Origin of the sequence: Kitasatospora sp. NPDC056651, from assembly GCF_042792155.1 — a bacterium.
Classification (GTDB): domain Bacteria; phylum Actinomycetota; class Actinomycetes; order Streptomycetales; family Streptomycetaceae; genus Kitasatospora.
This window is the reverse complement of record NZ_JBHTWX010000042.1, coordinates 1-52898: the sequence shown is the minus strand read 5'-3', so window position 1 is coordinate 52898 and position 52898 is coordinate 1. Positions and strand designations below refer to the sequence as shown.

Below are 52898 nucleotides of genomic sequence, written 5' to 3'. Positions count from 1 at the left end.
CGGCACTGTGCGTGTGCCTGCGGCTCGCTGTGCCTGCGGCACTGTGCGTGTGCCTGCGGCTCGCTGTGCCTGCGGCACTGTGCGTGTGCCTGCGGCTCGCTGTGCCTGCGGCACTGTGCGTGTGCCTGCGGCACTGTGCGTGTGCCTGCGGCTCGCTGTGCCTGCGGCACTGTGCGTGTGCCTGCGGCATCGGTGTCATACCAGTGCCAGCCCGCTGCTCAGCGGTTCCAGCTCCCTTTGGGCGTTCGCACGCCTGGGGTGCCACCGGCCGCCCTGCGGGCTGCTCTTCACGGCCCGGCACCCGCCCCTGCCTGTGTCCGGACAGGGGCGGGTACATCCCGGACGGGGGAGTGGGCAGGCCGCCTTCTCGGGGCAGCGCGGGGCGACCTCATCAGCCGGGGTGCGTAGGAAGTCGGTGGGGTCGACTTCTGGCGTCGGTCGGGTCGCTGCCGTCCCGGATCGGGGGGCGATCGGGCCGGTTTCCCGAGGTGGGTGGGGTGCCGTCGTGTCTGAGGATCACGGGAAGTCGGTGGGGTCGACTTCTGGCGTGGGCCGGCCGGGCCGAGTCCTGGGGGGGGTGTGGCGTCCCCCGCCCCTGCCCCCGCGCCGCCCCGGTGCTGCCGGGGCCGGTGGGGGCTCCGGGGTAGGTTCGGGGGCGTGACGACGAATGCTGTGCCGACGGACGTTCCGGGCGCGAAGTTGATCCTGCTGACCACCACCCACCGGGTGGCTCCCGGACTGCTGGCGTGGCCGGCGTGGGAGGCGTTGCGGTCGGCGGGGCGGGTGCTGGTGGGGGACGAGGGGCATCCGCAGGTGGCGGCGGTGCGGCAGGCCGGGGTGGTGGTGGAGGCGGTGTCGGCCGGGTCGGCGCCGGCGTTGGCGCGGCTGCTGACCGGGCAGTCCGCCGGGGGCGGGCCGACGGTGTGGCTGGGCAGCCCGGACGGGGACCCGGGGCTGACCGACGCGCTGGCGCGGCTCGCGGTGGAGCACGCCGGTGAGGTGCCGGAGATCGAGGTGCTGCCCGGCTCGTACGACCTGCCGGGCGCGCGGCTGCTGGACCTGGTGACGGTGATGGACCGGCTGCGTTCCCCGGGCGGCTGCCCCTGGGACGCCGAGCAGACGCACGAGAGCCTGGTGAAGTACCTGGTCGAGGAGGCGTACGAGCTGGTCGAGGCGATCGAGGAGGGGGACCGGGCGACGCTGCGCGAGGAGCTGGGCGACGTCCTGCTCCAGGTGTTCTTCCACTCCCGGATCGCCGAGGAGCACCCGACCGAGCCGTTCACCGTCGACGACGTGGCGGGGGACATCGTCGAGAAGCTGATGTACCGGCACCCGCACGTGTTCGGGAACGTGGAGGTCGAGGGCGCCACCGAGGTGGAGGCCAACTGGGAGCAGTTGAAGGCGGCCGAGAAGGCGGACCGGGAGTCGGTGCTGGACGGCGTGCCGGCGGGGCTGCCCTCGCTGGCGTACGCGGCGAAGCTGGTGTCCCGGGTGCGCCGGGCGGACTTCACCGGGGTGCCGGACGAGGCGTACGAGCTGCCCGCCGAGCTGACGGCGGACTCGACGGGCCGGCTGCTGCTCGCGGTGGTGCAGCGGGCGGGCGCCGCCGGGGTGGACGTGGACGCCGCGCTGCGGTCGGCGGCGCGCGGTTACCGGGACGCGGTGCGCGCGGCCGAGGGCCTCGGAGCGGAGTGACGGGGCGGGCTCAGGCCGCCGTGGCGGCGCTCTCCGGGTGCCGCTGCGGCGGGACGAGCTCGCCGATGGCCTCGCCGACGAGGACGACGAGTTCGGCGAGGCGCTCCAGGTCGAGGTGGGCGGGCAGGTCGGCCAGCGAGATGACCCGCTCGCCGTCCGGGCCGGCCACCGCGAACAGGTCGATCGGTCCGAGGTGCTTCTCGGCGGTGTCCACGAGGGCGGCGACGTCGCTGGGGCGGCGGATGTCGCCGCAGACGCCGACGACCGGGCAGCCCGGCCGGTCGAGTTCGGCGGCGAGGTCCTCGGCGATGCCGACGTGCTGGTCGGCGATGAGCATTCCGGCGGCACCGGCCGCGGCGAACCGGCGGGCGAGGCCCGCGCCCGACCCGCCGTCGAGGACCGCGATGACGACGACTGATCCGCTGAGCCGCATGGCCTGCTCCTCCCTGTGGGCGACACCGCACCGGCGCCCACGCGTACTGCGGAGGATCGTAGGCAGGTCCTGACCCTCCGCAACAGGGATTACCCCTCAGGTGACCAGGCTCACGCCCGCTCTCCGTCCAAGAGCTGTCCAAGAGCCGTCCACGGAGCGTCCACGGACTGTCCATGGCCCGTCAACGGCCGGGCCACGGGCCGTCCACGGAGAGTTGGCGCGCCGGACGCGAACCGGCGGCGAGGAGCGGCGGCCCGCCGGAGCGGGGGTGCGTCCGCCGTACCGGATACGGTCGGTCCATGCCAGCTCAGCCCGACCCCGCCCGGCCCGCCACCACGCCGTCCACCACGCCGTCCACCACGCCGTCCACCCCGCCGTCCGACGCGCCGTCCGACGCGCCGTCCGGCGTCGCGTCCGACACGGCGCCGGACGCCCCCGCTCCGCAGCTGTTCACCTGGGAGTTCGCCGCCGACCCGTACCCCGCTTACGCCTGGCTGCGCGAGCACGCCCCGGTGCACCGCACCACGCTGCCGAGCGGTGTCGAGGCCTGGCTGGTGACGCGGTACGCGGACGCCCGGCAGGCGCTGGCGGACAGCCGGTTGTCGAAGAACCCGGCGCACCACAGCGAGCAGGCGCACCGCACCGGCCGGGTGGGCATCCCGGGGGAGCGGCAGGCGGACCTGATGACCCACCTGCTGAACATCGACCCGCCGGACCACACCCGGCTGCGCCGACTGGTGTCGAAGGCGTTCACCCCGCGCCGGGTGGCCGAGTTCGAGCCGCGGGTGCAGCAGCTCACCGACCGGCTGATCGACGGCTTCGCCCAGCGCGGCTCGGCGGACCTGATCCACGAGTTCGCCTTCCCGCTCCCCATCTACGCGATCTGCGACATGCTGGGGGTGCCCGCCGAGGACCAGGACGACTTCCGCGACTGGGCCGGGATGATGCTGCGACACACGAAGCCGGGGCAGGGCGGCGGCCAACGCGGCGGTGTGGGGCGGGCGGTGAGGCGGATGCGGGCGTACCTGCTGGAGCTGATCCACCGCAAGCGCGCGGACCTCGGCGACGACCTGATCTCGGGTCTGATCCGGGCCGGCGACCACGGCGAGCACCTGAGCGAGAACGAGGCCGCGGCGATGGCCTTCATCCTCCTGTTCGCGGGCTTCGAGACCACCGTCAACCTGATCGGCAACGGCACCTACGCCCTGCTGCGCAATCCGGAGCAGCGCCGGCTGCTGCAGGAGTCGGTGGCGCGCGGGGAGAGCGGGCTGCTGGAGACCGGGATCGAGGAACTCCTGCGCTACGACGGGCCGGTGGAGCTGGCGACCTGGCGGTTCGCGACCCGTCCGCTGACCATCGGCGGAGTGGACATCCCGGTCGGTGACCCGGTGCTGGTGGTGCTGGCCGCGGCGGACCGCGACCCGGCCCGGTTCGCGGACGAGAACACCCTCGACCTGGCCCGGACGGACAACCCGCACCTGGGTTTCGGGCACGGGATCCACTACTGCATCGGCGCTCCGCTGGCCCGGCTGGAGGGGCGTGCCGCGCTGGCCACGCTGCTTTCCCGGCTGCCCGATCTGCGGCTCGCGGAAAGCCCGGAGAATCTGCGCTGGCGCGGCGGGCTGATCATGCGCGGGCTGCGCGAACTGCCGGTGGAATTCAGCCCGGAGAGTCGATCGCCGCACGCCCCGCCCCGCACCGTTCCGCGCGGTCCCGCCGTGACCGAGGTGAGGTGAGGTCACGCTGACGGGGCGTCGTGACTCAACTCCCGGGCGGGGTATGAACACTCATCAATCCGGACATAACACCGCAGTCGGTAGGCGAATGGGCACGCGCCGTAATGCTGGTGTGATATCTGCGATATGAGCTTGTGATTGGTCTGAAGATCTGTCTACTCTCCTGGGGTTCGCAGCTGCGGACCCCGAGCACGGAACGCCGAATCCTGCCCGCCGTGCCACGGGAAACCGACCAGAACCCTGGGCAGGGGCGGGGGAACCAGGTTTGTTGCCGTCCCCACGGCTTGGGGTGAAGCCGCCCGAGCGGAATCGTTTCCGCATACGGCGGCCGGGCCACCTCCCGGTCCGAACCCGACAGCTCACCTCGCAGGCGTGCGGAGAGGGACCTCTTCATGCTGTTCGTTGGAACTGGCCGTCACCGTCGTCGCACCCAGGCCGAGAAGGCCATCGCCGTCGCCGGTGTGGCCGGCGTCGGACTCGCGATGCCGCTCCTCACCGCCACCGGCGCCTCCGCCGCCCCGGTCTCCACCTGGGACGCCGTCGCCCAGTGCGAGAGCGGTGGCAACTGGAGCATCAACACCGGCAACGGCTTCTACGGTGGCCTCCAGTTCACCTCCAGCACCTGGAAGGCCTACGGCGGCACCGCCTACGCCTCGCAGGCCAACCAGGCCAGCAAGGGCCAGCAGATCGCGGTCGCCGAGAAGGTCCTCGCCTCGCAGGGCCCGGGCGCCTGGCCGGTCTGCTCCAAGAAGGCGGGTCTGACCAAGGGCGGCTCCCCGGCCTCCGTCGACACCTCCTCGGGCAGCAAGACCCAGACCGCCCCCAAGCCGCAGGCCCCGAAGCCCGCCGCCAAGCCGGCCGAGAAGCCGGCTCAGCAGCAGGCCCCGAAGCCGGCTCAGAAGCCCGCCGCCAAGCCGGTCCAGCAGGCCGCCCCGCAGCAGCAGGTCCAGCAGACCCCGGGCTTCTCCGGCAAGGCCGGCTGGGACGCCGACGCCAAGGTGTACTGGTACCAGAACAACGGTGCCTGGTACTGGACCAGCCACCAGAGCGTCTACCAGCAGTACGCCGGCCAGGCCGCCGCCCAGCCGCAGTACGCCCCGCAGGCGGCCGTGCAGTCGGCTCCGCGGGCCACCGGCCACGACTACACCGTCCGCGCCGGTGACACCCTGTCGACCATCGCCGCCGCCCAGGGCGTGTCCGGCGGCTGGCACGCGCTGTACGACCAGAACCACGCCACCGTCGGCGGCGACCCGAACCTGATCATGCCCGGCCAGGTGCTGCACCTCGGCTGAGCCGGTGTCGGGCCGTCGGCCCGTCGCGCCGGTCGGCTCCTCGGCCCGTCGCGCCCTTCGCGCCCGGTCCGACGTCGAGCCGCCACGCCCGGCGACGCGTGTTCCGACCCACGGACGAAGGGGACCGGTCCTACCGGTCCCCTTCGTCCGCATTCGCCCGCCCCAGGGGGACAAGCTGGGACAAGCAGGTGAACTACCGGTGGGTAGCGGGGCCACACGCTGAGACGGAACCGAGGCCGAGGTGGTCCCGGGAGCCCGGGCGGTTAGGCTCTGGTCGTAACGACTCCGTAATCGTCCTGCTGACTGCACCCCGTCAGACCGGACCCTGCTTCCGCAAGGAGATGCCTCGTGCCGTCCATCGATGTCGTCGTAGCCCGTGAAATCCTCGACTCGCGCGGCAACCCCACGGTCGAGGTCGAGGTCGGCCTCGACGACGGCAGCACGGGTCGTGCCGCTGTCCCGTCGGGTGCTTCCACCGGCGCCTTCGAGGCCCTGGAGCTGCGTGACGGCGACAAGAACCGCTACTTCGGCAAGGGCGTCGAGAAGGCCGTGCTGGCCGTCATCGAGCAGATCGGCCCGGAGCTGGTCGGCTACGACGCCACCGAGCAGCGGCTGATCGACCAGGCCATGCTGGACCTGGACGCCACCCCGGACAAGTCCTCGCTCGGCGCCAACGCCATCCTGGGCGTCTCGCTGGCCGTCGCGCACGCCGCCTCCGAGGCCAGCGACCTGCCGCTGTTCCGCTACCTGGGCGGCCCGAACGCCCACGTCCTGCCGGTCCCGATGATGAACATCCTCAACGGCGGATCGCACGCGGACTCCAACGTCGACATCCAGGAGTTCATGATCGCTCCGATCGGCGCGGAGTCCTTCTCCGAGGCCGTCCGCTGGGGCGTCGAGGTCTACCACACCCTCAAGGGCGTGCTGAAGGAGCGCGGCCTGTCCACCGGCCTCGGCGACGAGGGCGGCTTCGCGCCGAACCTGGACAGCAACCGCGAGGCCCTGGACCTGATCGTCGAGGCCATCCAGAAGGCCGGCTACGTGCCCGGCCGTGACGTCGCGCTGGCCCTGGACGTCGCCTCCTCCGAGTTCTACGAGGACGGTGCCTACCAGTTCGAGGGCAAGGCGCTCACCTCCACCGAGCTCATCGAGTACTACGCCGAGCTGGTCGCCGCCTACCCGCTGGTCTCCATCGAGGACCCGCTGGACGAGTCGGACTGGGACGGCTGGAAGGCCATGACCGTCAAGCTGGGCGACAAGGTCCAGCTGGTCGGCGACGACCTGTTCGTCACCAACCCGGCCCGTCTGGCCCGCGGCATCGAGACCGGCACCGCCAACGCGCTGCTGGTGAAGGTGAACCAGATCGGCTCGCTGACCGAGACCCTGGACGCCGTCGAGCTGGCCCAGCGCAACGGCTACCGCTGCATGATGTCGCACCGCTCCGGCGAGACCGAGGACGTCACCATCGCCGACCTGGCCGTCGCCACCAACTGCGGCCAGATCAAGACCGGTGCCCCGGCCCGCTCCGAGCGCGTCGCCAAGTACAACCAGCTGCTGCGCATCGAGGAGATCCTCGACGACGCCGCCGAGTACGCCGGCCGTGGCGCCTTCCCGCGCTTCCGCGCTGCGGAGTAACAAGCACGGTCGCGCCGCGGAGTAACGAGCACGGTCGCGCCGCGGAGTGACGAGCACGGTCGCTCCGCCGGGCGACAAGCACGTACGAGGGCCGCGCGCTCCCGGTAGCGCACGCCTGACCGGTGCCCCGCCGTTCACCCCGTAGGGTGGACGGCGGGGCACCGTCGCGACCAGGAGGGGATACGGGAGATGGCTGGCTGGAGGATCCCGGGCTTGGCGGCCCGGCCCCGGTTCACGAGCCGGGCGACCGTCCTCGTCCTGGTGCTCTGCTCGCTGGTGGCGATCCTCGCCTACCCGACGCGGCAGTTCATCTCCCAGCGCGCCGAGATCTCCGCCCAGCGGGCGAAGGCCGACCACGCGCGTCAGCAGGTCGAGCAGCTGCGCCGGGAGAAGGCCCGCTGGCAGGACCCGGAGTACGTCAAGGCGCAGGCCCGCGCCCGGCTGCACTACGCGGTGCCGGGGGAGACCCCGTACATCGCGGTGGACCCGGCCGGCCAGGCCGCCCGGCCCTCCGTGCCCGCCACCCCCGCCGCTTCCGGCGGTTCGGCGAAGGCCGCCAAGCCCTGGTACACCAGCATCTGGGACTCGGTGGACGCCGCCGACACCGTCGCGGCGGCCCCCGCCAACCCCCTTCCGCTCCCACCGTCCTCCGTTGGAGACACCTCCCCCCATGACCACTGAGAACCACCCCACCGTCTCCGACGCCGACGTCGCGGCCATCGCCGCCCAGCTCGGCCGGGTGCCGCGCGGCCTGCGCGGCGTGGCGCACCGCTGCCCCTGCGGCAATCCGGACGTCGTGGAGACGGCTCCCCGGCTCCCGGACGGCACGCCGTTCCCCACGCTCTACTACTTGACCTGCCCCAAGGCCGCCTCGCTGATCGGCACCCTGGAGGCGGAGGGCGTGATGAAGGAGCAGACCGCCCGGATCGCCGAGGACCCGGAGCTGGCCGCGGCCTACCAGAAGGCGCACGAGGACTACATCGCCCGGCGCGACGCGATCGAGGTGCTGGAGGGCTTCCCGAGCGCCGGCGGCATGCCGGACCGGGTGAAGTGCCTGCACGTGCTGGTCGGCCACTCGCTGGCGGCCGGCGAGGGCGTCAACCCGCTCGGCGACGAGGCGATCGGCATGCTGGAGGACTGGTGGGCCAAGGGTCCGTGCGTCTCCCCGGCCGAGGTCGAGGCCGCCGGTGGGCGGGTCGCCCGCAACCGCGCCAAGGAGCAGGACCACGAGGCGGTGATCGCCGCGAAGGCGCAGAAGACCGCCGAGCGCGCCGCGAAGAAGCTCGCCACCGAGGAGTCCACCGACGAGTCCGCCGAGGAGTCCGCGGCGGAGGCGGCGGGGCGGGAGTCCGAGTGAGCACGACCCGCGTGGCCGCGATCGACTGCGGCACCAACTCGATCCGCCTGCTGGTCGCCGATCTCGACCCGGAGACCGGGGAGATCACCGACCTCGACCGCCGGATGATCGTCAACCGGCTGGGCCAGGGCGTGGACCAGACCGGCCGGCTGCACCCGGACGCGCTGGCCCGCACCTTCGCGGCCTGCCGGGAGTACCAGGAGATCATCTCCGGTTTCGGCGTCGGCCCCGAGCGGGTCCGCTTCGTGGCCACCAGTGCCTCCCGGGACGCCGAGAACAGCGACGAGTACGTCAAGGGCGTGCGGGACGTGCTGGGCGTCGAGCCCGAGGTGGTGAGCGGCGAGGAGGAGGCGCACCTGTCCTTCGTGGGCGCCACCAGGGAGTTGACGGAGGATCGGTTCCCCGGCCCGTACCTGGTGTTCGACCTCGGCGGCGGCTCCACGGAGTTCGTGCTCGGCACGGACGACGTGCGGGCGGCCCGCTCGGTGAACATCGGCTGCGTGCGGCTCACCGAGCGCTACTTCGGTGACGCCGAGCTGCCTTCCGAGGAGCAGGTCGCGGCCGCCCGGGCGCACGTGCGCGCCGAGCTGGACCGGGTCGAGGAGGTCGTCCCGCTGACCGGCGCGGCCACCCTGGTGGGTCTGGCCGGGACGGTCACCACGGTGTCGGCGATCGCCCAGGGCCTGCCCGGCTACGACTCGGCGGCGATCCACCACTCGCGGGTCAGCCGGGAGCGGATCGCCGGGATCGCCCGCGAGCTGCTGGCCGCCACCCACGCCGAGCGGGCGGCCATCCCGTCGATGCACCCGGGCCGGGTGGACGTGATCGCGGCCGGGGCGCTGGAACTGCTGGAGATCATGGAGCGCACCGGCGCCGCCGAGCTGGTCGTGAGCGAGCACGACATCCTCGACGGCATCGCCTGGGGTATCGCCTCCTGACCCCGTTCAGGGCTTACCCGGACCGGCCCCGGCACCCCTTTCGAGGGGCCGGGGCCGGGGCGCACCCGGGCCGTGCGGGAAAGTTCGTGAATTTCTTCACATGGCGATGGGGTCATTCGGCGCATTGACTCGCCCGCTACGTCCGAAATGTGGGACCGAAGGCCCGTCGGGTCGATCGCCCATGGGATCGCAGGTCAGGGCGCGCATGAGGTTTGAAATTCGAAATCACGCGCGGGAACCCGGGCGCTGTGCGGATCGTTGCTGCTCAGGCCGGTGGTGCTCCGGCGCGTGTTCGCGCGGTGCCACCCCGGGGTGTCGACCCCCGCGCCGGGCCCGTTTTTGTGGCCGCGCAGTGTAGCACGGGGGGTCCACCGACTTGTGACCGGGCTCACGAAGGCTGCTCCGGACGGTACTGGATACTTTCGGATATGAGCACCACGGAGCGTCCTCGCATCCTCATTGTCGGCGGTGGTTACGTCGGCCTGTATGCCGCGATGCGCATCCTCAAGAAGATGCGTTACGGCGAAGCGACCGTCACGGTCGTCGACCCGCGGTCGTACATGACGTACCTGCCCTTCCTCCCCGAGGCGGCCGGCGGCAGTGTCGCGCCTCGCAACCTCATCGCGCCGCTGCGCAGCACCCTGAAGAAGGCGGAGGTGCTGACCGGGTCCGTCACCGGCATCGACCACGCCCGCAAGGTTGCCACCATCCAGCCCGCGGCCGGTGACAGCTACGAGCTGCCCTTCGAGTACCTGGTCGTCGCGACCGGCTCGGTCTCCCGCACCTTCCCGATCCCGGGTCTGGCGGAGAACGGCCTCGGCATGAAGACGGTCGAGGAGGCCATCGGCCTCCGCAACCACGTCATGGCCCAGCTCGACAAGGCCGAGTCCACCACGGACGAGGACATCCGCCGCAAGGCGCTGACCTTCGTGGTGATCGGTGGCGGCTTCGCCGGCATCGAGACCGTCGCCGAGATCGAGGACATGGCCCGCGACGCGGCCAAGCTGTACAAGACCGTCAGCCGCGACGACATGCGCTTCGTCGTCGTCGAGGCGGCCAACCGCATCCTCCCCGAGATGGGCCCGGACCTCGGTCTGTGGACCAAGGAGCGGCTGGAGGAGCGCAAGATCGAGGTCTACATCGAGACCTCGATGGACTCCTGCGTCGACGGCCACGTCATGCTGAAGAACGGCATGGAGATGGACGCCTCCACCATCGTGTGGACGGCCGGCGTGAAGCCGAACCCGGTGCTGGCCAACTTCGGCCTGCCGCTGGGCCCGCGCGGCCACGTCGACACCGCGCCGACCCTCCAGGTCCAGGGCTTCGACTACGTCTGGTCCGCCGGCGACAACGCCCAGGTGCCGGACCTCGCCGCGGGCGAGGGCGCCTGGTGCCCGCCGAACGCCCAGCACGCCAGCCGTCAGGCCGTCGTCCTCGGTGACAACGTGATCTCCGGCATGCGGGGCTTCCCGCAGAAGGAGTACAAGCACAAGAACCTGGGTGCGGTCGCCGGTCTCGGCCTGCACAAGGGCGTGGCGATCCTCTTCGGCAAGTACAAGCTGAAGGGCCGTCCGGCCTGGTGGTTCCACCGCCTGTACCACGGTGCGATGGTGCCGACCTTCAACCGCAAGGTCCGCGTCTTCACCGACTGGACGCTCGCGATGTTCCTCAAGCGCGAGATGGTCGGCCTCGCCCAGATGGAGAAGCCGCAGCTGCCGATCCAGGAGGTCACTCCGCCGACCAAGCCCGTCGAGGCCGCCAAGCCGGCCGCCGACAAGGAACTCGCCAGCAAGTAAGCGACTGAGACCCCGGTGTGGGAGCACCGGGGTATGAGTCGGAGGCTCTCCGCCCGGCAGCGTTGCCGGACCACGACCTCCGTGGTGCTCAGCCGGCCGTGCGACCGGGCGGAGTACAGAAGTGGGAAGGTCCCCCGCCGGAATCCCGGCGGGGGACCTTCCTCGTTCCGGCGACCGTTCCGGCGACCGTTCCGGCGACCGTTCCGGCGACCGTTCCGGCGAGCGGTCAGTCGGTCTTGATGCTCGACAGGATGTCCAGCTTGGAGGCCCGGCGGGCCGGCCAGATCGCGGCCACCAGGCCGACCACCCCGGCCAGCGCCAGGAACAGCGCCAGCTGGCCGAACGGCACGACCGTGGTCAGGCCGGCGAGGGTGGACTTCAGGGTGCCGTTGACCGCCCAGGCGATGAAGCAGCCGAGCAGCAGGCCGACGCCGGCACCGAACAGCGAGATCACCACGGACTCCAGACGGACCATCCGCTTGATGCCCCCGCGGTCCAGGCCGATCGCCCGCAGCATCCCGATCTCGCGCTTGCGCTCGAACACCGACATCGCCAGCGTGTTGACCACGCCCAGGATCGCGATCAGGACCGCCATCCCCAGCAGGCCGTACATCAGGTTCAGCGCGAAGGTGATGGTCTGGCTGAAGCCGTCGCGGACCTCCTGGCGGGACTTCACCTCGATCACCGGGTTGGCGCCGGTGGCGTCCTTGAGCGACTGCTTGAACGCGGCGGTGGCGCCGTCCTTGCCCCTGACCAGGACGTCGGAGACGTACGGCTTCGGCTCGTGCTTGGCGACCTCGCTGTTGGCCAGCACGACCGGGCCGAGCATGCCGCCCGTCCGGTACACGCCGCCGACGGTGAGCTGCCCGGTGGAGTCGTCCGGGTACGTCACGGTCATCGTCGAGCCGGTGGAGACGCCGAACTTCTTGGCGACGTCCTGGTCCACCAGCAGCTGGCCCTTGCCGAGCGCGGCGGCGGAGCCGCTGGTCAGCTTCACCTCGGCGAGCTGCTCGAAGGTGTCCGGGTTCAGGCCGGTGATCGACTCGGAGGTGCCGTTGAGCTCCCAGTAGGTGGAGACCAGCGGCGAGGAGGCGGTCACCCCGGGGGCCTTGGCGAGCTGTGCGGGCACCTGCTCGGACAGGCTCATGTGGTTGGCGGCCGAGACGACGTAGTCGGCCTTCATCGAACTGGTGACGGCCCGGTCGACCGTGTCGGTCACCGAGGAGCCGATCACGGTGATGCCGGTGACGAGGGTCAGGCCGATGGTGAGCGCGGCGGCGGTGGCCGCGGTGCGGCGCGGGTTGCGCACCGCGTTCTGCTGGGCGAGCTTGCCCGGGGTGCCGCCGAGCCCGCGCAGCAGCGGGCCGACCAGCGCGACCACCGGACGGGAGAGCAGCGGTAGCAGGACGAACACGCCGATCAGGGCCAGGAAGGCGCCCAGGCCGACCGGCAGCCGGCCGCGGTCGTCGCCGGTGGCGGCGCCGTAGCCGATCAGGGCCAGGCCGCCGGCGGTGAGCACCGAGCCGATCGTGTTGCGGACCACCAGGCCCTTCTGGGAGGCCGGCTGGTCGCCGCTGCTCATCGCGGCCACCGGGGCGATCCGGGAGGCGCGCAGGGCGGGCAGCAGGGCCGACAGCACCGTCACCACGACGCCGACCAGCAGGGTCACCAGGACCGTCAGCGGCTTGACGACCAGCGAGGCGCTCGGCATGTTCTCGTTCAGGCTGTTGACCAGCGACTGCATCCCGGCGCCGATCCCGACGCCGGCCAGCAGGCCGGCCGCGGCGGAGACGGCGCCGATCAACAGGGCCTCGACCAGGACGGACCGGGTGACCTGCTTGCGGCTGGCGCCGATCGCCCGCATCAGCGCCAGTTCCCTGGTGCGCTGGGCGACCAGCATGCTGAAGGTGTTGGCGATGATGAAGACGCCGACGAACAGCGCGATGAAGGCGAAGACCAGGAGCATGGTGCGCATGCTGCCGGTGCTCTTGCTGATGTCGGCCTGCTCGTCCGCCTGGAGCTTGGCGCCGGTCTCGACGTCGAACTGCTGGCCGGACGGCACCACGGGCCGGGTCTGGGCGAGCAGCGCGTCCTGGCTGGTGCCGGGCTTGGCGGTGAGCACGACGCTGCTGTAGCGGCCGGGCTCCAGCAGTGTCTGCTGGGCGGTGGCCCTGTCGAACAGGGTGAGCGTGCCGCCGGTGTTCACCACCGGGTCGTCGGTGGTGAAGACGCCGGTGAGCTTCGCCTCGATGACGGGGCCGTTGGCGGCGACCCGGACGGTGTCGCCGACCTTGTAGCCGGCCTTGTCGGCGGTCTTGCGGTCGAGCGCGACCTCCTTGGCGTTCTTCGGGCCCTGGCCCTCGGCCATCGGGTAACGCGGGTCCTTGCCGTCCTGGCCCGGGGCGAAGTTGGCGCCCTTGGCGGCCCAGAACTGGCCGATCAGTTCGCCCTTGCGGTCGGCGACCCCGGTGAAGCCGCTGACCACGCCGCGGGCACCGGCGCTGCCGGGCAGGGCGGCCAGCTGCTGGACGGTGGCGTCGGTGAGCGTGGCGGAGCGGCCCTCGCTCTTCTGCTTGGCCGAGGCGTTGGAGCCGGCCGCGCGGTCCACGACCTGGACGCCGACGTCCGAGTAGCTCTTGGAGTTGCTGTCCCGCATGGCCTTGCCGAAGGTGTCGGAGTAGACCATGGTGCCGGCCACGAAGGCGGTGCCGAGCATGACGGCCAGTGCCGTCATCAGCAGTCGGCCCTTGTGGGCCAGCACGTTGCGCAGTGCGGTGCGATACATGAGGTGTCCTGGGAAGGGTCGGTGGGCGGGCTGCGGGGGTGTCAGCTGGTGCGGCCCTTGGCGTCGAAGCGGCGCATGCGGTCCAGGACGGTGTCGGCGGTGGGCTGGTGGAGTTCGTCGACGATGCGGCCGTCGGCGAGGAAGACGACGCGGTCGGCGTAGGAGGCGGCGACCGGGTCGTGGGTGACCATGACGACGGTCTGGCCGAGTTCGCGCACGGAGTTGCGCAGGAAGGAGAGGATCTCGGCGCCGGAGCGGGAGTCGAGGTTGCCGGTGGGCTCGTCGGCGAAGACGATGTCGGGCTTGGAGGCGAGGGCGCGGGCGCAGGCGACGCGCTGCTGCTGGCCGCCGGAGAGCTGGGAGGGGCGGTGGCTGAGGCGGCCGGAGAGGCCGACGGTGTCGACGACGCGGTCGAGCCAGGCCTTGTCGGCCTTGCGGCCGGCTATGTCCATGGGGAGGGTGATGTTCTCCAGGGCGGTCAGCGTCGGGAGCAGGTTGAAGGCCTGGAAGATGAAGCCGATGTGGTCCCGGCGCAGCTGGGTGAGCTGCTTGTCCTTGAGTCCGACGAGTTCGGTGTCGCCGATGGTGGAGGAGCCGGAGGTGACGGTGTCGAGGCCGGCCATGCAGTGCATGAGGGTCGACTTGCCGGAGCCGGAGGGGCCCATGATCGCGGTGAACTCGCCCTGGGGGAAGGTGACGCTGACGTTGTCGAGGGCGACGACGCGGGTCTCCCCCTCCCCGTAGACCTTGTTCAGGCCGGTGGCGCGGGCGGCCGCCAGGCCGGTGTGGACGGCGGTTGCGGTCGGCGTGGTCACGGGGTGCTCCTTGGGCTCGCGGACTTGTACCTCCATGGTCCGCGACGTGATCATGGTCCTGCGTCGCTCCGCCGGACGGTTGGCCCTACCACCGCTGGGCGTACGGAGGGGACGGACCCATCCTCCTGCGGTATGACGTGAACCCTGAGGCGGTCGGATGGCCGGAACGGACATCCTTCGTGGCCAAATTTCGGACAGTTCGTCAGATGGCAAGCAAACATGACAACTTCCCGGGCAGGGAACATGCGAAAGAGTGAGTCGGGCGACTAGGCTCAGGGTGGTTTCGCAGACGCCCGGATGGTGGAACGCAGACACGGGCAGCTTAAAACTGCTTGGCCGCGAGGCCGTGCCGGTTCGAGTCCGGCTCCGGGCACCGATCTCCCGGCGGGGACGCACGACGGCGTCCCCGCCGGACGCCGTTCACCGGATCCTCCTCGCGGCGTATCCCGGAATTTTTGCCAAGCCATTACCCTTGTGCAATGGACGGTGCAGTGCCGCCACGGAGGGAATGAGCAATGAGAAGCAGCAACCCGGTCTTCTCGCGGGAGGGGTCCTTCACCCGCGACGCCGGCTACGCGGGGTTCGGTACCTCCCCGCAGGCCGGGAGCCCGTACGGTCAGAACCCCTACGGCCAGAACCCCTACGCGGGCACGCCCTACGCGCAGCAGCCGCAGGGCCAGGCCCCGCTCACCGACGAGCAGCTGTACCAGATGTACAACGGGCCGGCGGCCGGCCCGGCGGCCACCGGGCGGATGACGCTGGACGACGTGGTCGCCCGCACCGCCATGACGCTGCTGACGCTCGTCGCGGCCGGTGCGGTGGCGTGGTTCACGCTGCCGTTCGAGAACTACGGCTACGCGGTCGGCGCCAGCCTGGTGGCCCTGGTCGTCGGCCTGGTGATCTCCTTCAAGCGCAGCGTCAGCCCGCCGCTGATCCTCACCTACGCGGCCCTCCAGGGCTTCGCGATGGGCGCCGTCTCGCACGCCTTCAACACGATGCTGAACGGCATCGTGATCCAGGCCGTGCTGGGCACGGCGGCGGTCTTCGCGGCGATGCTGTTCGCCTACAAGAGCGGCAGGATCCGGGTCACCGCGCGCTACCAGCGGATCGGCATCGCGGTCGCCCTGGGCTTCGTGCTGCTGATGCTGGTCAACCTGGTCGCGTCGGCCTTCGGCGCGGACATGGGGCTGCGCTCCGGCCCGCTGGGCATCGTGGTCGGCCTGATCGGCATCGGCCTGGGCGCCTTCTTCCTGTCGCTGGACTTCCACGAGATCGAGACGGCGATCGCCCAGGGCGCGCCGCAGCGCGAGTCGTGGCGGGCCGCCTTCGGGCTGACCCTGTCGCTGGTCTGGATCTACATGGAGATGCTGCGGCTGATCGCGATCCTGCGCGGCGACGACTGACGGTCCCCGCCGTGAACCACTGCCGCCGGGCCCCGGAGCACTCGCTCCGGGGCCCGGCGGCTTTCGCATACGCTCCTGTCCATGCATGACGTGGAGCCCCTGACCGAAGCCGTCGACAAACTGGCGGATCGTTTCCGCTCACTGCCGCAGAGCAAGCTGCTGGGTGCCGTCCCCGGGCACGCCTCGCGGGCGGCGGCCGGGCTGGCGCTGGCCCGTCGGCTGGCCGTACTGGCGATGGCGCTGGAGGAAGGGCCGTGGGCGGAGTTCCCGGACGCCGGGGCCTTCGCGGTCGGCGACCAACTGGCCGTCGCCGGGCACGATCTGGCGGTCGCGATCGCGGCGCTGCCGGCGGGCGCGCTGGTGGACCTGGAGGACACTTCGTTGACGCCGTCCGGGTTGGCGGACTACGCGGTGGCGGCGGTCCGGGAGACGGCGGCGCTCTGCGGCTGAGTGCCGCGGCGCGAACGGGCGCGCACGGACGTGATCGGACGTGATCGGGCGCGCACACGCGCGGCCACGTGCGGACACGCCGAAGGCCGGCCGGGTCGGTAACCCCGTGACCCGGCCGGCCTTCGGCGCGCTGCGTGCTGGTGATCCGGTGATCCGGTGAGCTGGTGTCAGATGCTGGCGACCACCCGGTCGGCGAGCACGTAGACGGCCTCCTCGTCGGTGGAGAAGGTCAGCGAGTACGAGCCGGAGAAGCGCGAGCCGCCGAGCAGTCGGACGTGCTCACCGGCACGGACCGCGTCGATCAGCCGGTAGGCGGCCTCCCGGTCGCCCGGGGCCACGCAGAGGGTGGTGCCGTCGGCGAAGGCATACACGTCCAGGGTGCCCAGCGGGCCCGGGCGGACGTCGATCAGGGCGACGGCCTCCTCGGCGAGGGCGGCCAGCCGGTTGTCGGTCCACTCCCGGGACGGCGCCTGGCTGGGGACGAAGTCGGGGTGCGAGGGGTGGCGGCGCGGGTCGGGCGCGGCGACCGGGGCCTCCTCGACGGCAGGGGCCTCCTCGACGGCCGGGTCGGCGTCGAGCAGCCCGGCCTCCAGGCCGGTGGCGAGCAGGTCGGCCTCGCGGCGGGCCCGGGCGTCCTTGGCCTCGCCGACCGGGTGGCCGGGGCGCAGCGGCACGCCGCCCTCGCCGCCCGGTTCGGCCGGGGAGACCGGGGCGGTGCCGCCCTCGTTGATCAGGTCCTCCAGTGCGGAGCGCAGCGCTTCGCCGAACTCCGGGTCCATCGTCCCGGCGTTGTCGACGGCGTCCTGCGGGCCGGTGGGGCGGGGGAAGAAGAGCGGCCACTCGTCGGTTCCGGAGAGCGCGCCGGTGAACGGGGAGTCGAGCAGCGGTGCGTCCTCGGCCGCCCGGGCCTCCTGCTCGGCCCAGAACGCCCGGGCCTCGGTGATCTCCCGCTCGCGGTCGGCGGCGAGCGCCTCGGTGACGGCCCGGCGTATCGCGGCCTCGTCCATCGGGGCGGGCTCGGTCCGGGCCGCGGCCTGCGCGTCCAGTCGGCGGGAGAGTCCGCGGAGGTGGAGCAGCACGGCGGTCGACACGGTGATCAGGATCAGCAGCAGGATGGTGTAGACGGCGCTCACGGAACGTACTCCTAGCGAGGAGCGGAACGGGGTTACGTGTCCACACTGCCGCATCCTGGGCTGTTACCGCAGTGGCGAATGTCCAATTCCTCCGGGACTTTCGCTCTTGTCCCCAAATTGTTAGGTAACACCGTTCTACGCAGTGGAGTTGATCCGCTCCGCAGTGTCGATTTCCGGGCCGAAAACGAAAGAAAAGAGGGCCGGATCGACCTCGCGGTGTGATTCGGCCCTCAATTACGCTGCGTCACTCCAAATGGGTGGTCCAGACCCTTCGGGGGGCGCGGAAGGGTCAGCTGAGGCGCTCGATGACCATCGCCATGCCCTGGCCGCCGCCGACGCACATGGTCTCCAGGCCGAACTGCTTGTCGTGCCACTGGAGGGAGTTGATCAGAGTGGTGGTGATCCGGGCGCCGGTCATGCCGAAGGGGTGGCCGACCGCGATCGCGCCGCCGTTGACGTTCAGCTTGTCCAGGTCGACGCCGAGGTCCCGGTAGGAGGGGATCACCTGGGCCGCGAAGGCCTCGTTGATCTCGACCAGGTCGATGTCGTCGATGGTCAGGCCGGCCCGCCGGAGCGCCTGCCTGGAGGCCTCGACCGGGCCGTAGCCCATGATCTCGGGGGAGAGCGCGCTGACGCCGGTGGAGACCACCCGGGCGAGCGGGGTGATGCCGAGTTCGCGGGCCTTGGTGTCGGACATGACGACCAGCGCCGCGGCGCCGTCGTTCAGCGGACAGCAGTTACCGGCGGTAACGGTGCCGTCGGGGCGGAACACCGGCTTCAGGCCGGCGACGCCCTCCAGGGTGACGCCGGCGCGCGGGCCGTCGTCGGTGCTGACCACGGTGCCGTCCGGGAGCGTCACCGGGGTGATCTCGCGCTCCCAGAAGCCGGCCTTGATGGCGGCCTCGGCGAGGTTCTGCGAGCGGACGCCGAACTCGTCCTGCTCGGCGCGGGTGATGCCCTTGAGCGCGGCCAGGTTCTCGGCGGTCTGGCCCATCGCGATGTAGGCGTCCGGCAGCAGCCCGTCCTCGCGCGGGTCGTGCCACGCGCCGCCACCCTGCTCCGCGCGCTGCTTGGTGCGGGCCTGGGCCTCGTCGAAGAGCGGGTTCATGGTGCCCGGCAGGCCGTCCGAAGTGCCGTTCACGCTGCGCGAGACGGTCTCGACCCCGGCCGAGACGAAGACGTCGCCCTCGCCCGCCTTGATCGCGTGCAGCGCCATCCGCGTGGTCTGGAGCGAGGAGGAGCAGTAGCGGGTGATGGTGGTGCCCGGCAGGTAGTCCATGCCCATCTGGACGGCCACGATGCGGGCCAGGTTGTGGCCCTGCTCGCCGCCGGGCAGGCCGCAGCCCAGCATCAGGTCGTCGATCCGGCGCGGGTCGAGCTGCGGGACCTTGGCCAGGGCGGCCTGGATGACGTGGGCGGTCAGGTCGTCCGGGCGGACGTCCTTGAGGGAGCCCTTGAACGCCCGGCCGATCGGCGAACGGGTGGCGCTGACGATGACGGCTTCGGGCATGGCGGGCTCCTCGCTGGGTGACGGTGGACCTGACGTCCGGGAGGAAAGTTACCGCCTGGTAGATCAGGCGTCACCGGAGCCGGCGTGTGAGCTGGCCGACGTATTCCCCGGGGCCGTACCGGCCTCCTTCCCGCTCTCCGGGCCGGGCAGACCGATCCGCAGCCGGTGCCGCAACTGGGCCCAGCGGCGGCTCGCGCCCTCCGCCGCGACGGCCGCCACCTCGGTGCCCTCCCGCCCGGCCGCCGCGGCGGCGGCCACCGCGACCGGCAGCACCGCGCTGCCGGGGGCGGCCGCGGCCGCGGGCTTCTCCTGCGGCCAGAGGTCGAGTGCCGCGCAGACCGAGGGCAGCACGGCCATCGCGGCGGTCGCGTAGCCCTGGGCGGAGGGGTGGTAGCGGTCGGCGGCGAACATCTCCGGGCGCGCGGCGAACTCCGGGCCCAGCAGCGAGCCGAGCGAGACCGTCCGGCCGCCCGCCTCGACCACCGCGATGGTCTGCGCGGCGGCCAGCTGCCGGCTCAGCCGCCGGGCCACCCAGCGCAGCGGCGGGCGCACCGGCTTGATCGTCCCGAGGTCGGGGCAGGTGCCCACGACCACCTCGCAGCCGTTGGCACGCAGGGCGGCGACGGCCTCGCCGAGCTGGCGGACGGCCAGCTGGGCGGGACTGTGCCGGGTCACGTCGTTGGCGCCGATCATGATCACCGCGATGTCCGGGCGGTGCCGCAGCGCCCGCTCCAGCTGGCCGGAGAGGTCGGCGGAGCGGCCGCCGGAACGGGCCACGTTGACCAGCCGGACCGGGCGCTCGGCCACCGAGGCGAGGCCGGCGGCGAGCAGGGCGCCCGGGGTCTCGCCGGCCCGGGCCACGCCGAGGCCGGCGCCGGTGGAGTCGCCGAGGACGGCCAGTACGAGCGGGGCCCGCGGGGCGGCGGTGCGGTCGGCGAAGGCCTCGCCGTAGACGCCGTCGGCCTTGGGCGGCTGCGTCTCCAGCACGCCGATGGCCTGGACGGCGAGCTTGCTCTCGGTCAGCAGCAGGCCGACCAGGCCGACCCCGAGCAGGCCGAGCCCGCCGCCGCCGTACGCCGCGGCGGTGGCGATCCGGCGGGCCACCCGCGCCCGCGAGTCCTGTGCCCCTGGCATGGCGGTGCCCCCTTCGCGTGCTCCCTGCCGGCCCCTCCGGCGGTATCCCGCTTCTACCCGCGCGGAGGGCGGGAGTATCGGCGGAGACAGGCCATTGGTGAGGAGGGGGGAGAAGGGGTGGTGAGGCGGAGAGCGGGGTGGGGGGCGGGGCTTCGGGGCAGGGGGGAAGCAGGGGGGCCACGGGGCGGGTGTCACGCCCTACGCTTTGCAGTACCGAAGCACTCGCATGCCCATAGACCGGGAGGACCCCCGTGCGGTACCACAATTCGATCATCGACCTGGTCGGCAACACGCCTCTGGTCAAGCTGAACAAGGTCACCGAGGGCATCAGCGCGACAGTGCTGGCGAAGGTCGAGTACTTCAACCCCGGTGGCTCGGTCAAGGACCGCATCGCGATGCGCATGATCGAGGCCGCCGAGGCCTCGGGCGCCCTCAAGCCCGGCGGCACCATCGTCGAGCCGACCTCCGGCAACACCGGCGTCGGCCTGGCGATCGTGGCCCAGCAGAAGGGCTACAAGTGCATCTTCGTCTGTCCGGACAAGGTCTCGACGGACAAGATCAACACCCTGCGCGCGTACGGCGCCGAGGTGGTGGTCTGTCCGACCGCCGTCGCCCCGGAGCACCCGGACTCGTACTACAACGTCTCCGACCGGCTGGTCCGGGAGACCCCGAACGCCTGGAAGCCGGACCAGTACTCCAACCCGGACAACCCGGCCTCGCACTACCACTCCACCGGCCCGGAGCTGTGGGAGCAGACCGACGGGAAGATCACCCACTTCGTGGCCGGCGTCGGCACCGGCGGCACCATCTCCGGCACCGGCAACTACCTGAAGGACGCCTCCGGCGGCAAGGTCAAGGTGATCGGCGCCGACCCGGAGGGCTCGGTCTACTCGGGCGGCACCGGCCGGCCGTACCTGGTCGAGGGCGTCGGTGAGGACTTCTGGCCGACCGCCTACGACCGCGGCGTCGCGGACGAGATCGTCGCCGTCTCCGACAAGGACTCGTTCCAGATGACCCGCCGCCTGGCCAAGGAGGAGGGCCTGCTGGTCGGCGGCTCCTGCGGCATGGCCGTGGTGGCCGCGCTGGAGGTGGCCCGCAAGCTCGGGCCGGACGACGTCGTGGTGGTGCTGCTGCCGGACGGCGGCCGCGGCTACCTGTCGAAGATCTTCAACGACGACTGGATGGCCGACTACGGCTTCCTGCCCTCCTCCACCGACGAGGCGCACATCGGCGAGGTGCTGGCCCGCAAGGAGTCCATCGCGCAGGGCGGCGTCCCGCAGTTCGTCCACATGCACCCGAACGAGACGGTCGCCGAGGCGGTCCGGGTGCTGCGCGAGTACGGCGTCTCGCAGATGCCGGTGGTCTCCCCGGGCGCCGGACACCCGGACATCATGGCCGGCGAGGTGATCGGCTCGGTGGTGGAGAAACTGCTGCTGGAGGGCATCTTCGCGAAGGACATCGAGCTGACCGACACGCTGGACAAGGTGATGTCCAAGCCGCTGCCGGTGGTCGGCTCGGGCGAGACCGTCACCAACCTGATGACCGTGCTGGAGAAGGCCGACGCGGCCGTCGTGCTGGTCGAGGGCAAGCCGCAGGGCATCGTCACCCGCCAGGACCTGCTGGGCTTCCTGACCGGTCGCGGCCAGCACTGACCCGACGCAGCCGCCCCGGGGACGGCCGAGGAGGGGCGTCCCCGGGAAGTGGTACACCGGCGTCACCTGTCCGCAGCACGCGGTTAACAAGGCTCCGGCATCGTGGTGGTCAACGGCAGGACGCCGAGTGAGGCGACGGCAACCGTCCGGGAGCGGCTCCCCGGCGACCGCGGTCGGCTCCGGACACGCCGGGCGGACCTGACCGGCCCGTCGTGTCCTGTGCCGTGGGAGGCGTCGTCGTCTCGCTCCTGCCCGGCTCCGGCCGGCCGACAGGGTGCGGCGGCTCCCACGGCAGCACCGCGCCGCACGGCGCGCGTCCCCGCGGCTCCCGGGTGGGGGAGCCGGTGCGGGGGAGCGGCGGGGCCGGTCCTTCTCCGAGGGACCGGCCCCTTCCGTTCGCCCGCGCGCTCCTTGCGTTCATCCCGCGCGCCGTTTCCCGTTCGCCCGCGCGCTCCGGCGCGCGCGGGGTGTGCGCCGGGCGGGTGCCCGTGCGCCGCGCCGGGCGCGGCCGTCCCGTACGCTCGCACGCATGACCAGCATTGAAACGACCGACCAGGACACCCCGCGCTACGTCCGGGTCAAGATCGAGCTCATCGCGGAGATCACCGACGAGGGCGCGCTCAAGACCGCCGCCCTGGAGGCCGTCACCGCGGACGAGTACCTCGACGACGAGGAGCGCGCCCAGTCCGTCGAGGCCATCGAGGTGGACCCGTCGGGTTCGCTCGCCCACTTCATCGACCCCGTCGCGCTGCTCGGCGACGTGCCCGGCGTGGAGCTCGCCTCGGCGACCTGGGAGTCGGCGCAGACCGAGTTCGACCCCGACAACGAGGAGTGGGACGAGTACCGGGTGGACGAGACCGCCGAGTAGTGCCCACCGGATGGCGGCCCTCGCCGTCGCCGCTCGTGAACGCCCGGTCCGCCTCGCGGACCGGGCGTTTCGTCCCTGTTCGTCGGGAAGTTGGGTCATCTCATACGATCGCTTACCCTTCGGTGATGGAACCGTGAACGGGTGGATTGCGTTTCTGTATCCGTAATGCCCCGGATGATCAGCAGGGAGACGCGACGTGACGGCACGGGACGGTCAGGGACGGGTGGCCGGAAGCAGCTGGAGCCGGCGCGGGGTCCTCGCGGGGCTGATCGGGGCGCCCGTCCTGCTGCTGGCGGCCTGCAACGACAACAGCGCCTCCGGCTCCGGTAACGGCGGCTCCGGCGGCAGTGGCAGCGGCAGCGGAGGCCCCGGCACCGGCGGTGCGAGCAGCGCCGCCCCGAAGACCTCGGCCGCCGTCATCACCGTCACCCCGGCGGACGGCGCCGCCGCCGCGAGCTTCAGCGAGCCGGTCAAGGTCACCGTGACCGACGGCACCCTGAGCAGCGTCAAGGTCGTCGACACCACCGGCAAGGAACTGGCCGGCCAGCTCTCCGCCGACGGCACCGGCTGGACCTCGGCCGCCGCCCCCGCCAGCGGTACCAAGTACACCGTCGCCGCCACCGCCTTCGACAAGGAGAAGCTGGAGGCGGACTCCAACGCCGTCTTCACCACGGCGACCCCGGCCAACACCTTCGTCGGCTACTTCACCCCGGAGGACGGCTCGACGGTCGGCGTCGGCATGCCGGTCTCGATCAGCTTCAGCAAGCCGATCACCGACCGCAAGGCCGTCCAGCAGGCGATCACGGTGATAGCCGAGCCGGGCGTCGAGATCGTCGGCCACTGGTTCTCCAGCACCCGCCTCGACTTCCGGCCGCAGCAGTACTGGGCCAAGGGCACCAAGGTCACCCTCAAGCTCCGGCTCAAGGACGTCGAGGGCGCCAAGGGCGTGTACGGCACCCAGTCCAAGGACGTCAGCTTCACCATCGGCCGCGCCCAGACGAGCGTCGCGGACCTCGCCACCAAGAAGCTCACCGTCACCACCGACGGCCAGGTCAGCGCCGTCTACAAGATCTCCGGCGGCTCGCCCGAGCACACCACCTGGGGCGGCAAGATGGTGATCTCCGAGCAGTACACCCAGACCCGGATGAACTCGCAGACCGTCAACCTGGGCAGCGAGTACGACATCGCGGACGTGCCGCACGCCCAGCGCCTCAGCACCTCGGGCACCTTCATCCACGGCAACTACTGGTCCTCGCCGTCCATCTTCGGCGGCCAGAACACCAGCCACGGCTGCATCGGTCTCCAGGACACCAAGGGCGCGCAGGACGCCGGCAGCGACGGCTACAAGTTCTACAAGTCCTCGATGGTCGGCGACGTGGTCGAGGTCGTGAACTCCGGCGACAAGACGGTCGCCCCGGACAACGGCCTGAACGGCTGGAACATGAGCTGGGCCACCTGGAAGGCCGGCAGCGCCGTCTGACCCGTCTGACCCGCCGGACCCGTTCCGAAGAAAACTCCCGGGCGGACCGAACCTCGCGGTCCGCCCGAGGAGTAGGACGGGTGTGAAACGCGAGCAGAGACAGCGACAGGACGCCGAGTTCACCGCGTTCGTCGCCGGGAGCGGCCGCCGGCTGCTGAGGCTGGCCGAGCTGTTGACCGGCGACCCGGAGCGGGCCGAGGACATCGTGCAGTCGGCGCTGGAGCGTGCCTACCTGCACTGGCACCGGATCACCGGTGACGACCCCACCGCGTACGTCCGGCGGATCGTCGTCAACCAGCACCGTGACTGGTGGCGCCGGCTGCGCAACCGCGAACTGCCCACCGAGCACACCCCCGACCGGCCGCTGGCCGAGGACCTCGCCGAACGGCAGGCCGAACGCGCCCTGCTGCACCAGGCGTTGGGAACGCTCACCCGCCGGGAGCGGACGGTCGTCGTGCTGCGGTACTACGGGGACCTCACCGAGGCCGCCATCGCGGCCGAACTGGGCATCGCCCAGGGCACGGTGAAGAGCACGCTGCACCGGGCGTTGTCGAAGCTGCGCGCACATCCCCAACTCGCCGGGCGCCACGGCGCGTCGGCGGGTTCCACGACGCACATCGAGGTGACGGCATGAGCTTCGAGAACCGGCTCGGCGAACTGCTCAAGGACGAGGACCCGTACGAGGCCGGGCCCGACCCGGTACCGATCATCGCCGCCGCCCGGCGCCGCCGCGCCCGTCGCCGGGCGGCGACCGGGGCCGCGGCGCTCGCGGTGGCGCTGGTCTGCGGGGTGACGGCGGTGACGGCGGGCAACGCCCGGCACGTCGGGGGCGCGGCGGGTGCCGCCGGGGCGGCGTTCACTCCGACGGCGGGGGCGCTGACGCCCGCCGACCCGGCCCCCACAGCGACCCCGACCGCGCCACCGCGCTCGCCGGTGCAGCGGGTCGAGCCGGGGGAGAAGATCGAGCCGGCCCCCGGGATCAGGCTGTCGGTGACCGCGGGCGAGAAGTGCCGGGACACCCTCGACCCGACCACCGGCGCCTACGCGAGCCAGGGGTGCACCGACATGCGCACCCCGGGCCTGCCGGGCGGCAAACCCGACCTCTCCATGGAGTTCTACGAGGCGGCCGACCGCATCGTGGTGAACAGCTACTACCTGGGCCCGACTCCGAGCCGGATCGTGGTCTTCGAGGAAGGCCGGCCCACCGTCGCCACCCTGCTGGTCACCGAGGGGATGACGGACTGGGTCGCCTACTACGCCGTCCTGCCGCCGACCTCGTCGCGGGCGGCGCCGTACCGGGCCGCCCCCGCCGTCGGGGTCTACGACGCCGACGGCAAGCTGGTGGCCGAATACGTCGGCCACACGGTGGCCGGCGGGTCGGAGCGGCCGCCCACCGTGCTCTGAGCCTCCCGCCGCACACGAGTCCGCCGCACACGAGTCGCGCTGGTCACCGCTTCGCGTAGTCCGCGAAGCCCTGCCAGTCGACGATCACGCAGGGCTCCTGGCCCACCGTCCAGGCGTCGTGCCCGGGCGGGCAGAGCATGAAGTCCCCGGGGCCCACTTCGGTCTCCCGGCCGTCGTCCATGACGAGCTTCATCCGGCCGGAGACCACGTACCCGGCGTGGGCGGCCTGGCAGCTGTCGGTCCCGGCGATCGGTTTCACGTGCTTGGACCACTGCCAGCCCGGCTCGAACACGGCCCGGCCCACCGGGCCGCCGTCCAGGTTGACCAGCCGCAGTTCCCCCGTGCCCGCTTCGAACGGGCGGACTTCCTCGGGATCGTCGAAGTTCCGCTGGTAGAGATCGGACATGGCGAGCTCCTCTCCCACGAGGCCGGCCCGGCCACCAGCGGGCGGCCGGGCCGGCCTGCTGGCCCTTCCAGTCTGCGCCCGGATCGGGAATCGGTCACTTTGAGTGGCCGTCGCAGGGTGCGGTCAGGGTGCGGTCAGGGCGCGGTCCGGGGCGGGGGATCAGTTCCCGGTGCGGGCCACGCCGATCGGGCAGGAGGCGCCGGTGCCGCCGAGACCGCAGTACCCGTTGGGGTTCTTGGACTCCGACAGGTACTGCTGGTGGTACGGCTCGGCCGGGAAGAACGGTCCGGCCGCGGTGATCTCGGTGGTGATCGGACCGTGACCGAGCGTGGTCAGGGACGGCTGGAAGGCATCCCGGGTGGCCACCGCGGCCTCGGCCTGGGCGGGGGAGTGGGTGTAGACGGCGGAGCGGTACTGGGTGCCCACGTCGTTGCCCTGGCGGTTGCCCTGGGTCGGGTCGTGCGCCTCCCAGAACGTCTTCAGCAGCCGCTCGTAGGAGATCACGGCCGGGTCGTACACCACCCGGACCGCCTCGGTGTGCCCGGTCAGCCCGCTGCACACCTCCTCGTACGTCGGGTTCGGGGTGTGGCCGCCCTGGTAACCGACCAGCGTCGTCCAGACGCCGGGCAGCCGCCAGAAGACGCGCTCGGCGCCCCAGAAGCAGCCCAGCCCGAAGTCGGCCACCTCCAGGCCCTGCGGGTACGGGCCGGTCAGCGGGTGCCCGAGCACGGTGTGCGGCTCGCGCAGCTCGAAGGCCGGGGCGGGCCGGCCGGGCAGCGCCTGGTCGGCGGGGACGAGCGAGGTCTTGTGGCGGTCGAACAGCACGGCCTGCTCCAGCGGGTCGGGGAAGGTGGCGCTGTTTCCAACGCGGACGGCCGCCCCCGGATTCCGGGAGCGGCCGTCGGGGTCGTGCGCGGGAGCGGTCAGGCGTCCCGCCCGGCCGCCGCGACGGCGCCCTGGACCGCGTCGATCCGCACGTCGATGAAGAACTGCCGGGGGTCCCGGCGGGTGGTGAACGGCTGCGGGATGTACTGCCCCAGGGCCCGGAACTGCTCCAGGGCCTCGGTGTGCCGTTCGGCCCGGGTCAGGGCGTAGGCGAGCCAGCCGCGGGCGTACCGGATGCGCGGGTGGTCCGGATCGGCGGCGGCGAGATCGGCGAGTGCGGCGTCCAGGGCGGCACCGACCTCCGGGCGCTCCCACGCGACGAGCGTCTCCCCGTCCCGGCTGAACTGCTCGGAGTACGCCTCCAGCTTGATCGGCGCGAGCAGGCTGCCGGCCGGCGCGGCGGCGATCGCCCCGTCGATGAAGGCGTGCATCAGCTCGTGGCTGCCGCGCCACTTCTCGCACCAGTACTGCAGTGCCCGGTTGTGCGCCGACCAGTGGTGCGGATCGCGCTTGCCCAGTTCGGTCCAGAGCTCGCCGAAGCGGTCGTGGGACCAGCCGAGGCCCATGGCGACGCCGATCTGGGCGACCCACGGGTTGGGGTCGTCGTCGGGGGCGAGCGCGACCGCCTGGGCGGCGTACTCCTCGGCCTCCCGCAGGACCCGGTGGAAGCCCTCGAACTGCTCGCGGGTGACCTGGCTCGCCGCCGCGCCCGTACGGATCCTCCAGGCCAGGAAGACCAGGCCGTCCAGGTGCACCAGCGCGGCCGTCGGGTCCTCCGGGTGCTCCGCCCGCCAGGCCCGCAGCCAGGTGTCGTCCTCGGCCGCCAGCTCGGCCAGCGCGCGCTGGCGCCGCCAGCGGACGTCGGGGGCGGCCGACGCGGTGAGGTAGGCGGCGGCCGGTCGCCAGTCGCCCGCCTTCGCGGCGGCGAGCGCGGCCTCCTCCTCGGGGCCGGGCTCGTCGTCCATGAGCAGGTCCTTGCCGAGCAGCAGCCCGTGGTCCTCCGGGTGGATCGTGTTCTTCGCCCGCTCCTCCTCGGCGAGCCGCGCCTCGTGGCGGGCGATGGTGGCCTTGGCCCGCTCCAGCTGGGCCAGCTTGCGCTCGGCCAGCCGGCGCAGGACGGCCGGGAGCAGCAGGATGACGCCGACGACGGCGAGGATCGCGACGAGCACGATGATGCCGGTCAAGGATGTTCCTTCCATGGCGGGTGGCCGTGAGTGAGGGTCGGTGCTCGGTGCTCAGTGGTGAGTGGTGAGCGGGCCGGGGAGGCCGGCCCCGGCCAGCAGCGCGCGCAGCGGCGAGGTGTCCGGGGTGTCGCCGCAGGCGGCGTCGAGGGCGCCGTCGAAGGCGTCCGGGAAGCCGTCCGGCAGGCGCAGTTCGGCCGGTCCGGACCAGGAGAGCTCCCAGCCGGCCAGGCCGGCCTCGGCCAGGGCGAGGACGGCGGCGTGCGCCAGTTCCCGGCGCAGCGCCGGGCGGGCGAACTCGCGGGCGGACCGGCCGGTGGCGCGGGCGGCCTGCTCGCTCTTCGGCAGCCGGTCGGTGAACTCCCAGGCCCGGCCGGTGTCGACGGCGTCGAGCAGGCCGTGGACGGTGGGCGGCAGGCCCAGTGCCGTCAGCGCCCCGCCGGCCGGCGCGGCCGCCTCGCGGGCGTGCGCCAGCATCGCGCCGCGGACCAGCTCGGCCCACTCGACCCGCTGCTTGCCGGCCGTCTCGGGGACCAGCGACACGGCCTCCAGCTCGGTCAGCACCCGCTCGGCGTCGTGCAGCAGGGCGAGGGCCGGGCCGGTGGCGCCGGCGCCGCGCCCGTCGTCGGGCAGCGCCTCGATCGCGGCGACCCGGCGGTCGATCGGCGGGTGGGAGTCGTACGGGTCGGGCTCGTGCTCGGGCAGTTCGAGCGCGTACTCGGCGAGCTGCCGACGGCGTTCCGGGTCGCTCAGCAGGTGCTGGAGGCCGCCGAAGACCTGGCCGGGCGGTGGGAGCAGGCCGGCCTGCCAGCCGATGGTGGCGTAGCTGTCGAGGTAGAAGTCCTGGGCGGAGTCCAGCACCGGCACCTTGCGCAGCGCCGAGGCGGTGGCGTCCCGGCCGGCCAGCTGGGCGGCGATCAGGTCGGCGGCGTACTCCTGGCGGCGGCCGACGGCCTCGGAGACCCGGAAGTAGAGCTTGGCGTAGAGGGTGAAGAGGCCGGCGAGGACCCGGTCGACGCCGCCGCCGGCCTCCTCGTCGGAGGGCTTGCGGCCCTTGGCCAGCCGCTTCTCGGCCTTGGCGGCGAGCTTGGCGGCCTCCTCGGCCTGGTGTCGGTCGGCGCGCTGGTGGAGCCCGCCGATGGTGTGCAGGATCGCGCGGCGGCCGGCCACCGTGAGGGCGGCCAGCCGGACGTCCCGGTTGCTGTAGTGGCCGAACTCGTGCCCGAGGACGGACTCCAGTTCGCCCTCGGTGAGGCCCATCAGCAGCGGGGCGCCGATGATCAGGTGGCGCTTGCCGGGGACCAGGCCGAGCAGCCTGGTCTCCTCGAACACGCCCGCGTTGACCTCGGGCACGAGCCGGATCTCGGCCGGTCCGCGGACGCCGGTGCGCTCGCCGATCCGGTCGACCATGCCCCAGACGGCGGGCTGCTGCTCGCGGGTGAGGGGGACTCCTGGCAGCTCGCCGCCGTCCTTGCGGCGGCGGGTCAGGAACACCACCCGGAGCACCGGGTAGGCGACCGCGGCGGTCAGGGCCCAGACCTTGATCAGTGCCGGGCGGAACCCGTCGGACGCCTGGAACAGCGCGATGTCGAGGACGAGCAGGCCCACGACGATGCCGAGGGCGAGCAGGTAGAAGCCGGCGAGCAGGGCCACGGCCGTGACGGCCCGGATGGATGTGCTCATGCCAGTGGAACGCTGGGGCGCGCCCATGCGGTGGTCCTCCCCGGTGCGCGACGGCAGGGCGGCGCGCGGTTGTTGCGTGGTGAACATGTGTACGACGGGTGGTGATCGTAGCGGTCACCCGTGGTCGGGCGCACCGCAGTTCCGGCCCCGGCACCCCCACCCCCACCTGCGGGTTCACCCCGGTTCCCGGTTCGTGAGGGCTTGACGGCATTCGCCCACTAGGCTCGGACCCATGACCGAGCACCAGCTTCCTCAGGGCTTCGAGACCCTCGCCATCCACGCGGGTCAGGAGGCAGACCCCCAGACCGGGGCAGTCGTCACGCCGATCTACCAGGTGTCCACCTACAAGCAGGACGGGGTGGGCGGACTGCGGGGCGGCTACGAGTACAGCCGCAGCGCCAACCCGACCCGCACCGCGCTGGAGGAGTGCCTCGCGGCACTGGAAGGCGGCGCCCGCGGCCTCGCCTTCGCCTCCGGCCTGGCCGCCGAGGACACCCTGCTGCGGACCATCCTCAAGCCGGGCGACCACATCGTCATCCCCAACGACGCCTACGGCGGCACCTTCCGGCTGTTCGCCAAGGTGCTGACCCGCTGGGGCGTCGACTTCTCCGTCGCCGACACCCAGGACCTGGCCGCCGTCCGCGAGGCGCTGCGCCCCAACACCCGCGCGGTGTGGGTGGAGACCCCGTCCAACCCGCTGCTGGGCATCACCGACCTGGCCGCGCTCGCCGAGATCGCCCACGGCGCCGGCGCGCTGCTGGTGGTCGACAACACCTTCGCCAGCCCGTACCTCCAGCAGCCGATCTCGTTCGGCGCGGACGCGGTCGTCCACTCCACCACCAAGTACATGGGCGGCCACTCGGACGTGGTCGGCGGTGCGCTGGTGCTGGCCGACGCGGCCCTCGGCGAGGAGGTCGCCTACCACCAGAACGCGATGGGTGCCGTCTCCGGCCCGTTCGACGCCTGGCTGGTGCTGCGCGGCATCAAGACGCTGGGTGTCCGGATGGACCGGCACAGCGCCAACGCGGAGAAGGTCGCCGAGCTGCTGGCGAGCCACCCGAAGGTCAGCCGGGTGCTCTACCCGGGGCTGCCCGAGCACCCCGGCCACGACATCGCCGCCAAGCAGATGAAGGCCTTCGGCGGCATGGTCTCGTTCCGGGTCGCGGCCGGCGAGGAGGCGGCCGTCGAGGTCTGCAACCGCGCCAAGCTGTTCACCCTCGGCGAGTCGCTCGGCGGCGTCGAGTCGCTGATCGAGCACCCGGGCCGGATGACCCACGCCTCGGCGGCGGGCTCGCCGCTGGAGGTGCCGTCCGACCTGGTGCGCGTCTCGGTCGGCATCGAGTCGATCGACGACCTGCTGGCCGACCTCCAGCAGGCGCTGGGCTGAGGAGGGCGAGGGGCCGCGCGCCCCTCACTGCCCCTGCTGGTCCGCCGTGTACGACTCCATCGCGAGGTTGAAGCGGGCCAGCAGGGCGCAGAACGCCCGCTGTTCCTCCGGTGGCCAGTCGGCCATCAGCCGACGGGTCAACTCGGCCCGGCCGTCCCGGACTTCGGCGAGCCGGCCGGCGCCGTGCGAGGTCAGCGCCAGCCGTACGGCACGGCGGTCGGCCGGGTCCTGCACCCGGCCGACCAGCCCGGCCGCGACCAGCGGGGCCACCTGGCGGGTCACCGTGGAGGAATCCACCCCCAGGGCCTCGGCCAGGGCCTTGACGTTGGCGGGCCCGTGCCGTTCCAGCCGGTCGAGCAGCAGGTAGGCGGCCCGGTCGAGCACCCCGATCCCGCCGCCGGAGGTCCGGACCTGTTCCATTCGGCGCGCGAACACCGCGAGCTGGTACTGGAGTTGGGTGTGCACGGGGTCGGTGCGGTCGGTGGCCTGGGGCGAGGTCGTCGTCATCGCGGCTCACGATCGTCGTGCGGTGAGGGAGGCTCAGAAGCAGCAGAGTACGCGGGCCGGGCGGGCCCGGGAACAGGCCCGGCGTCGCGGATTGCCGTCGCCCGCCCCCGTAGTCTGACGCCATGCACAACTGGCCGATCACCCTCGACGACGTCCGCGGTGCCCAGAAGATGCTCGCCGGGGTCGCCCGGGTGACGCCGATGGAGGGCAGCCGCCACCTCTCCGGACTGATCGGCGCGCCGGTCCACCTGAAGTGCGAGAACCTCCAGCGCACCGGATCCTTCAAGCTGCGCGGGGCGTACGTGCGGATCGCGGGACTCTCGCCGGTGGAGCGGGCCGGCGGGGTGGTGGCGGCGAGCGCCGGGAACCACGCCCAGGGCGTGGCGCTGGCGGCCGCGCTGCTGGGCGTGCGCTCCACGGTGTTCATGCCGGTGGCGGCGCCGCTGCCGAAGGTCGCGGCCACCCGCGAGTACGGAGCCGACGTGCGGCTGCACGGCGCCACCGTGGACGAGGCGCTCCAGGCCGCGCAGCGGTACGCGGAGGCGACCGGCGCGGTGTTCATCCACCCCTTCGACCACTGGGACGTGGTCACCGGCCAGGCGACCCTCGGACTGGAGATCCTGGAACAGTGCCCCGAGGTACGGACCATCCTGGTCGGGGTGGGCGGCGGCGGGCTGCTGGCCGGGATCGCGGCGGCGGTCAAGCCGCTGCGGCCGGACGTGCGGGTGGTCGGGGTGCAGGCGGCGGGCGCGGCCGCCTACCCGCCCTCGCTGGCGGCCGGGCGGCCGGTGTCACTGGAGCAGTTCGCCACGATGGCGGACGGGATCATGGTCGGGCGCCCCGGGGACATCCCGTTCGAGGTGGTCAACACGCTGGCGGACGGCATCCGCACGGTCTCCGAGGACGCGCTGTCGCGGGCGCTGCTGCTCGGGCTGGAGCGGCTGAAGCTGGTGGTCGAGCCGGCCGGGGCGGCCCCGATCGCGGCGCTGCTGGAGCGGCCGGACTCCTTCGAGGGCCCGGTGGTGGCGGTGCTGTCCGGCGGCAACATCGACCCGCAGCTGATGCAGCGGGTGCTGCGGCACGGGCTCGCGGCGGCCGGGCGCTACCTGTCGCTGCGGGTGCGGCTGGCGGACAAGCCGGGCGCGCTGGCGGACCTGCTGTCCGTGCTGACCAGGGTGGACGCCAACGTGCTGGACGTGGCGCACGTGCGGATCGACCCGCGGCTGGGGCTGACCGAGGTCGAGGTGGACCTGCACCTGGAGACCAAGGGGCCGGAGCACTGCGCGCTGGTGGTCGGGGAGCTGCGGGACGCGGGGTACGTGGTCTCCGACTGAGCCGCGGGTTCCTCGGGGCGGGTTCCTGCGGACGGGTTGCTTCGGGCGGGGCGTTCCGGGTGGGGCGTTTCCGGGCGGGGCGTTCCGGGTGGGGAGGCGGCGGAGCTCCTCCCTTGACGCGATATATCGCGTGCTGGAAGACTCGCGATACATCGCGTTCTGCTCCCGTGGGTCGCGCCATGGAGTCGCCCGCCTGCCCGAAACCGGGGCAGAGTGGGACAGATCGCCCCATACGTTCGAGGAGATGAGGCAAGGCCATGGCGCCAGCCATCCAAGCCGAGAACCTGGTGAAGACCTTCGGCGACGTACGAGCCCTGGACGGCGTCAGCCTCGACGTCCCCGAGGGCACGGTGCTCGGGCTGCTCGGCCCGAACGGAGCCGGGAAGACCACCACCGTGCGGGTCCTCACCACCCTGCTCCGGCCCGACTCCGGCCGCGCCGTGGTCGCCGGGGTCGACGTGCTCAAGCACCCCAACCGGGTCCGCAGCCTGATCGGCCTGTCCGGCCAGTACGCGGCGGTCGACGAGTACCTGACCGGCTTCGAGAACCTCACCATGGTCGGCGAGCTCTACCAGATGAGCAATCGCGCGGCGAAGGCCCGCGCGCTGGAGCTGCTGGAGTGGTTCAACCTCACCGAGGCCAAGGACCGCACCGCCAAGACCTACTCCGGCGGCATGCGCCGACGCCTGGACCTCGCCGCCGCGCTGGTCGTCCGGCCGCCGGTGATGTTCCTGGACGAGCCGACCACCGGCCTCGACCCGCGCAACCGGCTCGCGCTCTGGGAGGTCATCGAGACCCTGGTCGAGCAGGGCACCACGCTGCTGCTCACCACCCAGTACCTGGAGGAGGCCGACCGGCTCGCCCACGACATCGCGGTGGTCGACCACGGCCGGGTGATCGCCCGCGGCACCGCCGACCGGCTCAAGGCGCAGATCGGCGGCGAGCGGATCGAGGTCGTGGTGCACGAGCCCGGCCTGGTCGCCGACGCGGTCGCGGCGCTGTCCCGCTTCGCGCTGAACGAGCCGACGCTGGAGAAGAACACCCGCCGGATCACCGTGCCGGTCAGCGGCGGCGCCCGGGTGCTCGCCGACGCGATCCGCGAACTGGACTCCCGCGGCATCGAGATCGACGACATCGGGCTGCGCCGACCGACCCTGGACGACGTCTTCCTCACCCTCACCGGCCACGTCGCCGAGGAGCGGCCGGAGGAGGAGGACGGCGCCGACGGCGGGGCGCGCGGCCGGGGCAAGGGCGGCGGCCGGCGCGGCGCCGACGGCCGGGACCAGGACAAGTCGGCCGTCACGGCCGGGAAGGAGAGCTGAGATGGGCACCGCCACCGAGCACGCCATCGGCCCGGCGATGCCCAGGCAGCGCCGGGGGATCTCCGCCACCCTGCACGACTCCTGGGTGGTCGCCAAGCGGAACCTGCGCCGGATGACCCGCATCCCGGAGATCGTGATCTTCGGGCTGATGCAGCCGGTCATGTTCGTGCTGCTGTTCTCGTACGTGATGGGCGGGGCGATCAGGATCCCCGGCACGAACTCCGGCTCGGACACGTACATCCAGTTCCTGATGGCCGGCATCTTCGCCCAGACCGTCACCTTCGCCGTGGCCGGCGCCTCGGCGGGCATCGCGGAGGACATGAACAAGGGGCTGGTGGACCGGTTCCGCTCGCTGCCGATGGCCCGCTCGGCGGTGCTGGTCGGCCGCACGCTCGCGGACCTGTGCCAGACCGCGTTCACCCTGGTCGTGCTGGCGCTGGTCGCGCTGCTGGTCGGCTGGCGGATCCACGAGGGCCTGCCCAAGGCGCTCGGCGCGTTCGGCCTGCTGCTCCTGCTCGGCTACGCCTTCTCCTGGATCGGCGCGCTGATCGGCCTGTCCGTGCGCAGCCCCGAGGCGGCCACCTCGGCCGGGCTGATCTGGCTGTTCCCGCTGACCTTCGTGTCCAACGCCTTCGTGCCGGTCGCCTCGATGCCGGGCTGGCTCCAGGCGGTCGCGTACTGGAACCCGTTCAGTGCCACGGTGCAGGCCTGCCGGGTGCTGTTCGGCAACCAGGTCGGGCCGGTGGACGACGTCTGGTCGATGCAGCACGCGGCGCTGGTGTCGGTGCTGTGGTCGGTGGTGATCACCGCGGTGTTCTCGTGGCTGTCGGTGCGCAAGTACCGCTCGTCCGCCGCCTGAGCGCCGGTAGCGCTGGCAGCGCGCCCGGGCGCGCCCCCGGAGCTCCGCCCGGAGCCCCGCCCGGAACGCCGAGGGCGGCCGCGGAAGTCTTCCCGACCCCGCGGCCGCCCTCGTGTCGTGCGGCCGGATCAGCCGGCGTGCGGCACGACCTTGACGATCTTCACCATGGCCGGCTTGCCGTTCGGCAGCTCGTAGCCAGCCTCGTCGCCGATCCGCTTGCCGTCGATCGCGCGGCCCAGCGGGGACTGCGGCGAGTAGACGTCCAGGTCGTCGGCGCCCGCGACCTCGCGGGAGGCGAGCAGGAACTCCATGAGGTCGTCCTCGTCGCCGTCGAAGGCGACCGTGACGACCATGCCCGGGGCCACCACGCCCGAGTCGGCCGGGGCCTCGCCGACCTTGGCGCGCTCCAGCAGCTGGGTCAGCTGACGGATGCGCAGCTCGTACTTGCCCTGCTCCTCCTTCGCCGCGTGGTAGCCGGCGTTCTCCTTGAGGTCGCCCTCCTCGCGCGCCGCCTCGATCTTCTGGGCGATCTCGATGCGCCAGGGCCCGGTCAGGTGGTCCAGCTCGGCCTTGAGCTGGTCGTAGCCGGCCTGAGTGAGCCAGGTCACGTTCTCACTGGTCTGGGTCACGGGTGCTCCTCGTAGGTGCGGGGCTGTGCTGAGGGTGTGAGTCGTCAGCAGGGGTCGGTGGTGATTTCGGTCGTAACTACAAAGCAACGCCCGCTCCCGTACCATCCGGTGCGGAAGGGGCGAAACCACGAGCCTAACAAGTCCTGCCGACAAGCGGGAGGGGCGTTCGGGCGCCATTGACGGCGGCGTTGCGCCGGTTTGTACGGCAACGGTGTGCGGGACCCTGTACGGATGCCCGTTCTCCGGATCGGATATGCGCGCCGCCCGGGCGGGTTCCTACTTGGCCGGGGTGCAGCCCAGGAGCTCGGCGGTGGTGCCGCGCGAGGCGGTGCGCAGGGTGACCACCGCGTCGTAGCTGGAGCCGGCCGCCGGGACCGGGAAGTCGGCCACCCCGACCACCCCGTGGTCGTCGCCCTGCGAGCGCACCGTGCAGGTACCGGCCTGTCCGTCGCTCTTGCGCACGGTGAGGTGCAGCTGGACCTCGGAGTCGGAGAGCACCTGGAAGGTCGGCACCGAGCCGTTGATCTTCGACTCGCGCAGCATGTAGGAGCCGCCGAGCCAGGCGACCAGGCCGAGGCCGAGCACGCCGCAGACCGCGCCGATCACCTTCAGCCGGCGGTCCGAGTCGCGGCCGCCGCCGCGCCCGTAGCGCCCCTCGGGCAGATCGGTGGCGGTGGTGCCTGCACTCATCGGACTCCGTCCTCTCCTGGGGGAGGGGCCGCCCTGGGTGGTGCGGGGGAATGCGACGCTCCTCCAGTCCGTCACTATAGGAGGGGCACGCCCGCGGCCGGTCCGGCGGGGGCAGGGCTCGGCCGCGCCGACGACGTCGGACGGCACGGCCCCGCGGCGACGCGGTCCCGAAGTGAGCCGTTCGTACGGTGGGCAGACCCGGACTTCGCGGAACGCCCGACGAGTGTGGAAGGAACGCAAGGCGTTGACTGAGCAGTTGCGACTGATGGCGGTGCACGCCCATCCGGACGACGAGTCCAGCAAGGGCGCGGCCTCCATGGCCATGTACGTCGAGCAGGGCGTGGACGTGCTGGTGGCCACCTGCACGGGGGGCGAGCGCGGGTCGGTCCTCAACCCCAAACTGCAGGGGGACCCGTACATCGAGGAGAACATCCACGAGGTGCGCCGCAAGGAGATGGACGAGGCGCGGGCGATCCTCGGCGTCAAGCAGGCCTGGCTGGGCTTCGTGGACTCCGGCCTGCCCGAGGGGGACCCGCTGCCCCCGCTGCCCGAGGGCTGCTTCGCCCTGGAGGACGTCGAGAAGGCGGCGGAGCCGCTGGTCCGGCTGATCCGCGAGTTCAAGCCGCAGGTCATCACGACCTACGACGAGAACGGCGGGTACCCGCACCCGGACCACATCATGACCCACAAGATCACCATGCTGGCCTTCGACGCCGCAGGCGACCCGGACGCCTACCCGGAGGCCGGCGAGCCCTGGCAGCCGCTCAAGCTGTACTACAACCACGGCTTCCCGATGGGCCGCATCCGGGCCCTGCACGAGTACCTCACCGAGCACGGCCACGAGTCGCCGTACGGCGAGTGGATCGAGGGCTGGGAGAAGAGCGGCCGCAAGGAGCGGGAGATCACCACCCGGGTCCGCTGCGGCGACTGGTTCGAGACCCGCGACCGGGCGCTGATCGCCCACGCGACCCAGATCGACCCGGACGGCCCGTGGTTCCGCGTCCCGCTGGAGGTCCAGCGCGAGGTCTGGCCCACCGAGGACTACGAGCTCGCCCGTACCCTGGTCGACGTGGACCTGCCGGAGGACGACCTGTTCGCCGGCGTGCGCACCCCCACCCTGGTGGCCGAGACCGCCGACACGCGCGACTGAACCACCCCCCGACGGCCCGGCCGGGCGTGAGCCGGGCGACCATAGAGATATGAGTGCCTCCGTGAACCTCGTCCACCTCGCCGCTGACCTCGCCGTCGACGACTCCAAGGTCACCCCCGGGCTCCTCGGCTTCGTCGTCTTCGCCGCCCTCGGCGTCGCGACCTGGTTCCTGGCCAAGTCCATGAACCGGCAGTTCAAGAAGGTCGACTTCGTCGAGGAGCCGGAAGGCGCCAAGGAGTGAGCCGAAGGCCGGCCCCGCGGGGGCCGGCCTTTCGGTGAACCGCGCTCCGGGGCGCGCCCGGCTCCGTAGGATCCCGAGCCATGACACGGTCGTGGCACACCGTGGTGCGCAGGGCGGGGTACACGGCGGCGGTGGTGCTGATGCCGCTGCGGCTCGTCCTCTGGATCCAGCCGTCGGCTCCGCCCGGGGCGATCGTCAAGGCCTACCTGCTCACGATCCTGCCGGTCTGCGTGGTGGTCGGGGTCGGCTGCTACCTGCGGTCGATGGACGCCCGGGCCCGGACGGCGCTGGCGGTCGAGCGGCGCGCGCAGCGCCTGGACCTGGCCCGCGACCTGCACGACTTCGCCGCGCACGACGTGACCGGGGTGGTGGTGCTGGCCCGGCAGGACCCCCGGCAGGCGGTCGAACTGCTGGCGGGGATCGAGGCGGCGGGGCGGCAGGCGCTGGTCACCATGGACCGGACCGTGCGGGTCTTCGCCGGGGACGACGCCGGTCCGGGGCCGCGCGGACGGGTGGGGCGGGGCGGACGGTCGGGGCGGGGCGCGGAACGGGTGGCGGATGCGGATCCCCCGCGCCCGGATGCCAGACTGATGGGCATGAACCGGTTGGCGCACGCGACCTCCCCGTACCTCCAGCAGCACGCCGACAATCCCGTGGACTGGTGGGAGTGGGGCCCGGAGGCGTTCGCGGAGGCGGAGCGGCGCGGGGTGCCGGTGCTGTTGAGCGTGGGGTACGCGGCCTGCCACTGGTGCCACGTCATGGCGCACGAGAGCTTCGAGGACGCCGGGCTGGCCGAGTACCTCAACGAGCGGTTCGTCGCGGTCAAGGTGGACCGGGAGGAGCGGCCGGACGTCGACGCCGTGTACATGGAGGCGGTGCAGGCCGCGACCGGGCAGGGCGGGTGGCCGATGACGGTGTTCCTCACCCCCGGCAAGGAGCCGTTCTACTTCGGCACCTACTTCCCGCCGCGGCCCCGGCACGGGATGCCGTCCTTCCGGCAGGTGCTGGAGGGCGTCGACGCCGCCTGGCGGGACCGCCGGGAGGAGGTCGGGGAGGTCGCCCGGCGGATCCGGGCCGACCTGGCCGAGCGGGCCGCCGTCTACTCGGCCGGCGCCCACAACCCGCCCGGCGAGGCGGACCTGCACCAGGCGCTGGTGACCCTCAGCCGGGACTTCGACCAGGCCCGTGGCGGCTTCGGCGGCGCGCCCAAGTTCCCGCCGGCCATGGTGCTGGAGTTCCTGCTGCGCCACCACGCCCGGACCGGCTCGGAGGCTGCGCTGGAGATGGCCGTCCGCACCGGCGAGGCGATGGCCCGCGGCGGCATCCACGACCAGCTCGGCGGCGGCTTCGCCCGGTACTCGGTGGACGCCGGCTGGGTGGTGCCGCACTTCGAGAAGATGCTCTACGACAACGCCCTGCTGCTGCGCGCCTACCTGCACCTGTGGCGGGCCACCGGGTCGGACCTGGCCCGCCGGGTCGCGCTGACCACCGCGGACTTCCTACTGCGCGAACTCCGCACACCCGAGGGCGCGTTCGCGTCCGCGCTGGACGCCGACAGCCTGGACGAGGAGACCGGGCAGTCCGCCGAGGGCGCCTACTACGTGTGGGAGCCCGGCCAGTTGGTCGACCTGCTGGGCCCCGCCGACGCGGCCACCGCCGCCCGGCTGTTCACCGTCACCGCCGACGGCACCTTCGAACACGGCACCTCCGTCCTCCAACTCCTCGCCGACCCCGAGGACTTCGCCGAGTACGAGACGATCCGGGCCCGGCTGGCCGAAGCGCGGACGGCCCGGCCCGCCCCGGCCCGGGACGACAAGGTGGTCGCCGCCTGGAACGGCCTCGCCGTCGCCGCCCTCGCCGAGACCGGCGCGCTGCTGGACCGCCCCGACCTGGTCGAGGCCGCCGAACGCGCCGCCGACCTGCTGCTCGCCGTCCACCTCACCCCGGACGGCCGGCTGCTGCGCACCTCCCGGGACGGCCGGGCCGGTGCCAACGCCGGAGTGCTGGAGGACTACGCGGACACCGCCGAGGGCTTCCTCGCGCTGTACGCCGTCACCGGCTCCCCGGAGTGGCTCCAGCTGGCGGGCGGCCTGCTCGACACCGTGCTCACGCACTTCACCGACGAGGCCTCCGGCGCGCTCTACGACACCGCCGACGACGCCGAGGAACTGATCCGCCGCCCGCAGGACCCGACCGACAACGCCACCCCCTCCGGCTGGACGGCCGCCGCCGGCGCCCTGCTCACGTACGCCGCGTACACCGGCTCCGACCGGCACCGCACGGCCGCCGAGCGGGCCCTCGGCGTGGTCGGCGCGCTCGCCGGCCGGGCCCCCCGCTTCATCGGCTGGGGCCTCGCCGTCGCCGAGGCGCTGCTCGACGGGCCGCGCGAGGTGGCCGTGGTCGGCCCGGACGGCGACCCGGCCACCGCCGCGCTCCGGCGGGCCGCGCTGCTCGGGACGGCGCCCGGCGCGGTGGTCGCGGTCGGCGCGCCGGTGGAGCCCGGACAGTCCGGGGAGCCCGGGGAGTCCGAGGTGCCGTTGCTGGCGGACCGGCCGCTGATCGGCGGGGCGCCCGCGGCGTACGTCTGCCGGCACTTCGCCTGCGACGCGCCGACCGCCGATCCGGCGGTGCTGGCCGAGAAGCTGGGCGTGGCGGTCGAATAAACCACTGGCGGAGACGCGCGGCCGGGCGAGACCGTGGTCCATGACCTGGACCCTCGGCACCTCCCTCGACGAGTTCCGCGGTCAGGCGGCGGCCTTCCTGGCCGCCCGCCCCGCCGAGAACACGGTCCTGCTCACCGTCGCGCACCGGCTGGCCGAGTCCGGCCCGACGGTGTTCGGTGAGCCGCCGGTCTTCGGCTGGTGGCGGCCCGAGGAAGGCGCCCCGGTCGGGGGCGCTTTCCTCCGGACCCCGCCGTCCGGACCCCGGCTCTCCTGGATGCCGTCGGCCGCGGCTGCCGAACTGGCCGTCGAACTGGCCGCTGCCGGGCCGGAGTTCACCACGGTGACCGGGATCGGCGGGGGCGTCGACCCGGTCCGCGCCTTCGCCGCCGCCTGGACGGCCGCCACCGGCGCCGAGCAGTCCGTCCGCTTCACCCAACGGCTGTACCGGCTCGGCGAGTTGGCGGAACCGCCGCGCCCGCCCGCAGGCCGTCACCGGCCGGCCGGACCTGCCGACCGCGAGCCGGCGATCCGCTGGTACGAGGCGTTCCTGGTCGAGGCCGGGGTCGAACTCCCCGACGTTCCGCGCGCGGTGGACCAGCGAATCGCGGACGGCACCCTGCACCTGTGGGAGGACGAGGGCCGCCCGGTCGCCCTGGCCGGCAACAGCGCGATCCTCGCCGGGATGTCCCGCATCGGCCCGGTCTACACCCCCGCCGAACACCGCGGCCGAGGCTACGGCACCGCCGTCACCGCCGCCGCCTCGGCCCACGTCCGCACCCTCGGCGCCACCGAGGTGCTGCTCTACACGGACCTCGCCAACCCGACCAGCAACTCCATCTACCGGCAGATCGGGTACCGGCCGGTGGAGGACTCGCTGATCCTGGACTTCCACCAGCGGTGACCGGCGGCGGGACCGGCAAGGGTGGACCTGCGCATTCCCGGCCGGGCGCGCGACGGCCGGCCCGGCCTCGAACGGGTCGACGACGACGACGGCAGCGCAGGCCGTCCGTCACTCCCAGTCCCACCGGATCCCCAGCAGGCACGGCCGCAGCGCCGTCGCCACCAGGTGGACGCAGTGGTGGCCGTCGAGGGTGAGCTCCTCGGTCTCGTACGGGGTGCCGCCCGGGGAGTGCAGGGCGAAGCGGTGGCAGCGCACCGGCAGGGCGTCGGGATGGAAGGTGACCTGGAGGACGTACTGGCCGGCGCCGGCGTTGAAGCCGCGGACGTACTCGCAGCTGGGGTCGGGGGAGGGGGCCTCGTCGAAGCCGTAACCGAGCAGGTGGGTGTCGCCGGCGCGGAGCCGGCGGTCGAGGAGGAGCTCGGCGGCGAGCAGGTGGTGGGCCTGGTCGCGGCGGATGCGGCCGGGGCGGCAGTTCTCCTCGGTGCGGACGCCGACGAGGGTGATGTCGCTGCCCGGGTCGCCCTGGTAGAGGGCGAGGTAGCGGTCGATGCCGTCGCGGTGGGCGCGCAGGGCGTGCTGGGAGTCGCGGCGGGTGAGCTGGCGGTCGGGGCCGACCCGGATGCGTTCGATGTGGGTGACGGTGTGCAGCCCGGTGTCGCGGGGGCCGGCGAGGGCGGCGAGCAGGTCGTCGACGGCCGTGGCGGGGGAGATGAGGTCGCGGTACGGGCGGACCGGCGGGCCGGCCGGGGCGGGGCCGGTGGCGCGGCGGGGGCCGAGCAGCCGGGTGAGGGAGTGCTCGGGCAGGTCGAGGACCTCCTCCAGGGCGGCGACGGCGCGCAGCGACTCGGGGCGTTCGGGGCGACGGCGGCCCTGCTGCCAGTAACTGAGGCTGGTGAGACCGACGTTGACGCCGCGTAGCGCGAGGTGGCGGCGGACGCGGTGCAGGGCGAGGCCGCGGGCCGAGATCGCGGTGCGCAGGGCGAGGTGGAACGGGCCGGTGCGCAGGGCGGCGGCGAGCTCGGCGGGGTCGCTCTGGTGGATGGCGGCCTCCTGGGGGCGGGGTGGGGCGGCGGACCGGGCGGGCGGATCGGGTGTGCGGATCGGGTGTGCGGACCGGGCGGGCGGCGGCGGTTCGGACGGTCCGGCTTTTGACCGTGAATATTCACATCGGTGCGCCGGTTTGTCACCGGTCCGGGCCTGCCGCGCGGGGGTTTCCCGGGCGCCGTTCACATTCGCACCGCCCCGTTCACACGGCGATCCAGGGCCGTTGACCCGCCCCTGACGAGGCGCGATGCTCAGGGCCGCGATCCGGACCGCGCCCCCACACAGCACCTCGCTCCATTCGTGCAAGGAGGCATTTCCCCATGCCAGTTCCACGGATACGGCTGCGCCGCGCGGTCTCACTGCTCGCCCTCGGTGTGCTGGGCCCGGCGCTCACCGCCGCGGTGGCCGCGCCCGCGGTCGCCGCCCCGGCGCAGTACCCGGCCCAGGCCCGCGCCGCGCACCAGGTCCGCCAGGCGGCCGCGCCCGGCAGCACGGCCGATCTGGCCGGCACGTACAAGAAGCTCAACATCACCATGCAGCAGCAACAGCAGACCAACTGGTGCTGGGCGGCGAGCGGGAACACCATCGCCACCTGGTTCGGCTTCAACTACAGCCAGAACCAGTTCTGCAACGCGGCGTTCGGCCGCTCCGCCGGTTCGAGCTGCCCCAACAGCCAGGCCACGCTGGGCGATGTGCAGAACGGCCTGAACTGGGTCGGCATCAACCCGGGTTCGTACGTCAGCGGGTACCTGAACTACGGCACCGTGCAGTCCGAGGTGAACGCCGACCGGCCGATCGAGACGCGCATCCAGTGGAGTTCGGGCGGCGGCCACATGCACGTCCTGTACGGCTACGACACCACGAGCAACTGGGTCTACTGGGGCGACCCGTGGCCCTCCAACTACCGCTACAACTGGGCGGATTACGGCTACTACGTGAGCAACGGCACGTTCTCCTGGACCCACTCCCTGTACCGGATCGGCGCGTGAGGGCGATCATGACCGAGATCAAGAGCCGCCGTCGGGCCGCCGCCGTCACCGTCACCGCCACCGCAGCCCTGCTCACCGCGGGCCTGGCACTGGCGCTCGCCCCGGCCGCGCACGCCGCCGCCCCGCAGGCCCCGGCGCCGGTGCCCGCCGCCGAGCTGGCGCAGGCCCGCAGCGCGGTGCAGGACCCGGCCGTCCTCGACAAGGTCGGCCACTTCTTCGCCCGCAAGGGCGTCCCGCCGACCAGTCAGCTGACCATCGGCGCCGCCGAGGAGGCGTGGGCGGCGAGCGCGGCCGCCCCGCGACTGTCCGGGGACACCGTGCCGGTGTACGTCCTGGACTCCGGGTTCGTGGCCGGTACGCCGGGCGCGCCGGTGGCGAAGGCCGAGTTCACCGCCAGCACGGTGGTCGCGGCGGACGGGCAGAGCGCCTCGGTCTGGACCGTCCGGCAGGGCGGGGACTGGAAGGTGGTCAACATCGCCTCGGGCGGTGACGAGGGCGACTACGCCGCGAAGGCGGCGAACAGCGGCGGCGGCACCGCCTTCCGCGAGCCGCAGGTCAACGCCTGGTACGTGCTGCGCGACGGCCGGGTGCTGCCGCTGGACGACGAGGCCCGGCGCTCGGTGGGCGCGGGCGGGATGACGCTGACCGCGTACCAGCAGCTGGTGCACCAGCGGTACGGGGACAAGCTGCCCGGCTCGGCGTACGACCGGGACGGCAAGGGCGGCGGCTACCCGGTGGACGCCGCGGAGGCCGCCGCGGCGCCCGCCGGGTCGTCCGGGTCGTCGGCGCTGCCGGCCGTGACGGCGGCCGCCGCCCTGGGGGCGACCGCGCTGGTGGGCGCGGGCGCCGTGCTGCGGCGCAGGTCGGGCGCCCGCAGGGGCTGACGGCGCGCGGGGTCCGGCCGGTCGGGCCGGACCCCGCTGCCGTCCCGCCGTGCGGTCGCGGACCTCCTCCACAAACGCACCTCCCCCATCGCGCACCTCCCGCGCACCTCCCCTATATAGGGGAGCACCGGCACAGGGGAGCACCGACGGCTCACACCCCGGCGAACCCGCTCTCCAGCAGCGCGAAGGTGTGGTCGACCAGCGCCGCGATGTCCTCCCGGCCGCCGCCCGCCGCCCAGCGCAGCATGGCCTCGGTGGTGGCGGCGCCGATGGCGGCGGCCGTCACCCGCATCTCGTAGCTGGGCTCCTCGACGCCCGCCCGCCGGGTGAGCACCGTGAGGTAGAGCTCCTCCGGGCTGTGGCGGCCGCGGTGCATCCCGGTGCGCAGCGAGGCGACCTCGGTGACCAGCCGCATCCGGGTGAGCAGTTCCTGGCGCTCGTGCTGGAGCAGCGCCCGGACCAGCCCGGTCATGACCTCCCGGCAGGAGGTGAGGAAGGGCTCGTCGGAGGGGCGGGCCAGCAGGGCGGTGATCAGCGCCGGGTCGTACTCGTCGGAGAGGACGAGGTCCTCCTTGGTGGCGAAGTACCGGAAGAAGGTGGACGGTGAGATCTCGGCGGCGGCGGCGATCTGCTCCACCGTGGTGTTCTCGTAGCCCTGCTCGGTGAACATCCGGTACGCCTCGCGCCGGATGGTCTGGCGGGTCTTCAGCTTCTTGCGCTCGCGCAGCGACAACGGCGCCTCCAGCATCGCCTGGACCGGGTCGGTCGGGGCGTCCGGCAGGGCCGTGGTCGGCTGCTGGGAAGTCATGCTTCCGATTATCCGTGATCTCCCTCGGCTGCGATCTCGGCCGTGATACCGGTCGAGATGTCGCTCGTGATGTCGGCCGCGACCTCAGCCGCGACCTCAGCCGCGACCTCAGCCGCGATCCGGGCCGGCGGCGGGGGTGTCCGCGGGCATCCGGGCCGCGACGAGTACCGCCGAGAGCACCGCGACCAGCCCGGCGACCAGCAGCACCACCCCCATCCCGTGCACGTACGCGGCGTGCGCGGAGGAGCTGAGCGCCTGCCCGCCCTCCGCGCCCCCGGCCCGGGCGACGGCGTCGGCGGCGACCACCGACTCCCCGGCCCGGTGCGCCGCCTCGGCCGGCAGCCCGCCGGTGTCCAGGGCGCCCCGGTAGGACCCGGACAGCAGGCTGCCGAAGGCGGCGATGCCGATCGCGCCGCCGACCTGCCGCAGGGTCTGCACCAGCCCCGCGCCGACCCCGGCCCGGGCCGGTGGCAGCGTGACCAGGGCGGAGGCCTGCGCGGTGATCAGCGCGAGTCCCATCCCGACGCCGAGCACGGTGAGCCAGACCGCGGCCCGCCCGTAGCCGTCGCCGGTGCCGGTGCGGCTGCCGAACAGCAGCGCGGCGCCGAGCAGGGCCAGGCCGAGGGTGATCACCGTACGGGCGCCGAACCGGCTGACCAGGCGGTCGGTGCTCTTGGCGGCGACCAGCAGCCCGAGCATGATCGGCATCAGCCGCAGTCCGCTGCCGAGGGTGTCCGCGCCGAGCACGCTCTGGAAGTAGAGCGGCAGGACGAAGAAGGCGCCGAACAGGACGAGCGAGATCAGTGTGGCCGCGACGGAGGACCAGCGGAAGGTGCGGTCGGCGAGCAGGCGGAGGTCGAGCATCGGGTCGCGCTGCCGGCGGCTGCGCAGCACCAGTGCGGTGAGGGCGAGCAGTGAGCCGGCCAGGGTGCCGAGCACCAGGGGGTCGGCCCAGCCGCGGTCGGCGCCCTCGATGATGCCGTAGGTGAGCCCGGCGAGTCCGGCGGCGGCGAGCAGGGTGGCGAGCAGGTCGATCCGGGGCGCGGCCGGGTCGCGGGTCTCCGGCAGCAGCAGGACGCAGGCGGCGATGCCGAGCGCGGTGAGCGGGACGTTGATCGCGAAGACCGAGCCCCACCAGAAGTGCTGGAGCAGGAATCCGCCGATCAGCGGCCCGAGCGGGGCGCCGAGGGAGACCGCGGCGGCCAGGATCGCGGTGGCCCGGCGCTGTTCGGCGGGCGGGAAGAGGCCGGGGATCACCGCCATCGACATCGGCATCACCAGGGAGGCGGCCAGGCCCATGCCCGCGCGGGCGGCTATCAGGGTGGTGGGGGAGCCGGTGAGCATGCCGATGGCGGAGGCGAGGCCGAACAGGGCGAGTCCGACGGTGAGCGTGCGGCGGCGGCCGAACCGGTCGCCGAGCAGGCCGGCCGGGAGCATGGCGGCGGCGAACACCACGGTGTAGGCGTCGACGATCCACTGCTGCTGCCCGGTGGTGGCTCCGAGCTGGGCGGCGAGCGTGGGCAGGGCGACGTTGAGCACCGTCATGTCGAAGCTGATCACCAGGACGCTCAGGGCGACGGCGACCAGGGCGAGCCACCGGCGCGGGTCGGCGGCGGTGGTGGGTGCGGTGGTGGCCGCGGCAGCGGGAGGGGCGGTGGGCACGGTGTCCTCCGGGTCCGGCGAGTCCTCGAAATGATAGTTGCTATCAAATGACAGTAACTCTCAAAATCTCCGGGTCGTCAACACGTGCTAGTCGGCCACGCTCCGTGATGTGTCCTCGAAGTGCTGTTTCCGCACAAGGAATTGACGCAACGTTGATCTGGCGTTCGCCACCCCGGGGCGGTAGTCCATGACTGTCGGTAGATACGATGTGGCAATCGGTCAGTGCTGGCCGACGTGTGCCGAGAGCGGAGAAGGGGTGGGGCGGCAGGAGCCGACCACGAGCCCGGCACCGGGAAAGGGGACCGAAGTGGCCGACGCGGACGACAGGCGGACGAGCGCCCAGGTGTGGGGTTCGGCGGTGGTGGTGGGCTCCGCGCTGGCCGTGGTGGCGGCCTATCTGATCAACGGCGCCCTGCTGGTGCTGGCGGTCGCCGGGGCCGAGACCCTGCTGCTCATGGTCTACGTCGCCCGCCGCTGGCGCGCGCTGCACGGCGGGCCGGCCCCGGCCCGGCGGCACCGCCCGCGCCGCGGCACCCCGGACGCCGCGCACTGCGAGCGCTGCCGCCGGGCCCGCGAGGCGCTGGACGCCCGGCAGGCGCGCGCCCGCTCGATGCCGGCGGGACGGCCGGAGTCCCCGGTGCGCACGGCGCCGGCCGGCTCGCGGCGAGGGGCCGGTCGTGGGCCCCACCGGGAGCCGGACGCGGCCCAGGAGCCCCACCGCGGGTCGGGCGAGCCCCGGCGGGAGGCGTACGGCGAGCCGCACCGCGAATACGGCGAGAGCCGCGGCCACGGTGAGCACCACCACGTGCACGAGTCGCTCCAGGGCCCGGTCGCGCAGTCCGAGCCGGGCGCCGCCGACCACTCGCCGTACCTGCGCGGCCCGCAGCTCCGGGCCCCGTACGAGCGCCCGTGGACGGCGGAACGGGCGGCCGCCCGGTCCGTGGACCGTTCGACCGCCCGTCGGGGTGGTGCGCCGGGATCAGCCGGCCGTGCTGTACGCCACCAGTGAGACGCCGACGTACTGGACGATGAACGCCCCCAGGGTGAAGGCGTGGAACACCTCGTGGAACCCGAACCAGCGCGGTGAGGGGTTGGGCCGCTTGAGCCCGTACACCACGCCGCCGATGCTGTAGAGCACCCCGCCGACGACCATCAGCACCAGGACGGCGACCCCGCCGGTGTGCAGGAAGTCCGGCAGGTAGAGGACGGCGGCCCAGCCCAGCGCCAGGTACACCGGGGTGTACAGCCAGCGCGGCGCGCCGACCCAGAACACTCGGAACGCGATCCCGGCCAGCGCGCCGCCCCAGACCGCCCAGAGCAGCACCTGCTGGTCGGTGCCCTTGAGCAGCAGCATGGTGAACGGCGTGTAGGTGCCCGCGATGATCAGGAAGATGTTCGCGTGGTCGAGCCGGCGCAGCACGGCGTCCCCGCGCGGGCCCCAGTCGAAGCGGTGGTACACCGCGCTGACCCCGAACAGCAGCCAGGCGCTGACCGAGTAGATCGCGCAGGCGATCCTGGCGGGTCCGGATTCGGCCAGGCATATCAGCACGATTCCGGCGGCGAGCGTGGCGGGGAACATCCCGGCGTGCAGCCAGCCGCGCCACTTCGGCTTGCTCTCCGTGAGCGCGCTCTCCCCGAGCGCAGCAGCAGTCATGGCGGCATGCTACCCGTTACCTACGCCTCCGTAGGTTACTCGTCCGTAGGAAGTGGCGATCGTCACTCTTGGACGTTTTGGAGTAATCGGAGTGTGGTGCCGCCCACTCCGACGGGAGCGTGGACGGCATGTTACTGGCTGGTAATAATACTTGCCGTAGTAAAAGGTCCGTCAATTTCGCCGCTTTGCCCCGTTCGAGCCTGGAGGCCGGAGCTACGCTGCAAGCACCCTCAGACCCCCGCGACGCCGTCTCCTCGCCGAGATGGCGTGAAACGGAGCGATCGTGTCGTACGAGATCTCTGCTCTCAGCGCATCCGCGCCCACCCGCCACAAGCAGCTGCTCGCTTGGGTGAGCGAGATCGCCGAGCTCACCCAGCCGGACCGCATCGAGTGGTGCGACGGTTCCGACGAGGAGTACCAGCGCCTCGCGGACCTGCTGGTGGCTCAGGGCACCTTCAAGAAGCTCGACGAGGAGAAGCGCCCCAACTCCTACTACGCCGCCTCGGACCCCACGGACGTGGCGCGCGTCGAGGACCGGACCTTCATCTGCTCCGAGCAGGAGAAGGACGCCGGACCGACCAACAACTGGAAGGCCCCCGCCGAGATGCGGGAGCTCTTCCAGGGCGAGCAGGGCCTCTTCCGCGGCGCGATGAAGGGCCGCACGATGTACGTCGTGCCCTTCTCGATGGGCCCGGTCGGCTCCCCGCTGGCCGCGTACGGCGTCGAGATCACCGACTCCGCCTACGTCGCCGTCTCCATGCGCGTGATGACCCGGATGGGCCAGGCCGTGCTGGACCAGCTCGGCGAGGACGGCGACTTCGTCCGCGCCGTGCACACCGTCGGCGCCCCGCTCGCCGAGGGCCAGGCCGATGTGGCGTGGCCGTGCAACAGCACCAAGTACATCTCGCACTTCCCGGAGACCAAGGAGATCTGGTCCTTCGGCTCGGGCTACGGCGGCAACGCCCTGCTCGGCAAGAAGTGCTACGCGCTGCGCATCGCCTCGACCATGGCCCGTGACGAGGGCTGGCTGGCCGAGCACATGCTCATCCTGAAGCTCACCCCGCCGAACGGCGAGGCCAAGTACGTCGCGGCCGCCTTCCCCTCGGCCTGCGGCAAGACCAACCTGGCCATGCTCCAGCCGACCGTCCCGGGCTGGAAGGTCGAGACCATCGGCGACGACATCGCCTGGATGCGCTTCGGCCAGGACGGGCGCCTGTACGCCATCAACCCCGAGGCCGGCTTCTTCGGCGTCGCCCCGGGCACCGGCGTGGACACCAACGCCAACGCCATCGAGACCCTCTGGGGCAACACGGTCTTCACCAACGTCGCCCTCACCGACGACGGCGACGTGTGGTGGGAGGGCCTCACCGACGAGCCCCCGGCGCACCTGACCGACTGGCGCGGCAACGACTGGACCCCCGAGTCCGGCACCCCGGCCGCCCACCCGAACGCCCGCTTCGCCGTGCCGGCCGCCCAGTGCCCGACCATCGCCCCCGAGTGGGAGGACCCGGCGGGCGTGCCGATCTCGGCGATCCTGTTCGGCGGCCGCCGCGCCACCGCGGTCCCGCTGGTGACCGAGTCCTTCGACTGGCAGCACGGCGTCTTCCTGGGCGCCAACATCGCCTCCGAGAAGACCGCCGCCGCCGAGGGCACCGTCGGCGAGCTGCGCCGCGACCCGTTCGCGATGCTGCCGTTCTGCGGCTACAACATGGGTGACTACTTCGCCCACTGGCTGAAGGTCGGCGCCCAGGCGGACGCCGCCAAGCTGCCGAAGATCTACTACGTCAACTGGTTCCGCAAGAACGCCGAGGGCAAGTTCGTCTGGCCCGGCTACGGCGAGAACAGCCGCGTGCTCAAGTGGGTCGTCGAGCGCCTGGAGGGCACCGGCGAGGGCGTGGAGACCCCGATCGGCGTTCTGCCGACCGTCGAGGGCTTCGACCTCGGCGGCCTGGAGCTGTCCAAGGAGGACCTCGACCTGCTCTTCACCGTGGACGCCGACATCTGGCGCCAGGAGGCCGCCCTCGTGCCGGCCCACCTGGAGACCTTCGGCGACCACACCCCGAAGGAGCTGTGGGACGAGTACCGGAACCTCGTCGCGCGCCTCGGCTGAGCCTGAGCCTCAGCCGGGAGGGAGGCGGGCGCGTGGCACGAACCGCGCACCCCGCCGAGCGGCAGGACGGCCGGAGTTCCGCCCGGCGATCTTCCCCGACCAAGGAGATCGCCGGTGCCGGGACTCCGGCCGTAGTGTTTTCCGCGCCCGGTTCCGTGCGCCCGCTCCCGTGCGCCCGGTTCCGTGCGCCGGGATTCCCTACGCCTGGACGTAACCGCCGAGGAAGTCCCCGATCCTGGTCACCGCGTCGGTGATCTCCTCCGGCCGGGGCAGCGTGACCAGCCGGAAGTGGTCCGGCTCGGGCCAGTTGAAGCCGGTGCCCTGGACCAGCAGGATCCGCTGGGAGCGCAGCAGGTCGAGCACCATCCGGGCGTCGTCCTTGATCTTGTGGACCTTGGGGTCCAGCCGGGGGAAGGCGTACAGCGCGCCCTTGGGCTTGACGCAGCTGACCCCCGGGATCCCGTTCAGCAGCTCGTAGGCGGCGTCGCGCGAGGCGAGCAGCCGGCCGCCGGGCAGCAGCAGGTCGCGGATCGACTGGCGTCCGCCGAGCGCGGCGGCCACCGCGTGCTGTGCGGGCATGTTGGCGCACAGCCGCATCGAGGCGAGCACGGTCAGGCCCTCGATGTAGCTGCGGGCCCGGCGCCGGTCGCCGGACAGCACCATCCAGCCGGAGCGGAAGCCCGCGACCCGGTACGCCTTGGACAGGCCGTTGAAGGTGACGCAGAGGAGGTCCTGGGCCAGGGTGGCCAGCGGGACGTGCTCGGCGTCGTCGTAGAGGATCTTGTCGTAGATCTCGTCCGCGTAGACCACCAGCTGGTGCCGGCGGGCGATCTCGGCGATGCCCTCCAGCACCTCGCGCGGGTAGACCGCGCCGGTCGGGTTGTTCGGGTTGATCACCACGATGGCCCTGGTCCGGTCGGTGACCTTGGCCTCGATGTCGGCGAGGTCCGGGTACCACTCGGACTGCTCGTCGCAGCGGTAGTGCACGGCGGTGCCGCCCGCCAGCGAGACCGAGGCGGTCCACAGCGGGTAGTCCGGCGCCGGGACGAGCACCTCGTCGCCGTCGTCCAGCAGCGCGGTCATCGCCAGCTGGATCAGTTCGGAGACGCCGTTGCCGAGGAAGACGTCGTCGACGGAGAGGCCGTGCAGCCCGCGCTCCTCGTAGTGCATGACCACCGCGCGGCGGGCGGAGAGCAGGCCCTTGGAGTCGCCGTAGCCGTGGGCGTTGGCGAGGTTGCGCAGGATGTCCTGGAGGATCTCCGGGGGTGCCTCGAAACCGAAGGTGGCCGGGTTGCCGGTGTTGAGCTTGAGGATGCGGTGGCCCTGTTCCTCCAGCCGCATCGCCTCGTCGAGCACCGGGCCGCGGATGTCGTAGCAGACATTGGCGAGCTTGCTGGACTGGATGACCTGCATGTCCGCCTACTTTAGGGGTACGGACGGCCCGTTCGGCGGGTCTGCGGGAAGGCGCTCGGGAGGGCCCGAACGGCCCCCTTGGATCGGCAGGCGGCAACCCCGGGCGGCCTTGTGAATCGGCGGCCGGATGTCCGGAATGCCCCCGTACGCGAGGAGCGCCGCCGCGCCGTCGTGCGGAACGAGACGGACGGCACACCGGGCGGGCGGTCGGCGCGGGAGGATGTGGCCGGTGCGTCGGTCGAGGAGGGGGTGCGCCGGTGGTCCCGGTCGTGGTCGCGGCGGTGCTGGTCGGATTGCTGGCGGCTCCGGTGCTGCGCGGGCGGATCGCCCGGTTCGCGGTGCCGGAGGGCGAGCCCTGGTGCGACGGCTGCCCGGCGTGCGGGCGAGGAGTGCGCCTGCTGCCGCCGTCCGGGCGCTGCCCGGGCTGCCGGCAACGGCTGGGCGCCGCCCCCTGGACGGTGGAGCCGGTCGCGGCGGCGGTCGCCGTCGCGGTGGCGTACGCGGCGGACCGGCCGCCGGTGCCGGTCCTGGCACTGGGCTGGGCGGCGGCGTTCGGCGTGGTGCTCGGCTTCGTCGACGCGCGGGTGCGCCGGCTGCCGTACCGGCTGACCGTGCCGCTGCTCGGCGGGGTGGCCGTGCTGCTCCCGGCCGCGGCGTTGGCCGAGGGGGACCCGGGTGCGGCGGTGCGCTGTCTGCTCGCCGCGCTCGCGGTCGGGGCGTTGCTCGAACTGGCCGTCTGGCTGGGCGCATTGGGCCCCGGGGACTCCCCGCTCGGGCTCGCCCTGGGCGGGCTGCTCGGCTGGTACGGCTGGTCGGTGGCGCTCGGCGGGCTGTTCGCCGCGATGGTGCTCGCCGGGCTGTGGGCCACCCTGCGGGCCGTCGCCGCGCTGGCCCGCCGCCGGTCGGTGCGCGGACTGCACCTCCCGGCCGGTCCGTTCCTGCTGCTCGGCGCGCTCACCGCGGTCCTGGCGCGGTGAGCG

Annotated in this window: 45 protein-coding genes, 1 tRNA gene, 1 pseudogene and 1 riboswitch; of the genes and pseudogenes, 29 read left to right on the top strand and 18 right to left on the bottom strand. The window is 72.7% G+C overall.

The genetic code is table 11. The features are described from left to right. Positions 1 to 657: 657 nt before the first annotated feature. Positions 658 to 1695: a MazG family protein gene (locus tag ACFRAR_RS18420; protein WP_380699127.1), complete on the top strand. Its 1038-nt coding sequence runs from the start codon at positions 658 to 660 to the stop codon at positions 1693 to 1695. Between the two features lie 10 nt (positions 1696 to 1705). On the opposite strand, the gene ACFRAR_RS18415 is transcribed toward ACFRAR_RS18420, so the two are convergent. Further along, entirely contained in the window at positions 1706 to 2128 is a 423-nt protein-coding gene (locus ACFRAR_RS18415) for an SDR family NAD(P)-dependent oxidoreductase (RefSeq protein ID WP_380699126.1), read from the bottom strand. A gap of 299 nt (positions 2129 to 2427) precedes the next feature. Here ACFRAR_RS18415 and ACFRAR_RS18410 point away from each other — a divergent pair, with 299 nt between their 5' ends. The 7 genes and pseudogenes from ACFRAR_RS18410 (at position 2428) to ACFRAR_RS18380 (ending at position 10882) form a co-directional block, all read left to right on the top strand. After that, on the top strand, positions 2428 to 3864 hold the full coding sequence (locus ACFRAR_RS18410) for a cytochrome P450 (protein WP_380699125.1): 1437 nt from the start codon (positions 2428 to 2430) through the stop codon (positions 3862 to 3864). Between the two features lie 220 nt (positions 3865 to 4084). Continuing rightward, positions 4085 to 4251, top strand: a riboswitch (cyclic di-AMP (ydaO/yuaA leader). Positions 4252 to 4256: 5 nt separating this feature from the next. Then, positions 4257 to 5156, top strand: coding sequence for a transglycosylase family protein (locus ACFRAR_RS18405; protein ID WP_380699124.1), 900 nt, complete (start codon positions 4257 to 4259; stop codon positions 5154 to 5156). Between the two features lie 348 nt (positions 5157 to 5504). Beyond that, positions 5505 to 6791: a phosphopyruvate hydratase gene (gene eno, locus ACFRAR_RS18400; protein ID WP_380699123.1), complete on the top strand. Its 1287-nt coding sequence runs from the start codon at positions 5505 to 5507 to the stop codon at positions 6789 to 6791. Positions 6792 to 6980: 189 nt separating this feature from the next. Further along, positions 6981 to 7472 (top strand): septum formation initiator family protein, encoded by a 492-nt coding sequence (locus ACFRAR_RS18395; RefSeq protein ID WP_380699122.1) that lies wholly within the window; start codon positions 6981 to 6983, stop codon positions 7470 to 7472. Beyond that, positions 7444 to 7971, top strand: a pseudogene (locus ACFRAR_RS18390) (DUF501 domain-containing protein); the annotation flags it as partial. The gene ACFRAR_RS18395 and the pseudogene ACFRAR_RS18390, both read left to right, overlap by 29 nt. Before the next feature lie 173 nt (positions 7972 to 8144). Then, entirely contained in the window at positions 8145 to 9086 is a 942-nt protein-coding gene (locus ACFRAR_RS18385) for an exopolyphosphatase (protein ID WP_380699121.1), read from the top strand. Between the two features lie 428 nt (positions 9087 to 9514). Further along, positions 9515 to 10882 carry an NAD(P)/FAD-dependent oxidoreductase gene (locus ACFRAR_RS18380; protein WP_380699120.1) on the top strand — a complete coding sequence of 456 codons (1368 nt, stop codon included), beginning with the start codon at positions 9515 to 9517 and terminating at the stop codon, positions 10880 to 10882. A 226-nt stretch (positions 10883 to 11108) separates the two neighbouring features. Here ACFRAR_RS18380 and ACFRAR_RS18375 read toward each other — a convergent pair whose 3' ends face one another. Continuing rightward, the gene (locus tag ACFRAR_RS18375; protein ID WP_380699119.1) at positions 11109 to 13667 is read right to left on the bottom strand and encodes an ABC transporter permease; all 2559 of its coding nucleotides are present in this window, start codon (positions 13665 to 13667) and stop codon (positions 11109 to 11111) included. A 41-nt stretch (positions 13668 to 13708) separates the two neighbouring features. Beyond that, positions 13709 to 14518 (bottom strand): ABC transporter ATP-binding protein, encoded by an 810-nt coding sequence (locus ACFRAR_RS18370; RefSeq protein ID WP_380699118.1) that lies wholly within the window; start codon positions 14516 to 14518, stop codon positions 13709 to 13711. Between the two features lie 255 nt (positions 14519 to 14773). Here ACFRAR_RS18370 and ACFRAR_RS18365 point away from each other — a divergent pair. The 3 genes from ACFRAR_RS18365 to ACFRAR_RS18355 all read left to right on the top strand — a co-directional run bounded on the left by ACFRAR_RS18365 (position 14774) and on the right by ACFRAR_RS18355 (position 16335). Next, positions 14774 to 14855 (top strand) — tRNA-Leu (locus ACFRAR_RS18365). Between the two features lie 142 nt (positions 14856 to 14997). Further along, positions 14998 to 15885, top strand: coding sequence for a Bax inhibitor-1/YccA family protein (locus ACFRAR_RS18360; protein ID WP_380699117.1), 888 nt, complete (start codon positions 14998 to 15000; stop codon positions 15883 to 15885). Between the two features lie 81 nt (positions 15886 to 15966). Further along, the gene (locus ACFRAR_RS18355; protein WP_380699116.1) at positions 15967 to 16335 is read left to right on the top strand and encodes a hypothetical protein; all 369 of its coding nucleotides are present in this window, start codon (positions 15967 to 15969) and stop codon (positions 16333 to 16335) included. A 167-nt stretch (positions 16336 to 16502) separates the two neighbouring features. On the opposite strand, the gene ACFRAR_RS18350 is transcribed toward ACFRAR_RS18355, so the two are convergent. From ACFRAR_RS18350 to ACFRAR_RS18340, 3 genes are all read right to left on the bottom strand, one after another. Next, a complete protein-coding gene (locus ACFRAR_RS18350; RefSeq protein WP_380699115.1) occupies positions 16503 to 17468 on the bottom strand; it encodes a hypothetical protein in 966 nt (321 codons plus the stop codon). Positions 17469 to 17757: 289 nt separating this feature from the next. After that, on the bottom strand, positions 17758 to 18978 hold the full coding sequence (locus ACFRAR_RS18345; protein WP_380699114.1) for an acetyl-CoA C-acetyltransferase: 1221 nt from the start codon (positions 18976 to 18978) through the stop codon (positions 17758 to 17760). Between the two features lie 63 nt (positions 18979 to 19041). Beyond that, positions 19042 to 20112 (bottom strand): SGNH/GDSL hydrolase family protein, encoded by a 1071-nt coding sequence (locus ACFRAR_RS18340; protein ID WP_380699113.1) that lies wholly within the window; start codon positions 20110 to 20112, stop codon positions 19042 to 19044. 251 nt (positions 20113 to 20363) lie between these two features. On the opposite strand from ACFRAR_RS18340, the gene ACFRAR_RS18335 reads away from it, so the two are divergent. From ACFRAR_RS18335 to ACFRAR_RS18315, 5 genes are all read left to right on the top strand, one after another. Continuing rightward, positions 20364 to 21764: a cystathionine beta-synthase gene (locus ACFRAR_RS18335; protein ID WP_380699112.1), complete on the top strand. Its 1401-nt coding sequence runs from the start codon at positions 20364 to 20366 to the stop codon at positions 21762 to 21764. A 529-nt stretch (positions 21765 to 22293) separates the two neighbouring features. Next, positions 22294 to 22632: a hypothetical protein gene (locus tag ACFRAR_RS18330; RefSeq protein WP_380699111.1), complete on the top strand. Its 339-nt coding sequence runs from the start codon at positions 22294 to 22296 to the stop codon at positions 22630 to 22632. Between the two features lie 196 nt (positions 22633 to 22828). Further along, complete coding sequence (locus tag ACFRAR_RS18325; RefSeq protein WP_380699110.1) at positions 22829 to 24112, top strand: Ig-like domain-containing protein; 1284 nt, start codon at positions 22829 to 22831, stop codon at positions 24110 to 24112. An 82-nt stretch (positions 24113 to 24194) separates the two neighbouring features. Further along, positions 24195 to 24746, top strand: a complete 552-nt coding sequence (locus ACFRAR_RS18320; protein ID WP_380699109.1) for a SigE family RNA polymerase sigma factor — start codon at positions 24195 to 24197, stop codon at positions 24744 to 24746. After that, entirely contained in the window at positions 24743 to 25516 is a 774-nt protein-coding gene (locus ACFRAR_RS18315) for a hypothetical protein (RefSeq protein ID WP_380699108.1), read from the top strand. The genes ACFRAR_RS18320 and ACFRAR_RS18315 overlap by 4 nt, the downstream gene beginning before the upstream one ends. Positions 25517 to 25559: 43 nt before the next feature. Here ACFRAR_RS18315 and ACFRAR_RS18310 read toward each other — a convergent pair whose 3' ends face one another. The 4 genes from ACFRAR_RS18310 to ACFRAR_RS18295 all read right to left on the bottom strand — a co-directional run bounded on the left by ACFRAR_RS18310 (position 25560) and on the right by ACFRAR_RS18295 (position 29671). Continuing rightward, a complete protein-coding gene (locus ACFRAR_RS18310) occupies positions 25560 to 25922 on the bottom strand; it encodes a cupin domain-containing protein (protein WP_380699107.1) in 363 nt (120 codons plus the stop codon). A gap of 159 nt (positions 25923 to 26081) precedes the next feature. Continuing rightward, complete coding sequence (gene msrA, locus ACFRAR_RS18305; protein WP_380699106.1) at positions 26082 to 26747, bottom strand: peptide-methionine (S)-S-oxide reductase MsrA; 666 nt, start codon at positions 26745 to 26747, stop codon at positions 26082 to 26084. Positions 26748 to 26845: 98 nt separating this feature from the next. Next, positions 26846 to 27991, bottom strand: coding sequence for a hypothetical protein (locus ACFRAR_RS18300; RefSeq protein ID WP_380699105.1), 1146 nt, complete (start codon positions 27989 to 27991; stop codon positions 26846 to 26848). Between the two features lie 51 nt (positions 27992 to 28042). Continuing rightward, positions 28043 to 29671, bottom strand: a complete 1629-nt coding sequence (locus tag ACFRAR_RS18295) for a M48 family metalloprotease (protein ID WP_380699104.1) — start codon at positions 29669 to 29671, stop codon at positions 28043 to 28045. 232 nt (positions 29672 to 29903) lie between these two features. Here ACFRAR_RS18295 and ACFRAR_RS18290 point away from each other — a divergent pair, with 232 nt between their 5' ends. Beyond that, positions 29904 to 31058, top strand: coding sequence for a cystathionine gamma-synthase (locus ACFRAR_RS18290; RefSeq protein WP_380699103.1), 1155 nt, complete (start codon positions 29904 to 29906; stop codon positions 31056 to 31058). A gap of 24 nt (positions 31059 to 31082) precedes the next feature. On the opposite strand, the gene ACFRAR_RS18285 is transcribed toward ACFRAR_RS18290, so the two are convergent. Next, positions 31083 to 31565, bottom strand: a complete 483-nt coding sequence (locus ACFRAR_RS18285; protein WP_380699102.1) for a MarR family winged helix-turn-helix transcriptional regulator — start codon at positions 31563 to 31565, stop codon at positions 31083 to 31085. 122 nt (positions 31566 to 31687) lie between these two features. Between ACFRAR_RS18285 and ilvA the strand changes: the two genes are divergently transcribed. The 3 genes from ilvA (at position 31688) to ACFRAR_RS18270 (ending at position 35080) form a co-directional block, all read left to right on the top strand. Then, the gene (ilvA, locus tag ACFRAR_RS18280) at positions 31688 to 32899 is read left to right on the top strand and encodes a threonine ammonia-lyase (RefSeq protein WP_380699101.1); all 1212 of its coding nucleotides are present in this window, start codon (positions 31688 to 31690) and stop codon (positions 32897 to 32899) included. Positions 32900 to 33156: 257 nt separating this feature from the next. Next, positions 33157 to 34221, top strand: coding sequence for an ATP-binding cassette domain-containing protein (locus ACFRAR_RS18275; RefSeq protein ID WP_380699100.1), 1065 nt, complete (start codon positions 33157 to 33159; stop codon positions 34219 to 34221). Position 34222: 1 nt separating this feature from the next. Continuing rightward, positions 34223 to 35080: an ABC transporter permease gene (locus tag ACFRAR_RS18270; protein ID WP_380699099.1), complete on the top strand. Its 858-nt coding sequence runs from the start codon at positions 34223 to 34225 to the stop codon at positions 35078 to 35080. A gap of 128 nt (positions 35081 to 35208) precedes the next feature. On the opposite strand, the gene greA is transcribed toward ACFRAR_RS18270, so the two are convergent. Beyond that, positions 35209 to 35709, bottom strand: a complete 501-nt coding sequence (gene greA / locus ACFRAR_RS18265) for a transcription elongation factor GreA (protein WP_380699098.1) — start codon at positions 35707 to 35709, stop codon at positions 35209 to 35211. A gap of 276 nt (positions 35710 to 35985) precedes the next feature. After that, positions 35986 to 36399 carry a DUF4307 domain-containing protein gene (locus ACFRAR_RS18260; RefSeq protein ID WP_380699097.1) on the bottom strand — a complete coding sequence of 138 codons (414 nt, stop codon included), beginning with the start codon at positions 36397 to 36399 and terminating at the stop codon, positions 35986 to 35988. 244 nt (positions 36400 to 36643) lie between these two features. Between ACFRAR_RS18260 and mca the strand changes: the two genes are divergently transcribed. The 4 genes from mca to ACFRAR_RS18240 all read left to right on the top strand — a co-directional run bounded on the left by mca (position 36644) and on the right by ACFRAR_RS18240 (position 41354). After that, a complete protein-coding gene (gene mca / locus ACFRAR_RS18255; RefSeq protein WP_380699096.1) occupies positions 36644 to 37549 on the top strand; it encodes a mycothiol conjugate amidase Mca in 906 nt (301 codons plus the stop codon). 49 nt (positions 37550 to 37598) lie between these two features. Next, entirely contained in the window at positions 37599 to 37790 is a 192-nt protein-coding gene (locus tag ACFRAR_RS18250; RefSeq protein WP_380699095.1) for a hypothetical protein, read from the top strand. A 596-nt stretch (positions 37791 to 38386) separates the two neighbouring features. Then, complete coding sequence (locus tag ACFRAR_RS18245; RefSeq protein WP_380699136.1) at positions 38387 to 40453, top strand: thioredoxin domain-containing protein; 2067 nt, start codon at positions 38387 to 38389, stop codon at positions 40451 to 40453. Positions 40454 to 40493: 40 nt separating this feature from the next. Further along, on the top strand, positions 40494 to 41354 hold the full coding sequence (locus tag ACFRAR_RS18240; protein WP_380699094.1) for a GNAT family N-acetyltransferase: 861 nt from the start codon (positions 40494 to 40496) through the stop codon (positions 41352 to 41354). Positions 41355 to 41462: 108 nt separating this feature from the next. On the opposite strand, the gene ACFRAR_RS18235 is transcribed toward ACFRAR_RS18240, so the two are convergent. Continuing rightward, complete coding sequence (locus ACFRAR_RS18235) at positions 41463 to 42395, bottom strand: hypothetical protein (protein WP_380699135.1); 933 nt, start codon at positions 42393 to 42395, stop codon at positions 41463 to 41465. Between the two features lie 323 nt (positions 42396 to 42718). Here ACFRAR_RS18235 and ACFRAR_RS18230 point away from each other — a divergent pair, with 323 nt between their 5' ends. Further along, positions 42719 to 43387, top strand: a complete 669-nt coding sequence (locus ACFRAR_RS18230) for a papain-like cysteine protease family protein (RefSeq protein ID WP_380699093.1) — start codon at positions 42719 to 42721, stop codon at positions 43385 to 43387. Positions 43388 to 43395: 8 nt separating this feature from the next. Further along, positions 43396 to 44271 carry a hypothetical protein gene (locus ACFRAR_RS18225; RefSeq protein ID WP_380699091.1) on the top strand — a complete coding sequence of 292 codons (876 nt, stop codon included), beginning with the start codon at positions 43396 to 43398 and terminating at the stop codon, positions 44269 to 44271. 151 nt (positions 44272 to 44422) lie between these two features. Here ACFRAR_RS18225 and ACFRAR_RS18220 read toward each other — a convergent pair whose 3' ends face one another. Both ACFRAR_RS18220 and ACFRAR_RS18215 read right to left on the bottom strand, forming a co-directional pair. Further along, positions 44423 to 45079 carry a TetR family transcriptional regulator gene (locus ACFRAR_RS18220; protein ID WP_380699090.1) on the bottom strand — a complete coding sequence of 219 codons (657 nt, stop codon included), beginning with the start codon at positions 45077 to 45079 and terminating at the stop codon, positions 44423 to 44425. 108 nt (positions 45080 to 45187) lie between these two features. Then, positions 45188 to 46741, bottom strand: coding sequence for an MFS transporter (locus tag ACFRAR_RS18215; protein ID WP_380699089.1), 1554 nt, complete (start codon positions 46739 to 46741; stop codon positions 45188 to 45190). A gap of 307 nt (positions 46742 to 47048) precedes the next feature. Here ACFRAR_RS18215 and ACFRAR_RS18210 point away from each other — a divergent pair, with 307 nt between their 5' ends. Beyond that, positions 47049 to 47750, top strand: coding sequence for a hypothetical protein (locus ACFRAR_RS18210; protein WP_380699088.1), 702 nt, complete (start codon positions 47049 to 47051; stop codon positions 47748 to 47750). On the opposite strand, the gene ACFRAR_RS18205 is transcribed toward ACFRAR_RS18210, so the two are convergent. Further along, a complete protein-coding gene (locus tag ACFRAR_RS18205) occupies positions 47721 to 48395 on the bottom strand; it encodes a hemolysin III family protein (RefSeq protein ID WP_380699087.1) in 675 nt (224 codons plus the stop codon). The two genes, ACFRAR_RS18210 and ACFRAR_RS18205, sit on opposite strands and share 30 nt — an antisense overlap. Before the next feature lie 283 nt (positions 48396 to 48678). Here ACFRAR_RS18205 and ACFRAR_RS18200 point away from each other — a divergent pair, with 283 nt between their 5' ends. After that, the gene (locus ACFRAR_RS18200; RefSeq protein WP_380699086.1) at positions 48679 to 50505 is read left to right on the top strand and encodes a phosphoenolpyruvate carboxykinase (GTP); all 1827 of its coding nucleotides are present in this window, start codon (positions 48679 to 48681) and stop codon (positions 50503 to 50505) included. 198 nt (positions 50506 to 50703) lie between these two features. Here ACFRAR_RS18200 and ACFRAR_RS18195 read toward each other — a convergent pair whose 3' ends face one another. Next, positions 50704 to 51918 (bottom strand): pyridoxal phosphate-dependent aminotransferase, encoded by a 1215-nt coding sequence (locus tag ACFRAR_RS18195; RefSeq protein WP_380699085.1) that lies wholly within the window; start codon positions 51916 to 51918, stop codon positions 50704 to 50706. 257 nt (positions 51919 to 52175) lie between these two features. Between ACFRAR_RS18195 and ACFRAR_RS18190 the strand changes: the two genes are divergently transcribed. Next, positions 52176 to 52895 (top strand): prepilin peptidase, encoded by a 720-nt coding sequence (locus ACFRAR_RS18190; RefSeq protein WP_380699084.1) that lies wholly within the window; start codon positions 52176 to 52178, stop codon positions 52893 to 52895. Positions 52896 to 52898: the final 3 nt, after the last annotated feature.

Coding starts and splice junctions, on each gene's coding strand:
- ACFRAR_RS18310 (WP_380699107.1), bottom strand. CDS start 25,922: ATGTCCGATCTCTACCAGCGGAACTTCGACGATCCCGAGGAAGTCCGC.
- ACFRAR_RS18220 (WP_380699090.1), bottom strand. CDS start 45,079: ATGACTTCCCAGCAGCCGACCACGGCCCTGCCGGACGCCCCGACCGAC.
- ilvA (WP_380699101.1), top strand. CDS start 31,688: ATGCACAACTGGCCGATCACCCTCGACGACGTCCGCGGTGCCCAGAAG.
- ACFRAR_RS18340 (WP_380699113.1), bottom strand. CDS start 20,112: ATGCCAGGGGCACAGGACTCGCGGGCGCGGGTGGCCCGCCGGATCGCC.
- ACFRAR_RS18380 (WP_380699120.1), top strand. CDS start 9,515: ATGAGCACCACGGAGCGTCCTCGCATCCTCATTGTCGGCGGTGGTTAC.
- ACFRAR_RS18285 (WP_380699102.1), bottom strand. CDS start 31,565: ATGACGACGACCTCGCCCCAGGCCACCGACCGCACCGACCCCGTGCAC.
- ACFRAR_RS18240 (WP_380699094.1), top strand. CDS start 40,494: ATGACCTGGACCCTCGGCACCTCCCTCGACGAGTTCCGCGGTCAGGCG.
- ACFRAR_RS18345 (WP_380699114.1), bottom strand. CDS start 18,978: ATGCCCGAAGCCGTCATCGTCAGCGCCACCCGTTCGCCGATCGGCCGG.
- ACFRAR_RS18405 (WP_380699124.1), top strand. CDS start 4,257: ATGCTGTTCGTTGGAACTGGCCGTCACCGTCGTCGCACCCAGGCCGAG.
- ACFRAR_RS18250 (WP_380699095.1), top strand. CDS start 37,599: ATGAGTGCCTCCGTGAACCTCGTCCACCTCGCCGCTGACCTCGCCGTC.
- ACFRAR_RS18410 (WP_380699125.1), top strand. CDS start 2,428: ATGCCAGCTCAGCCCGACCCCGCCCGGCCCGCCACCACGCCGTCCACC.
- ACFRAR_RS18355 (WP_380699116.1), top strand. CDS start 15,967: ATGCATGACGTGGAGCCCCTGACCGAAGCCGTCGACAAACTGGCGGAT.
- ACFRAR_RS18230 (WP_380699093.1), top strand. CDS start 42,719: ATGCCAGTTCCACGGATACGGCTGCGCCGCGCGGTCTCACTGCTCGCC.
- ACFRAR_RS18205 (WP_380699087.1), bottom strand. CDS start 48,395: ATGACTGCTGCTGCGCTCGGGGAGAGCGCGCTCACGGAGAGCAAGCCG.
- ACFRAR_RS18395 (WP_380699122.1), top strand. CDS start 6,981: ATGGCTGGCTGGAGGATCCCGGGCTTGGCGGCCCGGCCCCGGTTCACG.
- ACFRAR_RS18370 (WP_380699118.1), bottom strand. CDS start 14,518: ATGGAGGTACAAGTCCGCGAGCCCAAGGAGCACCCCGTGACCACGCCG.
- ACFRAR_RS18290 (WP_380699103.1), top strand. CDS start 29,904: ATGACCGAGCACCAGCTTCCTCAGGGCTTCGAGACCCTCGCCATCCAC.
- ACFRAR_RS18225 (WP_380699091.1), top strand. CDS start 43,396: ATGACCGAGATCAAGAGCCGCCGTCGGGCCGCCGCCGTCACCGTCACC.
- ACFRAR_RS18360 (WP_380699117.1), top strand. CDS start 14,998: ATGAGAAGCAGCAACCCGGTCTTCTCGCGGGAGGGGTCCTTCACCCGC.
- ACFRAR_RS18295 (WP_380699104.1), bottom strand. CDS start 29,671: ATGAGCACATCCATCCGGGCCGTCACGGCCGTGGCCCTGCTCGCCGGC.
- ACFRAR_RS18415 (WP_380699126.1), bottom strand. CDS start 2,128: ATGCGGCTCAGCGGATCAGTCGTCGTCATCGCGGTCCTCGACGGCGGG.
- ACFRAR_RS18245 (WP_380699136.1), top strand. CDS start 38,387: ATGAACCGGTTGGCGCACGCGACCTCCCCGTACCTCCAGCAGCACGCC.
- ACFRAR_RS18260 (WP_380699097.1), bottom strand. CDS start 36,399: ATGAGTGCAGGCACCACCGCCACCGATCTGCCCGAGGGGCGCTACGGG.
- ACFRAR_RS18375 (WP_380699119.1), bottom strand. CDS start 13,667: ATGTATCGCACCGCACTGCGCAACGTGCTGGCCCACAAGGGCCGACTG.
- ACFRAR_RS18195 (WP_380699085.1), bottom strand. CDS start 51,918: ATGCAGGTCATCCAGTCCAGCAAGCTCGCCAATGTCTGCTACGACATC.
- ACFRAR_RS18270 (WP_380699099.1), top strand. CDS start 34,223: ATGGGCACCGCCACCGAGCACGCCATCGGCCCGGCGATGCCCAGGCAG.
- ACFRAR_RS18275 (WP_380699100.1), top strand. CDS start 33,157: ATGGCGCCAGCCATCCAAGCCGAGAACCTGGTGAAGACCTTCGGCGAC.
- ACFRAR_RS18330 (WP_380699111.1), top strand. CDS start 22,294: ATGACCAGCATTGAAACGACCGACCAGGACACCCCGCGCTACGTCCGG.
- ACFRAR_RS18315 (WP_380699108.1), top strand. CDS start 24,743: ATGAGCTTCGAGAACCGGCTCGGCGAACTGCTCAAGGACGAGGACCCG.